This window comes from Rathayibacter sp. AY2B7, assembly GCF_002931635.1.
Lineage (GTDB): Bacteria > Actinomycetota > Actinomycetes > Actinomycetales > Microbacteriaceae > Rathayibacter.
The window spans coordinates 1-54,649 of sequence record NZ_PSUC01000005.1 but is presented as its reverse complement, the minus strand read 5'-3'; the positions used below and the strand labels follow the sequence as shown (position 1 = coordinate 54,649).

Genomic DNA, 54,649 nt, shown 5'->3' with positions numbered 1-54,649 from the left:
GCGAGCCGGACGAGCCCGCCGAGTAGGGCCGTGAACGACGAAGGGCGGGACCGCGAGGTCCCGCCCTTCGTCGTTCCGCCGATCAGATCAGCGGGCCGTCGCTCTCGCTCGAGCGGCGGGTGACCTGCTCGCCGCTGGCCGGGTCGACGGCCGAGCGCGTGGTCGAGACGGCCTGGCGGCGGCGCGTCAGCAGGACCAGCCCGAGGATCAGGCCGACCGCTCCGGCCGCCATGAGGATGTAGCCGACCAGCTTCAGGTCGATCCCGGACACCTGCACGTCCACCGCGAAGGCGAGGACCGCGCCGACGACGAGGAGGAAGATCCCTGCTCCGATGCTCATTGCGTGCTCCTTCTGACTGCCGCCGGAGCGCACGCGGGAAGCGCGCAGGGGCACCGGCGATCGCCCCACGGTAGACCTCGGGTCCGGCGGCCCCCAGGCCTTCCGGCGGGAGCCTCCGGGGGTGTAGGGCGGTGCCGGGTCAGCGGTCGGAGACGCGGAGCATCACGCGGGTGCGGTCGGCGCGGGTGACCAGGCCCTCGATCAGGAGGAACACGCGGTACTCGAGCCGGTACTTCGCCAGGAACACGCGGCCCAGGCGCTCCACCTCGCCGGGGTCGGCGTCGATCTCCGCGGCGGCCTCGACCGGCACCGCGTAGTCGGAGACGCGGCCGCGGCGGTCGCAGGGGACGAGGGTCACCCGCGCGTCGTTGCGGAGGCGCTTCACCTTGCCGCTGCGGCGGGGAGTGGTGACGATCAGCTCGTCGCCGTCGCGGGCGATCCAGACCGGGGTCGAGACGGCGTCCCCGGATCTGCGGAACGTGGTGAGCGAGACGAAGCGCTCGTCGGCGAGAGCGGTGAGGTCCGGGGAGAGGGGCATGTCCGAAGTAGAGCGGCCGGGAGCGGTCACCGCAAGCCTCCGTGGCACCTCGATCCGCCCCCGTAGGGTGGAGTGATGACCGACGCGACGCCTCTGATCGGCCCGAGCGAGGCGCCCGATCTGCACGTGATGACCTACAACATCCGCCGCCGGATGCCGCGCCTCACCTCCCGCGCCGTCGACCAGTGGGACCGGCGCCGCCCGCTCGTCCAGCGGGTGCTGGAGCAGGAGCACCCCTCGATCCTCGCCGTGCAGGAGGCGCTGCCGGACCAGTCGGCCGCCGTGCACGAGGCGCTGGGCTCCTCCTTCGAGGCGATGGGCTTCGGCCGGGACGCGGACCGCGGCGGCGAGCGCGTGATGCTCTTCGTCGACCGCAGCCGCTACGCCGTCCGGCACTGGACCCAGATCGCCCTCTCGGACACCCCGGACGTCGCCGGCTCGCGCAGCTGGGGCAACCGCATCCCGCGCACCGCCGTGATCGCGGAGCTGACCGATCACGCGACCAGCCGCGAGCTCACCGTGATCTCGACCCACTTCGACCACATCTCGCGGAGGTCGCGCCAGCGCTCCGCCGAGCTGATCGCCCGCCGCGTCCTCGAGCTCGGACGCCCCGCGATCGTGATGGGCGACACCAACACCGACGTCGACACCGTCCCCTACCGGACGATCCTCGACGAGGGCCGCCTCGCGGACGCGTGGGAGACGGCGGAGAAGCACCTCACCCACTCGTGGAGCACCTTCTCGAACTACCGCGCGCCGGCGCCGGGCAAGCGGATCGACTGGCTGCTCGTCAGCGAGGGCGCGTTCGAGGTGGTCTCCGCCGGGATCAACGCCGTCCGCTACGGGGGAGCGGCGCCCTCCGACCACGAGCCGGTCCAGGCCGTGCTGCGCTTCACGAACCCGTGAGCGGCTCCGCCCTCGTCGAGACCTTCCTCGACCCCCCGCGCACCCGCGGGGAGTGGACGGCCGACGGCATCCGCGCGATCGGGGCGGCGAGCATCGTGGCGGCCGCGATCGGCTGGGACCTGGTGGACGTGGCGGTGCTCGCGCTCGCGGCGATCGGGCTGGTGCTGCCGCGCTTCCTCGGCATCCGTCCGGCGCTCGACGCCCTCTTCGGGCTCGCGCTGCTCGTGGCGTCCTGGAGCAGCGTCCTCGGCCTCTACGAGGCCTGGCCGCAGTGGGACCTGGTCGTGCACTGCGTGCTCAACGGGCTGATCGCCGCGGTGGCCTACATCGTCGCCGCGCGGGCCGGAGTCGTGCCGGCGGTCGCGGGCGATCGCGGGCCGCTGCTCCCGGCGGTCGTGCTCTGCGCCTGCTTCGGGACGACGGCGGGCGTCCTGTGGGAGTGGGGCGAGTGGGCGGGGCACCGCTTCATCGACTCCTCGATCTTCGTCGGCTACGAGGACACGCTCGGCGATCTCGCCGCCGGCGCGCTGGGCTCGATCCTCGCCGGCGCGCTGATGCGCTTCTGGTCCGCGAAGTCCCGGGTGGTCGGACCGGGCGCCTCGCGCGGCGTCGGAGGTGCGGCGTAGCCTGTCCCGCATGTGCGGCCGCTTCGCGATGGACTCCGAGACCGATGAGCTGATCCGCGAGTTCGTCGCCGCGGGCGGGCGCGCCGAGGACTGGGCGCCCGACTACAGCGTCGCTCCCACCGACATCGCGCCGATCGTCCGCGAGCGGCTCCACGACGGCGAGCGGGAGCGCGAGCTCGAGCTCGCGTCCTGGGGCTTCACCCCGTCCTGGTCGAAGGGCGGGGGGCCCTCGCCGATCAACGCGCGCCTCGAGTCGGTCGCGACGAACGGCCTGTTCCGCGGGGCGTTCGCCAAGCAGCGCGCGATCGTGCCGATGCGCGGGTACTACGAGTGGGAGACCCGCGCCGACGGCAAGCAGCCCTGGTTCCTGCAGGGCGAGGAGCCGATCCTCGCCGCGGCCGGCCTCTACACGGCCCGCAAGGAGGGCGACGACTGGCGCGTCTCCTTCACGATCATCACCCGCGAGGCGCGCGACGCCTCCGGCGAGGTGCACGACCGGATGCCGGTGTTCCTCACGCCCGACGTGCGCGACGCCTGGCTCGACCCGGCTCCGCTCGCCTCCGCCGAGGAGATGCTCGCCACCCTCGACCGGGCGTCCGTCGCGATGGCCTCGAGCGTCACGGCCCACCCGGTCGACCGTCGCGTGAACAACTCCCGCACCGTCGACCGCCGCGACCCGGACCTGCTGACGCCGCTCGCCTGACGCCGTTCGCCTGACACGCGCGGGACGATCCGCGCGGTCTGCGGAACCTCCGGGCGAGGGCGGACGACGGGTGGTGGGTGGACGGGAGAGCACGGGAGGGGCGGAGCCGCGGCCCCGCCCCTCCCGGGCGTCCTACTTCGTGCCGGCGTGACCCGGGAACGGCTTGCCGTTCAGCGAGACCTCGTCGGGGTCGACCTCGACGTCACCCACGTCGTCCGGGCCGCCCGTGCCGGGCACGGCCTTCACCTCGGCCGAGCCGGAGACCTCGGTGCGGCTCTCCGCCGGGTCCGAATCCTGCTTGGCCTCGGTCTCGCGCTCGCTGCCGGGCGACTCCGAGATGTCCTTCTCGATGGTCTCGCTCTCGGAGGAGGTGGCGGGCGCCGCCCCGTCCGGCTTGCCGATGGTCGAGCCCGGGTCGTCCTGCTCCATGCGGTCCTGGTCCATGTCGTCGCCTTTCGTCGGGACCTCCGACGCTACGTCGGGGCACGCGCGGGGGCACCCGCTTGACAGCCCGGCCGGGGGAGGGCGGCGTGCAGGGTCGACGTACTACCCTGGGTCGACGGTCGCACCGGGGGGCGCGGCACACCCGCCGCCGACCGCGAGGAGGACCCGTGGCATCCCACCGGACAGGCGACACCCGCATCGTCGGGACGACGGTCGACGGCCGGTACACGATCGAGGAGCTCATCGGCCGCGGCGGCATGGCCACGGTCTACCGGGCGCGAGACGGCGTCCTCGGCCGCTCCGTCGCGCTGAAGATGTTCGCCCCCGGCATCGACGACGCGCAGGACCTGCAGCGCAAGGCGTCCGAGATCCGGCTGCTCGCGGCCCTCAACCACCCCGCCCTCGTCACCCTCTACGACGCGCACGACGGCGGCGACGACACCAACGGCCAGGCCTACATGGTGATGGAGCTCGCCGAGGGCCCGAGCCTGTCCGAGCGGCTCGCCGAGGGCCCGGTCGCGCCGAACGACGTCGCCTCGATGGCGGGCGACCTCGGCGAGGCCCTGCACACGGTCCACGCGGCCGGAGTCGTGCACCGCGATGTGAAGCCGTCGAACGTGCTGCTCGTCCCGAGCCCGCTGACCAGCCGCGAGTTCCGCCCGAAGCTGGCCGACTTCGGCATCGCCTCCCTCATCGACGCGACGCGGATCACCGCGCCCGGCACCCTCATCGGCACCGCCGCCTACCTCAGCCCCGAGCAGGCGCACGGCGACCCGGTCACCTCGGCGAGCGACATCTACTCCCTCGGCCTGGTGCTCCTGGAGTCGCTGACCGGCCGCCGCCCGTTCACGGGCTCGGCGATCGAGGTCACGCTCGCCCGCCTGCTCCGCGACCCCGAGGTCTCGGAGTCGCTCGGCAGCGGCTGGACCTCGCTCCTGACCGCGATGACGCGGCGCGAGCCCGGCGAGCGTCCCGCCGCGCTGCAAGTGGCGGAGTCGGCGCGCCGCCTGATCGATCCGCGGCGCGACTCCCCGCCGGCGGCCATCGTCGTGCCCGACGTCCCCGCCACCCGGGTGATGTCGACGGAGCCGCTCGCCGAGACCGAGCCGATCACGCGGGCGGAGGCGCTCGATCCGACCCGCCGGCTCGCGGCCGACGCGTACCCGGCCACGGAGGCGATCGCTCCGACGCAGCGCTTCACCGCGACCGAGCGGATCGCGCCGGCACCGCGGACCGCTCCGGCGCCGCAGACCGCTCCGGCGCCGCTCCGCCCCGCGGCCGCTCCTCCGCAGCGCCGCGGCCCGAGCCCGTGGCTGATCGTGCTGGTGCTCGCGCTGGTCGCGGTCGCCGTCGGGCTCGCGATCATCCTGATCGACGGTCCCCAGTCGCCACTGCCGCAGGTGGACGGCGAGCTGGGCGACCACCTCCGTCAGCTGCGCGAGAGCATCCGCTCGTGAGGGGCCTCCGACTGCGCGCCGCCGGCGCCGTGCTCGCCTCGGTCCTGCTGCTGAGCGGATGCTCCTCCGCGCCGCAGGGCATCGACGAGGGCACCGCCCAGACCCTCGACGACGCGGTGGTGGCCGTCGCCGAGAAGGCGTCGGCCGACGACTACCAGGGCGCTCTCACCGAGCTCGCCTCGCTGCAGTCGGCGCTCGACGCCGCGCTCGCCGAGGGCTCCGTCAGCTCCGACCGCGCAGCGACGGTGCAGGCGCAGGTCGACGTCGTCCGCGGCGACCTCGAGGCCCTGATCGCGGGAGCCCCGGAGCCGGCGCCGGCCGAGACGACCGCCCCGGCTCCCGAGGTGACGACCCCGGTCGAGGAGGAGCCGGAGGACACGCCGGCCCCCGTCGAGACCGAGGACGACCCCGCCCCCTCGCCCGAGGAGTCGGAGCCGGAGGAGACGCCGACCGAGCCGGAGGAGCCCGCGGAGGAGATCCCGGCCGCTCCCGGCGACGACGCTCCGGGGAACAGCGGCGACGCTCCGGGGAACAGCGGCGACGCACCCGGGAACAGCGGGAACGCTCCCGGCAACGGCAACGGCAACGGCAACGGCAACGCGGGCGGCAACGGCCCGGGCGCTCGCGGTGCGGCGACCGGAGTCGGCGCCCCCGCGGGCAGCGGTGCCGCACCCGGGGCCGCGAAGGGCCCCGGCGGCCGCTAGAGCGCTACTCCTGCGTCGAGAGCACGGCGAACGCGGCGTCGAGCTCGACGTCCACGTCCGTGCCGTCCTCGCGGGTGACCTCCACCTCGAAGGCGTGGTCGGCGTCGTCGCTGCGCTCGGCCTCGGTGACGGTCCCGGAGCCGACGGCGCCCAGCGCCGCCTCGCTCGCGCGGGCCAGGTCGTCGCCGGTGAGGTCGTCCGGGTCCACGGCGGCCGCGGTCAGGTCGCCGGCAGGCACGCCGTCGTCGCCCGAGCCGGCCTGGAGGGCGCGGTCGTCGGGGTCCACGGACACGACGGCGAAGGAGTCGTCGAGGCGCACCTCGTACTCGAGGCCGTCGCGGTCGGTCAGGTCCAGCTCGTAGCCGGTGGCGCCGTCGTCGTCGCGCTCGGCCGAGGTGACGGTCCCGCCGCCGATCTCGGCGAGCGCGGCCTCGCTCGCGCGTTCCAGGTCGCTGCCGGTGAGGGAGTCGGACCCCTCGAAGCCGTCGGTCGCGGCGTAGGCGATGCCCGTCCCGGCTCCGATCAGCACGACCGCTCCGGCGATCCCGGCGATGATCTTCGTCTTCTTCTGCACGATGGCTCCGTCCCGGCGCCGCTCGTCGACGCCTCCAGCACTCTCGCGGTCGGGCGCTGAAGCAGGCCTGAAGCGCCCGCTCAGCGGACGAGCGGCACCCGCACCTCGACCCGGGCGCCGCCCAGCGCCGAGTCGCCGACGACGACCCGTCCGCCGTGCGCCCGGGCGATCCCGGCGACGATCGCCAGGCCGAGGCCCGACCCTCCGGCGTCGCGCGCCCGGCCCTCGTCGAGGCGGACGAAGCGCTCGAGCACCCGCTCGCGCTCCGCCGCCGGGATCCCCGGCCCGTCGTCGTCCACCGCGAGCACCGCTTCCGCTCCGTCGATCCGGGTCGAGAGCGCCAGCTGCGAGGAGCGGTGCCGCACCGCATTGTCGACCAGGTTCCGCAGCGCCCGCGAGAGCAGGGCCTCGTCGGCCACCGCCTGCACGGGCGAGATCCCGCTCGCGTCGACCCGGGCTCCGGAGTCGCGCAGGCGCCGCACCTCGCCGAGGGCGAGATCGTCGAGGTCCACGGGAGCCGCCGCCACGGCCAGGCGCGCCTCGTCCGCCCGGGCGAGCAGCAGCAGGCCCTCGATCAGCCCGCCGAGCCGCACCGACTCCTCCGCGACCGTCCTCGCCAGCCGGGCGGAGTCGAGCCGGTCCGGGTGCGCGAGCGCCACCTCCGCGGTCTGACGCAGCGCCGCGACGGGGGAGCGCAGCTCGTGCGAGGCGTCCGAGACGAAGCGCCGCTGCCGCTCCTGCCCGCTCTGCAGCCGATCGAGCATCCGGTTGAGGGTGTGCGCCAGCCGGTCGACCTCGTCGCCGGAGCCGGGAGCGGCGATCCGGCGGTCCAGGGCGGAGGAGGTGACCGCCTCGGCCTCCTCGCGCATCCGCTCCACGGGGCGCAGCGCCCGGCCGACGACGACGGCGCACACCACCGCCACCAGCGCGATCAGCAGCGGGACGGCGACCGCGAGCAGCCCGATCGTCGTGGACACCGCCTCCTCGCGGCCCTCGTCGGGCACGCCGACCACCACGAGGGAGTCGTCGTCGAGCTCGCGGGCGGCGACCACCACCGGCCCCTCGTCGTCCACGTCGACCGTGACCGGGTCGTCGCTCTCGGCCAGCGCGAGCGGAGGGAGGTCCTCCGCGTCCTCGCCCGCGGCGGCGACCCGCCCGTCGACCACGAGCTGGACCAGTCCCTCCGAGCCGCGGACGGCCTCCGGGCCGCCCTGCTCGACCAGCGCCGCGACGCGCTCCGCCTCGGCGTCGGCGGCGGAGGCGGTGCTCGAGGCGAGCACGGAGGAGAGGACCAGGACGAAGAGCACGCTCCCGAGGAGCGCGGCGGCGGCCACCACGGCGGTCGCGGCCGCGGTGATGCGGGTCCGCAGGCTCCGGCGGCTCACCCGGCCACCAGCGTGTAGCCCGCCCCGCGCCGGGTGCGGAGGGTGTCGCGGCCGAAGGGCCGGTCGATCTTGTTGCGCAGGGTGCGGACGTAGACCTCGACGATGTTCGGGTCGCCGTCGTAGTCGAAGTCCCAGACGGCTCCGAGGACGTCGCGCTTGGAGACGACCTCGCCCGCCCGTGAGACGAAGTACTCGAGGACGCTGAACTCGCGCGCGGTCAGCGGCACGGCGACTCCGCCCCGCTCGACGCTCCGGGACGCCGGATCCAGCACGAGATCGCCGACGACGCGCACCGTGGGCCGCTCGGCGGCTCCGCGGCGGATGAGGGCGCGCAGCCGCGCGACGAGCACCGGGAACGAGAACGGCTTGGTGAGGTAGTCGTCGGCGCCGGTGTCGAGGGCCTCGACCTGGTCGAGGTCGCCGTCCTTCGCGGTGAGCATCAGGATCGGAGTCCAGTCCTCGGCGGCGCGCAGCCGCTCGCAGACGCGGAAGCCGCTGACGTCCGGGAGCATCAGGTCGAGGACGATGGCGGCGTAGTCGGCCTCCTGCGCGTACCAGAGGGCGTCGGTGCCGGTGGTCGCGGTGTCCACGGCGAAGCCCTCGGCCTCCAGGCCCGTCTCGAGGGCGCGGAGCAGGTTGATCTCGTCGTCGACGACCAGGATGCGGATGGCGGCCTCCCCGGGCTCGGCGCGCGGGGCCCCGCGCGAGCCCAGGCTAGCCGCGGCCCCGCTGAAGCCCGCCTGAAGGGCCGGCGGACCACCGCGTCCCGCCGAGGCGCCGGCTCCCCGCCGGGACACCGGCCGGAGCGCGGTGTCCCGGCGGGACGCGCGGCGCCCGGGCGCGGGTCACTCGTCGCGGTCGGTGTACTCGCCCTCGCCCTCGGCGGAGGTGCCCGCGGCGCTGGTGTCGACGTAGCTGCCCTTGTCGGCGGTGGCCTGCTCGTTCACCGAGGTGTCGACGTAGCTGCCCTCGGCCTCGCCGGCGGTGTGCGAGACGCCCTCGGTCGAGGTGTACTCGCCGCCCTCGGTGTCCTCGGTGCTCGTGCCCTCGGCGACGTGACGGCCGTGGCCGGCGGTGTGCTCGTCGTGACCCTCGTGGTGGTCGTGGTGCTCGTGACCCTCGTGGTGCTCGTTGTCGTGGTCGTGGTGGGCCATGGCGGCCTCCTCGCTTCGTCGCGTCGGTGCGCGGTCGGATCCGCCGCGCTCGTTCCGAGACTTCTGCATCGGGGGCGGGGGTGCAAGACGTGGCGGCTGCACATCCGTGCCGCGCAACTCCTACCGGCGCCGGATCCGTCCGCCTAGCCTCCGAGGATGAGCAGACCCCCTCGCACCCGCTGGAGCGTCATCGGCCAGCTCGGCCCTGCCTTCGACGACGGCGGTCCGATGCTGCTGGTCGAGGCCCGATCGGCGTTCGGGCGCCGCCCGATGCACCGCGCCAAGGCGCAGCTGCTGCTGTCGGCGCTCCGCCACCGCGCCCGCGAGCTCGGGGACCGCGCCGAGTACGTCCGCTCCGAGACCTTCAGCGAGGCCCTCGCCGGGCGCGACGACCTCGAGGTGATCGACCCGCCGACCCGCGGCGGCCGCCGCCTCGCCCGCAGGCTCGGCATGAGCGTCCTGCCCAGCCGCGGCTTCATCACGGCCGAGGAGGACTTCCGCGAGTGGGCGCTCTCCCGCTCGGGCAAGCGCCTGCTGCTGGAGGACTTCTACCGGTGGAGCCGCGAGCGCACCGGCGTGCTGATGCGCGGCGACCAGCCCGAGGGCGGCCGCTGGAACTACGACCACGACAACCGCCAGCCTCCGCCCAAGGGCGCCTCCCGGCTCGGCCTGCCGGACCCGTGGTGGCCGGAGGAGGACGACATCGACGAGGAGGTGCGCGCCGACCTCGCGCGCTGGGAGGCCGAGGGGGCGGTCCGCCTGGTCGGCGCCGACGGTCCGCGCCGCTTCGCCGCGACGCCCGCCGAGGCCGAGGCGGCGCTCGCCGACTTCGTGTCGTCGCGCCTGGGCGACTTCGGGACCTACGAGGACGCGATGCTCTCGGGCGACTGGACGATGGCGCACTCGCTGCTCAGCGCCCCGATGAACCTCGGCGTGCTCGATCCGCGGACGGTCGTCGAGGCGGCCGAGGCGGAGTACGCCGCCGGGAGCGCGCCGATCGCGGCGACGGAGGGGTTCATCCGCCAGATCCTCGGCTGGCGCGACTACGTCTGGAACCTGTTCTGGCACCTCGGGCCGGAGTACCGGAACCGCAGCCGTGCGCTCGGCGCCTCCACACCGCTGCCCGCGGAGCTGCTCGCTCTCGACCCGAGCGGCATCGAGGCGAACTGCCTGCACGAGACGCTCGACGACGTGCACCGGCACGGCTGGGCGCACCACATCCAGCGCCTGATGGTGCTCGGCAACTGGGGACTGCAGCGGGGGTGGGATCCGGCGGAGCTCAACGACTGGTTCGTGGACGTCTTCGTGGACGGCACGGAGTGGGTGATGCCGGCGAACGTGATCGGAATGTCCCAGCACGCCGACGGCGGCGTCGTCGCGACGAAGCCGTACGCCTCGGGCGGCGCCTACATCAACCGGATGTCCGACTACTGCGGCGGCTGCCGCTTCGACCCGAAGGTGCGCCTGGGCGAGAACGCCTGCCCGGTGACCGCCGGGTACTGGGCCTTCCTCGACCGGGCCGAGCCGGTCCTCCGCGGCAACCACCGGATGGCACAGCCCCTCGCGGGCCTGCGCCGCCTCGCGGACCGCGAAGCGGTGGTCGACCAGGAGCGCCTGCGCGAGACGTACTGACGTGGGGCCGGCGGCGCGCCCGCCGCTACTCCGCGCGCACGAAGCGCGACACGGTGACCGCGACCGTCACCGCGGTCGTCCCGTCCACCGCCGCGAGCCGCGCGTCCAGCGCCTCGGGATCCACGTGGTGGGCACTCGGCCCCATCAGCACCTCGGCGCGCAGCTCGTCGACGCTCATGAGCACCGTCGTGTCCAGCTCGATGCGCTCCCCGAGCGCGAACCCCGCCAGCTGCTCGTCGAGCCGCTCCGCCTTGCCGGCGTCGATGCCCAGCATCCCGAACCGCTCGCGGATCTCGTGCAGGTGCCTCTCGCGCGGAGTGACGACGACGGCGACGCCGCCCGGACGGAGCACCCGCCGCATCTCCGGGGCGTTCCGCGGCGCGAAGACGGTGAGCAGCGCGTCGGCGGAGGCGTCGGCCAGCGGGAGGGGCTGCCAGAGGTCCGCGGTCGCGATCGCCGCCCGGGGGTGCGCGCGGGCGGCGCGGCGGGCGGCCGGGGCCGAGAGGTCCAGGCCCAGCCCGTCCGCCGCCGGACGCGCCTCGAGCACGGCCGCGAGGTACGCCCCGGTGCCGCAGCCCAGGTCGACCACGAGCCGCGCGCCGGCGGGGACGGCCGCGGCGACCGCGTCCTGGATCACCCGGTAGTGGCCGGAGCCGAGCAGGTCGGCGCGGGCCTGCACCATCGCCGCGGTGTCGCCCGAGGTCGCGTGCCTCCCGCGCAGCAGAGAGGCGTAGCCCTGGCGCGCGAGGTCGGCGCTGTGCCCGAGGGGGCAGCGGAGCGAGGAGGGGCGGGGGAGCGCGTCGGGGGCGAGCGCGCCGCCGCAGACCGGGCAGGCGAGGGCGGGCAGCACCGTCGATCCGGGTCGGGCGGCCGGATCGAACGCGCTCACTCCGCGCCGGGCGCGCGCGCCCGCATGGCGGTGACCGCCGCGTTCAGCGTCGCGATGGTCGGCACCGCGAACAGCGCCCCGGCGAGCCCGGCCACCTCGAGCCCGGTCGCGACTCCGAGCACCACGGCGAGCGGATGCACCTTCACAGCGGTCCCGAGGATGAGCGGCTGCAGCACGTGCCCCTCGAGCAGGTGCACCAGGATCACGACGCCGACCATCACCAGCGCGGCGACGGGCCCGCTGAACAGCAGCGCGACCAGCGCGGCGAGCGCACCGGTCACGATCGCGCCGAGGATCGGGACGAACGAGCCGAGGAACACCACGATCGCGATCGGCACGACGAGCGGCAGCTGCAGAGCGAGCGCGCCGATGCCGATGCCGACGGCATTGATCCCGGCGACGCCGAGCTGCGCGATCACGAACTGGCTGAGGGTCCGCCAGCCGGCGGCGCCGCCGCGCTCCATCGCCGGGCGGGCGCGACGGGGGAGGAGGCGGAGGAACCAGTGCCAGATCCGGCGGCCGTCGAGGAGCAGGAAGATCAGCGAGAACAGGGTGAGGAGGGTTCCGGCGAAGACCTCGGCCAGCTGGGAGCCGACGGCGAGGGCGCCGGACGCGATCGTCGACGCCTGCGCGTCGGCCCAGTCGACCGCGCGCTGCGCCCAGTCCGAGAGCTGCACGTCCGAGAACGACAGCGGCGGGCTCCGCAGCCACGCCTCGACGCTGTCGACCGCGTCGAGAGCGCGCTGCCCCACTCCGCTGAAGCCGGAGCGGGACTGCACGACCACCAGCCCGACGAGGCCGGTCAGCAGGAGGAGCATCAGGACGATCGAGACCAGGACCGCGAGCGGGCGGGGGAGCCGCAGGCGCTCGAGCCGGTTCCGCAGCGGGGTGAGGAGCGCGGTGAGCAGCAGCGCGATCAGCACCGGCACGACGATCACGGGCAGCAGCGAGACGAGGCGGACGAGGAGGTAGAGGAGCCCGGCGACGGCGAGGAAGCGCCACGACCAGGCGGCGGCGATCCGCATCCCGGTCGAGACGTCGCCCGAGGCGTCGTCCGGCGAGTCCGAGGGGGCCGGAGCCGTGACCGCAGCCGGGGGAGCGGCGGCCGCAGGCGGACTCGCCGCCGTGCCGTGCCGCTCGTCGCGCGCTCGCCGTCCCCGCATGACCCCTCCGATCCTCTCGCAGTGTACGGCGGAGCGGCCGTCCGGGACCGGGAGGGAGCCCGGGGGCGCCCCGCCTGGAGGGATCCGGGCGCCGGATGCGCCGGCAGCGGCTCGTCCGGAGGGCGGAACGCGCCGGATCGCGCCGTCTCCGCTCCGTTCCCCGCCTCGGCCGCGGGAGGCCGGTCCGCGCCGGTAGCGTCGCGCGGGTCGATGCCGAGCGAGGAGGGCGACGGATGCTGGAGGCGGTTCTCGCGATCGCCGCGTGGTGCGCGGGCGCGGTGCTCGTCGTCAGCGGCGCCCTGAAGCTCGGCCGCACGGAGCGGTTCCGGGCGAGCCTCGAGGCGCTCGGGGTCCCCCTCCTCCTCCGGCGCCGCGGCTGGTTCGCGGCCGCCTTCCCCGTCGTCGAGATCGCGCTGGGCGCCGCGGTGGTGCTGGCGCCCGCTCCGGCGCACCGTGCCGCCCTCGTGCCGGTGGCGCTCCTCGACGCCGTGTTCCTCGTCGTCGCCGTCCGCGCGGTCCGCGCGACGGAGGACGTCGACTGCGAGTGCTTCGGCGGGCTGGGCTCGGCGCGGATGACCGGACGCACCGTCGCGAGGAACGCGGTGCTGCTCGCGCTCGCGGTCGCCGGGGCCCTCGGCGGGCTCGCTCCGGCCGCGCTGCTCGGCGGCGGCGGTGCCTCGGCGGCGGCGTCCGGGCTCGCCGCCGCTCTCGCCGCGGTCTCGCTCGTGCTGGTGCGCGACCGCCGTGCGGCGTCGACGGCCGCTCGTGTCCGGGCGGCCGCCCGCCTGTCCGCAGCCGACCGGGGGTCCGCGCCGGGGCCCGAGCCCGAGGGCGACCTCTCGGCCGCCGACCTCGCGTTTTTCACGGTGGCCGGCGAGCTCCTGACGCTCGAGGAGCTGTCCCACCCGGCGACGCACCTCGTCTTCTTCTCGCCCTCGTGCGCCGCCTGCCACGAGCTCGTCGAGCGCTTCCGCTGGTGGCCTCACGGCCTGCGCCCGGGCGAGGAGCTGCTGCCCGTCCTCCTCGGCAGCCGCGAGGACTTCGCGGTGCACGCCGTCTACGGGCCGCTCGTCGACCACGCCCTCTACGATCCGGAGGGCCGCGTCGCCGCCGTCCTCGGCCGAGCGGGGACGCCGGGCCACGTGCTGCTCACGCCCGAGCATCCGCTCGGCGACGGCTGGACCTCGGGAGCCGCGTCGATCGAGGCGCGCGTGCTCCGGCCCGGATTCCTCGCCGAGCTGCAGGCGGGCGGCCCGGACCCGGCGCCGGCGGCGGGCGGCGCGGTACCGGCGGGGTGACGACGGCCGGAGGGCGGAGCAGTGCCGCCGGGTCGACGACGACCGGCCGACGGCGGCCGGGCTCAGCGGCGCTCGAACTCGCCGGACATCGAGCCGTGCACGGGGTGGGCGGGATCGTCACCGACGGCGCGGGCGGGATCGTCGATCTCGACGGCGCGGGACGGGGCCTCCTCGTCGCTTGCGTCGAGGCCGAAGCCGTCCTCGAGCAGCTCCTGGGCGATGCGGCTCGACAGGCCGCTCCTCTCGCCCGGTCCGGGGTCGCTCTCCGGGTCGACGGGGGCGGCGAACGCCTGCTCGAGTCCGGACGACGGCATCCCGGCGTCGTCGATCGAGTCGGCTCGCCCGTCGGAGGGTCCTCGTGCAGGTCTCGGCATGCGCCCGAGCGTAGAGGACGGGCCCCCGGAGGTCGACGCTCCGTCGCGCACTGCCGGGCCGCCTGCGCGCCGGGTCAGTCGTGCAGCGACCAGGAGTGGGGAGCGACCTGGACGCCGCCGACGGTCGCCGTCTCGTCGCCGATGTTCAGCGCGAGCCGCGCGGTGCGTCCCTCCGGGCCCTCCGCCACGAGCATCACGGCGGTGTTGGAGAGGTCGACCGTGCGGGTGCTCGCGCCGACCAGCCACGGGTTCCGTCGGCGGAACGCGACGACCTCCTGGTGGGCCCGGTAGGCCTCCCCGCCCGGCCACTCGGCGGGATCGGCCGGGAACTCCGGGCGGATCGCGTCGTCGCCGCCGATCCGCTCCTCCTTGACGCCGCGCAGGCCCCGCTCGTCGCCGGAGTAGATGCTCGGCACGCCGGCGACGAAGCCGAGGATCGCCGTGGCGTGGCCGTGGTGGCGCTCGTCACTGACGGCGCTGGCGATCCGGGTCACGTCGTGGTTGCCGACGAAGGTCAGGGGCAGGAACTCGCGGACGAAGTCGTCGTGGCGCTTCAGGGACCAGGCCAGCTCGAAGAGGTTCGCCTCCTCGAGGGAGTTGCGGACGGCCTTCCAGAGCTCGTACTGCGTGACCGAGTCGAGCCCCGACTCCCGCACGTAGCCGGTGTAGTCGCCGTGGATGACCTCGCCGACGAACCACGCGTCGGGGAAGCGCTGCCGCACCGGGTCGATCGCCGCGTGCCAGGCCGCCGGCGCGACCGCGTACGCCGCGTCGAGCCGCCAGCCGTCGATGCCCCGCTCGAGCCAGTGCGCGAGCACGGAGGACACGTGCTCCGCGACCTCGGGGTTCCCGTTGTCGAGCTCGACCAGGGCGTCGTGCCCCTCGAACACGTCGACGCGGAGGCCGTCGACCTCCTGCGACCGCTCGCTGCGGGAGAAGCGCGCCGCCTCGGGGGAGCCCTCGCCGGCCGCGACCGCGGCACGCCACCAGGGGTGCTCCCGTCCCACGTGGTTGAAGACCCCGTCGAGCAGCACCCGGATCCCGCGCTCGCGGCACGCGGCGATCAGCGCGTCGAGGTCGGCCTCGTCGCCGAGGCGGGGATCGATCCGGAAGTGGTCGACCGTGTCGTAGCCGTGGGTGGAGGAGGCGAAGACCGGCCCGAGCAGCAGCCCGTTGCAGCCCAGCGCCAGCAGGTCGTCGAGCCAGGGGAGCAGGGCGCGGAGGCGGTGCTGCGGCTCGTCGTCCGGACCCGGACCCTCCGAGGCGCTCGCCTCGGCGCCCGTGAAGCCGAGCGGGTAGACGTGCCACCAGATCGCCGTCGAGATCCAACCGTCCGTCTGAGCCATCGTGGCCGTCCTCCCGGCCCGCTCGGGCGCGGGCCGCCGTCACTGTAGCGAGGCGGGCTGGACCGGAGCCGCGCCCGCTCACGGACCGGGCCGCAGGGCGGTGATCCAGGCCAGCACGGCGAGGCCCGCCCGCACGGAGGCGGGAGCCGTGACGGAGCAGACGAGCAGCGCGAGAGCCGCGCAGGCGAGCCCGGCCACCGCGCTCCTCCGCTCGCCCGCCCACCGCAGCGCCCGCACGGACGCGATCACCGCGGCGACCGCCACGGCGACGGCGGGGAGGGCCCAGAGCGGATGCACGGAGGACGCGAGCGCGAGCAGGCCCAGCGCGAGCGCCGCGAGCCCGGGCTCGTACGGTCTGCGGGCGGGAGGGTGCCGCCGGGGAGGGCGGAGGAGGGCCGCGTCGGCCGGAGCGGGTGGAGGGAGGAGTGCCGTCGTCGTCATGAGCCGATCCTCGTCAGGCCGCGGGCCGCGCGGAGAGGCGATCGGCGGATCGGTGGACGAGGGGCGCCGAGCGCCTCCTGTGGAGGGACCGACCGGCGCGATCGGCGTCGTTCCGGGCGTCTCGAGGCCGGAATCGCCGGAGATCCGGGGCGGGGCTGGTAGGTTACCGACGGTCCGACCGGTTGAGGACGTCCGTCCCCGGCCGAGGACGATCCATCGAAACCAGCTGTTCCGACAGCGAGAACGTCCTGGGAGGACACTCCATGGCTGACAAGTCGCTCAACCGCACCGAGCTCGTCGCGAAGATCGCCGCCGACTCCGGCCAGAGCCAGGCCGCCGTCAACGGCGTCCTCGACTCGCTCTTCACCACCCTCGCCGACTCCGTGTCGAACGACGTGAAGGTCACCATCCCCGGCTGGATCGCCGTCGAGCGCACCTCCCGCGCCGCGCGCACCGGCCGCAACCCGCAGACCGGCGAGACCATCCAGATCGCCGCCGGCCACTCGGTCAAGGTCTCCGCGGGCACCAAGCTCAAGGCCGCCGCGAAGTAGTCGCGCCCTCCGACACGGCCCCGGCACTGCGCCGGGGCCGTCGTCGTCCGCGGACGCGGCTGCCGATCGTCCGCGGACGCGGCTGCAGATCGTCCGCGGACGCGGCTGCCGATCAGCCGCGGAACGTAGGCTGGACCGGTGAATCGAACCGTCCGGATCGTCGGCCCTGCGCTCGTGCTCGTCGCCGCAGCGCTCGTCGCCCTTCTCGCGGCCCTGGCCTTCGGCGGGGGAGCCGCGGCTCCGCTGCTGAACGATCCCGGCCCCGTGGTCCGCTACGGCCTCCCGATCGCCAAGCTGGCCGTCAATCTCGGCGCCGCGGGCATGATCGGCTCGCTCGTGCTGACGCTGTTCGCGCTGAGCCCTCGCGCCGCCGCCGCCCGTGACGCCCGATCCTCGGCCCGCGCCGCGACCGCGCACGCCTCCTCGCGCGCCGGCCAGTCCTCCCGCAGCGGCCAGTCCTCCTCCCGCGCCGGATCGACGCGCACCGCGGTCGCGCCCGCGCGCCCCGCGCCCGCCGAGGCCGCGCCCGAGCCGCGCACCGAGTTCTCGATCGCCCTCGACGTCGCCGCCGCCAGCGCCGCCTTCTTCGCGGCGGCCAGCGCGGTGACCGGGTTCCTCACCTTCCTCAACGTCACGCAGACGCCCCTGAGCCTCGACCGCGACTTCGGCACCAAGCTCAGCTACTTCATCGGCAGCATCGAGGTCGGCCAGGCCTGGCTGATCACGACCCTGCTCGCGGCGGTCGTCACCGTCCTCTGCTTCGCTGTCCGCAACCAGACCGCGCTCGTCTTCGTCACGGGCCTGGCCCTGCTCACGCTGCTGCCGATGGCGCAGCAGGGGCACGCGGCGGGAGCGAGCGGGCACGACGCCGCCGTCACGGCGCTGGGCCTGCACCTCGTCTTCGCGGCGATCTGGCTGGGCGGCCTCATCACCGTCATCGCCCTGCGGCCTCTTCTCGGCGGCTCCCGCCTGCTGCCCGTGATCGAGCGCTACTCCAGCCTCGCGCTCGTGAGCTTCGTCGTGGTCGCGGCGTCCGGCTACGTCAGTGCCGAGCTCCGGCTCGCCACCCTCGACAACCTGCTCACCGGCTACGGGATCCTCGTGCTGGTCAAGGTCGCGGCGCTGATCGCGCTGGGCCTGTTCGGCGTGCTCCAGCGCCGGTACCTCATCGAGCGGATGCGGAAGGCCGGCGGTGTCGGCGGCCGCAGCTTCTGGTGGCTCGTCGGCGCCGAGATCGCCTTCATGGGGATCGCGTCCGGAGTCGCCGCGGCGCTCGCGCGGACCGCGACCCCGGTCGACCAGATCGCCGCGAGCCAGCTCACGGATCCGACCCCGGCCCAGCTGCTGACGGGCGAGCCACTGCCCCCGCCCGCGAGCGCGATGAACTTCCTCACGCTCTGGAACATCGACCTGGTCTGGCTCCTGGTCTGCTCCTTCGCCATCGCGTTCTACGTCGCCGGAGTGGTGCGCCTGCACCGCCGTGGCGACCGCTGGCCCCTGCACCGCACGATCCTCTGGATCGCGGGCATGCTCCTCCTGGTCTACATCACGAACGGCGGGGTGAACGCGTACGAGAAGTACCTGTTCAGCGCCCACATGCTCTCGCACATGGTCCTCACCATGGCGGTGCCGCTGCTGCTCGTCCCGGCGGCACCGGTCACGCTCATCGCCCGCGCCGCCGCCCGCCGCACCGACGGCTCCCGCGGCGCCCGCGAGTGGGTGCTGCTCGCCGTGCACTCGCGTTTCGCCACCGCGATCTCGCACCCGATCGTCGCCGCCCTGCTGTTCGTCGGGTCGCTCTGGGGCTTCTACTACTCCCCGCTGTTCCGCTGGGCCACCACGGACCACATCGGCCACGAGTGGATGATCGTCCACTTCCTGATCACCGGCTACCTCTTCGTCAGCGTCCTGATCGGAGTGGACCCGAGCGTGCACCGCGTGCCCTACGCGATGCGCCTGCTGCTGCTGCTGGGCACCATGGCGTTCCACGCCTTCTTCGGCCTCGCACTGATGACGGGGGAGGGGCTGCTCCTCGCCGACTGGTACGGAGCGATGGGCTGGGGCACCTCCGCGCTCGCCGATCAGCAGGCGGCCGGCGGCATCGCGTGGAGCATCGGCGAGATCCCCACCCTCGCGCTCGCGATCGTCGTCGCGATGATGTGGAGCCGCTCCGACGCCCGCGAGACCAAGCGCCGCGACCGCCAGGCCGACCGCACCGGAGAGGCCGAGCTCACGGCCTACAACGACCGCCTGGCCGCCCTCCAGAAGCGCGGCTGATCCGCGCCCGGGCCCCGGGGTCCCGGCGGGCCGCGGGTACAGTGGAGCGGTGACTCAGCCGACCCTCTCCGACGAGCAGCAGCGGGTCTTCGACCTCATCGAGAACACGCGCGAGCACCTGTTCGTCACGGGTCGCGCGGGCACGGGCAAGTCCACCCTGCTCAACCACCTGAGCTGGAACACCGACAAGCAGATCGTCATCTGCGCCCCCACCGGCGTCGCGGCGCTGAACGTCGGCGGCCAGACCATCCACTCGCTCTTCCGACTGCCGATCGGCGTCATCGCCGACTCCGACCTCGACCAGCCGCCCGAGCTGCGCAAGCTCCTCAACACCATCGACACGCTCGTCATCGACGAGATCTCCATGGTCAACGCCGACCTGCTCGACGGGATCGACCGCAGCCTCCGGCAGGCGCGGCAGCGGCGCTCCGAGCCGTTCGGGGGCGTGCAGGTCGTCCTCTTCGGCGACCCGTTCCAGCTCGCACCCGTTCCCGGCGATCCGGAGGAGCGCGCCTACTTCGCCGACCGCTACCGCTCGCTGTGGTTCTTCGACGCCCTCGTCTGGCAGGAGGCGCCGCTGCGGATCGTCGAGCTCGGCCGGATCCACCGGCAGAGCGACGAGCGCTTCAAGTGGATGCTCAACGCGGTCCGCTTCGGCATGGTGACGAAGGAGATCGCCGACGTGCTGAACGCGGCGGGCGCGCGGACGCCTCCGGCCGACGACGCGATCACGCTCGCGACCCGCAACGACACGGTCAACCGCATCAACCAGGCGGCGCTCGCGCGGCTGAAGGGCCCGCTGAAGACCGCGTCGGCCGAGATCAGCGGCGACTTCGGCGGGCGCGCCTATCCGGCGGACCAGAACCTCGAGCTCAAGATCGGCGCGCACGTGATGTTCCTGCGCAACGACTCCGAGCAGCGCTGGGTGAACGGCACGATCGGTCGGGTGACGAAGGTCGCGGGGACGGTGTGGGTCGAGGTGGACGGCGAGGTCCACGAGGTCGAGCCCGCGACCTGGGAGCGCTACCGCTACTCCTACTCCGCCGCGACGAAGAAGCTCACCCGCGAGATCGTCGCCGAGTTCGCGCAGTTCCCGCTCCGCCTGGCGTGGGCGGTCACGATCCACAAGTCGCAGGGCAAGACCTACGACTCCGCCGTGGTCGACCTCGGGCAGCGCGCCTTCGCCCCCGGGCAGACCTACGTGGCGCTCAGCCGCATCACGAGCCTCGAGGGGCTCTACCTGACGCGGCCGCTCCGGCCGAGCGACATCATCGTCGACAAGGACGTGCTGCGCTTCATGTCCGAACGGCGAGCCGAGCCGGCCGCCGTCGCGGAGGCGTCCGCGGACTGACGCCCCGCGGAGGACGTGGGAGCGGGGGCCTCAGGCCGCCGCGCAGGTCCGGGCGAGATCGCGGAACAGCTCCGTCGTCAGCCGGTACGCCTCCGCGACCTCCGCGATGACCCGCTCGCGCTCCTCCTCGTCCCAACCCGCGGCGTCGAGCTGCTCGCGGTAGGTGGCGCGGAAGGCCGACGGTGCGGCGATCTCGCCGAAGAGGAAGAAGCCGACGCCGTTGGTCTCGAAGCCGAACCGCCGCTGCAGCAGCCCGCGGACGATCGCGCAGCCGGAGAGGTCGCCGAGGTAGCGCGTGTAGTGGTGGGCGACGAAGCCGCCGCTCCAACCCGAGGCCACGGTGCGGATCCGGTCGACGTAGGCGCTGGTCGAGGGCAGCGGGCGGATGCGCTCGCGCCAGTCCTCGCCGACGAGGAAGCGCAGGTCCTCCGCGATCGCGGGGAGCCGGGTGAGCTTGGCCGAGAGGAAGGGCTCCGCGACGGGATCGCCGGCCATGTCCTCCGCCACGGCCTCGAGGGCCTCGTAGACGAAGTAGTGCTGCGAGATGAGCGCGATGTAGTCGTCGCGGCTGCCGGAGCCGGTCATCAGCGAGGTCATGAAGGCGGCGCCCTCGTCGTCCGCGCCGGACTGCCCGATGCGCAGGCGCAGGGCCTCGGAGAACGGGATGACGTTCGACACGGTGGCCTCCCTCGGCGACTGAGGTCTGCCTTACCTTAGCCGAGCGGAGCCGCTGGGACCAGAGGCGTCAGTGCCCGTGTCCGCCGTCGACGACGGAGTGCATCATCCCGCCCATGTCGCCCGACCCGCCCGAGGAGGCGGCCATGGCGGGGGTGGCGAGCGCGGAGACGGTGAGCGCGCCGGCCAGGAGTCCGACGAGAGCTCGCGACGGCGAGACGGCCTTCTCCTCGACGCGCGGAGAGCGGAGCGAGACGGCCACCACGGCGACCGCGACCAGCTGGAGGACCGCGGCCGCCAGCGCGGGGAGGGGCTCGGCGAGTGCGCCGAGGGCCAGAGCGAGGGCGAACGCCGCCAGGGAGGCGACCGCGACGACCAGCGCGGAGCGCGGCACGACGATCCGGCCGCGCGCCAGGACGAGGACCGCCCAGAGGATCTCGACGGCACCGAGCACCCCGATCACCGGGGCCTGCACGCCCTCGCCGCCGGCGGCGAGCGAGAGGTGGACGAGCCCGGCGCCGAGTCCGGCGAAAGCGGCGTTGCAGCGGGCCACGGTGGTCATGGCGGCTCCTTCGCTGGATCGGGGAAGAAGAGGAGGCCCCGGATCGACACACCGCATCGTGTCGTCCGGGGCCGTTCAGTCCGTCCGCCGCGGAAAACGGCGGGCCCACGGCGGACGGAGTAGAGGGGGCGGCGGGTGCCGCCCGGGTCAGGCGGTCGCGGCGGTGCGCGTCCTCGCCGTCTTCTCGGTGCCGAGTCCGACTCCCAGGAGCACCAGCGCGCTGGCCAGGTGCAGGAAGTGGTCGGCGGTGTTCAGCGCCAGCACGTTCAGGGCGGTGTCGACCAGGAAGAAGCCGACGATGCCGAGCAGCAGGTACACCGCTCCGACGGTCACGTTGACGGTCTTCGCCGCGGCGACGGTCGACAGGCCCGCGATCAGCAGCGCGCCTCCGATGAGCAGGTGGGCGATGTTGTGCAGCGGGTTCACCTCGAAGACGCCGAGCAGGAGCCCGCCTTCGGTCGAGAGGAACTGCACGCCTCCGGTCACGACGAAGCCGAGGAGCCCGACGACGACGTAGACGGCTCCGAAGAGAGTCGCCAGCAGTCGATTGGGGGATCTGCGCATGGTCTCTTACCTCCTTCGAGCAGCGCCTCTGCGCTGTACTCCCTCTCTTCGTAACCCGGCGCCTGCCGGTTTGGGAACGGGGTGGACTCCGCCGGTCACGGTCAGGACACGAATCGCGATCGCGCGCTCAGCGGCCCTCTCCGGCCCGACGGAGCCCCCGTACAGTGGTGCCGTTCGCAGACGACGGGGGAGTCGCACGGCATGGGATCTCGCAGACGGACGCGGACGGGACTGCTCGTCGTCCCGGTCCTCGTGCTCGCACTGGCCGGCTGCACGCCCGCCGCCGCCTCGCGCGTGGCGGAGGCGCCCGCGCAGGCGGCGTCGGAGGAGCTCGCCTCCGCCCTGTCGGGGTTCCTCGACGAGACGGTCGGCGTCGCCGGCGCGACCGGAGCAGTCGCCGGGGTCTGGTCGCCGTGGGGCGGCAGCTGGGAGGGCGCGGTCGGCTGGGAGTCGGACGAGCGCACCACCGCCCTCACCACCGACGCGCACCTGCGGCTCGGCACCGGCGGCACCGAGGCGATGACCTGCGACGTGGTCCTCGCCCTCGCCGACTCCGGCCGGGTCGACCTCGACGCCGACGTCGGCGAGACGCTGCGCTCCCTGCCCGGCATCGACGGCCTCACGCTGCGCGAGCTCTGCGCGCACACCTCCGGCCTGGCCGACTTCCGCTCGGCGCTCTGGCCGACCGTGCTCCAGAACCCCCCGCGGCAGTGGCCGACGCTCGAGCTGCTCGCCGCGGCCCAGGTGCGCGGCGCCTCGGCCGAGCCCGGAGCGGCGTGGTCCGACTCCGCCACCGGTCCGCTGCTCGCCGGCATCGTCGCCGCGCAGGTGACCGGCCGGAGCATCGGGGAGCTCTACGACCAGTACGTGGTGCCGCGGTACGGCCTGCGCAGCACGGAGCTGCCCGGCTCCTCCGAGGTCGATCTGCCCGCTCCGTCCCCCCGCGGCTACGCGGTCGCGCTGGACCCGGCGACCGGGGAGAAGCGCTGCGACGTGCGCCTCGACGTCACCGCCGCGTCCCCGTCCGCGCTCGGCGCCGCGGGCGGAGCGCTGACCGATCTGGAGGACCTCCGGCGGCTGGCGACGGGTCTCGCGGCCGATCCCGCGAACGACGCCATGTGGCAGGACCCGGTCGTCCAGGGCCAGGGCCGCGCCGACTACCTCCGTGCCGGGCTCGGCGGGCACGAGGCGGGACCCCTCCGCGGCTTCTCGGGTCTCGCGCCCGGCTTCGTCACCGCGGCCTACTCCGACCCGGTCTCGGGCCTGACCGTGGCCGTCTCGATCAACAGCTCGACGCCCGGCGGCGACTTCGCCGCGACGGTCGCCCGCACCCTGGCCGCCATCGCGGTCGAGCAGGGAGCCGCGGCGGGAGCCGAGGGCCTGCCCCGGCTCCCGTGGACGGCCGACGGCGAGCGCGGCGCCGTGCAGGGGACCCCGACGCGCTGCTGATCCGGCGGCGCCCTACTCTGGTTCCATGCCGATCACTCCCGACACCAAGGACTGGACCTGGGTCCTCGAGCGCCCCTGCCTCGAGTGCGGCTTCGACGCCTCGCTCGTCGACGCCGATGAGGTCGCCGAGCTCATCCGCGAGAACGCCGCCGCCTGGCCCTACGTGCTCGACCGCGACGACGCGGCGGGCCGGCCCGACGACGAGACCTGGTCGCCGCTCGAGTACGCCGCGCACGTGCGCGACGTGCACCGCATCTACCGCACCCGCGTGCAGCTGATGCTCGCCGGCGACGACCCGCTCTACCCCAACTGGGACCAGGACGTCACCGCCGTGGAGGAGCGCTACGACCAGCAGGACCCCGCGACGGTCGGCCGCGAGCTGGTCGAGGCGGCCGAGCGCATCGCCGAGGTGTTCGACTCCGTCGCCGGTGCCCAGTGGCAGCGGCGAGGCCGCCGCAGCGACGGCGCGGCCTTCACGGTCGACACGATCGCCCGCTACTACCTGCACGACGTCCAGCACCACCTGCACGACGTGCAGGGCTGAGCTCAGGTGTCGATGAGCTGCGGATTGAGGAACGAGAGCGTCCGCGCGTAGGCGAGCGCCGCGGAGGCGGGGCTGACCGCGTCGCGCAGGTTGCCGTTCGCGAAGTGCCGCTGCGTGTCCGGGTAGGTGTGCGCCGTGACCGGCGTCCCCGACTCCTTCAGCCGTCCGACGAACGACTCCGGGTCGTCGCCCGCGGGCCACTCGTCGCTCTGCGCGTAGTGCAGGAGGGTGGGGCACGGGACCAGCACGTGCTCCTCCGCACCGAGGGTGGCGTAGTACGCGACCACCGCGTCCACGAGCCCGGTGCCCGCGGCGAGCAGCCCGAGGCGGCCGCCGAAGCCGAAGCCGATGACGGCGCTGCGCGGCGCCCCGGCCGCGACTCCGGTGCCGACCGCCTCGGCGACGGCGGCGAGGGTGCGGTCCTGCGCGGCCATCGCGGCGAGGTCGCGCGCGTCCTCCGGGGCGAGCGTGGCCCAGCCGTCGTAGAGGTCGGGCACGAGCACGTGGTAGCCGTGCTTCGCCACGGCCTCGGCGAACGGCTCCAGCCACGGCAGGCGCCCGAAGACGTCGTGCAGCACGACCACCACGGGCCGGCCGGGGTGCCCGTACTCGAGGGCGACGCCCGGCGACGGGATCTGGACGAGCTCTGTCACCCCTCCACCCTGCCCTCTGCGTCCCGCGATCCCGCGCGCTGCCGCGGATCTGCCCGGCGTGTCGCGTCGGATCCGCCGGGCGTGCCGGCGGTCCAGCCGATCACGACGTCCGAGAGGTCGTGGAGCACGCCGGGGTTGAGGAACAGGTGGCCCCGCAGCAGCTCGCGATCGCGCTCGGGGACGCGCGCCTCTTCGACCGCGTCATCGAAGCCGTCCACGACCGCCTCGATGGTCCTCTCGACGGCCGCCCGACCCTCCGCGCGGTCGAGTCCGTACACGGGTGCGGACTTCATGAGGGAGGCGAAGTTCGCGCGCTTCTCGCCGTCGCGGCTGTAGGCGAGGGCCTGAGTGGCTGTCTCGCCGGACCGATTGCCGGGGGCGAGGTCGTACGCGGGCGTCAGAGTCAGGTGTCGACCGTCCCAGAACGCCGCGTGATTGCGTGCGTGGTCGTCGGAGTTGCTGATCGCCATGTTGAAGGCGATCCGCGCGAACAGCTCAGGACCGGGATCCACTCCCGCCGGCCCGTGCCGCCGCAGGACGTCCAGCACCTCCGGATAGGACACGTATCGCGCGGTCCACTCGCTCTCGCCGCTCATGGTGAGGGCGGAGACCGCGTGGCGGCGCCGGCGGCCCTCTCGATCGAACCGCTGGACGAGCAGGACGTCCTTTCCGAGCGAGGAGACGACACGGCTCCGTGCGACGTCCAGACCGGCGCGGCGGGCGAGCGCGAGGGCGGCGCCTTCCGCGTTCACCACCTGGAAGGTCCGATCGCTGCTCGCCGAGAACTTGGCGATGTGCTCGACTCCGGCGTCGTCGAGGAGAGTGGCCTTCGGTCGGGCACCGCCGATGCTGGTGCCGCGGAGGAGTGCCGCGTCGAGAGCGGGCGAGAGGGCGAGCCCGGCCTCCAGTCGATCGGCGGCCTCGTGCAGCTCGTCCAGCGATGAACGGTCCTCCCGGGGTGTGTACTCGGTCGGGGACTCCTGGAAGTCGAGCGCCCCGAACCGCGACGAGCCGGAGGCGATCATGTACTCCAGTTCGGTCAGCCCCCGATCGCGAGCTCCCCGACGCTCGTCGATGACGGTCCGTCCCCAGCCGTCGGGGCTGCCGTCGCGCAGCGCTCCGGCCAGGACGAGCCCGTCGCGCGGTTCGATGGTCCCTTCGCGGAGCGGGAGCTCAGGCCCGTAGAGGCTGATCGACCCGGGGAGGGATCGATAGGAGGCGGCGTAGACGAAGGGGAAGCGGTCGCCCCGCTGCTCCACGGCTCCGGCCACGACAGGGGTTTCGGACCCGGGGAGCCAGGTCCAGACGTAGACGCGGTCAGAAGGCATCGTCGAGCTCGTCGGTCGTGCGACGCCGCATGCGCGACGGGAGGAGCGCCAGCTTCTCCTCGCCTGAGCGGCGGCGACGGGCCAGCTCGACCGGGTCGTCGATGCCGAAGATCGGGACGCCGACCAGCTCGGCGACGCTGAAGACGGTGGAGACCGCGGTGCCGGGTGCCCCTGCCTCGATGCCTGCGACGGTGGGGGTCGAGACTCCGGCGCGGACGGCGAGCTCCTCCCGAGTCCACCGGTGCCGGAGCCGGGCTTCGCGCACGAGCTGCCCCAGCAGCAGGAGCGCGTCGGCCACGACCGGGCGGGGCGGTACGGATCGTTTGGCCACGAGCACCTCTTTTCTTTCAGTGGAAGCTCTTCACTGTAACTTTATCTTCATCACCCGTGTCCATGCGCTCGGCCGTGCGGCTCCAGCGGCAGGACGACCTGCTCGCGCAGGTGCTCGTAGACGACCGAGGTGCGCACGTCGGCGACCTCGCGGCGCTGCGTCAGCTCGTCGATGACGAAGGCGTAGAGGTCCTGGTTGTCGCGAACGGCGACGTGGATGATGAAGTCCTCCGAGCCGGAGGTGACGAACACGCCGACCGTCTCGTCGAGGCCGGCGACCCAGTCGCGGAAGGCCTCGATGATCTCGCGCGACGGCGGACGGATGCGGACCGCGATCAGCGCCTGCACGCCGCGCCCGAGGGCCGCGAAGTCGAGAGTGAGCGTCGCGCCGGTGATCACGCCGCGGCGCCGGAGGCTCCTCGTGCGGTCGAGGGCGGTGGTCGGCGAGACGTGCACGGCGGCTGCGAGGTCACGGTTCGTGATCCGTGCATCCGACTGCAGGACCTGCAGGATCCGGACGTCGAGTTCGTCGAGTGCCGCTCCTGGGCCGTTCTGCTGGTCGTTCATACGGAGATCCTGCCGAAGGGGAGCCCTCCTGCCTACTGTTCGTGACGTCACTTCGCACGAACCGAGGAGCACCATGACCATCCCCGCCCCCGACGCCGTCGGCTTCCACCCCGACGAGATCGACACCGCCGCGCCCACCCGCTCGGCCCGCCTCAAGTGGGTGGTCGTCGTCGAGGAGTCCCTCCCCGCCGGCCGCGCCGTGAACGCCGCGATCTGCGTGGGCGCCGCGACGGCCGCACACGTCGCGGGGCTGCTCGGACCGAGCCCCGCCGACGCGTCCGGATCGCTGCATCCCGGTCTGCCGTGGGCCGGCTGCACGGTCCTCGCCGCCGACGCGGCGACCCTGCTCGCGATCCGCGCGAAGGCCGAGGCGCACGACGGGACGTTCGTCGCCGACATGCCCGCGTCCGCGCAGGCCACCCGGGTGTACGACGAGTACCGGGAGGCGGTGGCGGCGAGCGGCTCCGACGAGCTGCAGTACCTCGCGGTCAGCCTGGTGGGGCCGAGGAACCGGATCGACAGGATCGTCGGGCGGCTGCCGCTGCTGGGCTGACGGACACCGCTGGGCTGACGGACGCCGCTGCGCTGACGGACGCCGCTGCGCTGTCGGACGCCGCCGCGCTGACGGACGCCGCTGCAGCGCCGGAGGAGGAGCCGCTCGCATCGGGCCGGAGGACCGGCCGCAGACGAGGGGAGGGAGGAGAGCGAGTGACGGGAATCGAACCCGCGCCATCTGCTTGGGAAGCAGAAGTTCTACCATTGAACTACACTCGCGCGGCGCCGCTCGGGCGCACCAGGACATCGTAGCAAGGCCCGGAGCCGGCCCATGCCCCGGGGTCGCGCCACGCCCTAGGATCGCAGCGTGCTCCTCTCCGATCGCGACATCTCGCTCGAACTCGCCTCCGGCCGCGTGGGGCTCGCCCCGCACGATCCGTCGATGCTGCAGCCGTCGTCCGTCGATGTGCGCCTCGATCGCTTCTTCCGGCTGTTCGACAACCACCGCTACCCGTACATCGATCCGGCCGAGGACCAGCCCGAGCTGACCCGCCTGGTCGAGACGCCCCAGGGCGAGCCGTTCATCCTCCACCCGGGAGAGTTCGTGCTCGGCTCGACCTACGAGGAGGTGTCGCTGCCGGACGACATCGCGGCGCGCCTCGAGGGCAAGAGCTCGCTCGGACGGCTCGGGCTGCTGACCCACTCGACCGCCGGGTTCATCGATCCGGGCTTCACCGGCCACGTCACCCTCGAGCTCAGCAACGTCGCGACGCTCCCCATCACGCTCTGGCCGGGGATGAAGATCGGCCAGATGTGCTTCTTCCGCCTCAGCTCGCCCGCCGAGAAGCCCTACGGCTCGGCGGAGTACAGCTCGCGGTACCAGGGCCAGCGCGGTCCGACCGCGTCGCGCTCGGCGCTCAACTTCCACCGCACGGACGTCTACACCGACTGACGCCGGCGCAGGGATCAGGGCGCGGGGGTCAGCCCAGCAGGCGGGGGAGCTGCAGCACGAGCCAGGGGGAGAACGCCCAGGGGGTCGAGCGGACGGCGGCGAGCGTCGCCTCGGCGTCGACCCACTCGTAGTCCATGACCTCGTCGAGGCGCGGATCGAGGGCGTCGCGGCTCGACAGCGTCGCCGTGTAGACGGGGCAGATCTCGTTCTCGACGACGCCGGACGCGTCGACCGCGCGGTAGCGGAAGTCCGGCAGGGCGACCTCCAGCGTGGCCAGCCGGGCGCCGAGCTCGCGCTCGGCCCGGCGGACGACGGCGTCCTCGATCCGCTCGCCCGGGGCGGGGTGCCCGCAGAAGGAGTTGGTCCAGACGCCCGGCCAGGTGCGCTTCTCCAGCGCGCGGCGGGTCACCAGAAGCGCGCCGTCCGGGGAGAAGACGTGGCAGGAGAACGCGAGGTGCAGGGGAGTGGCCGTGTCGTGCACGGTCGCCTTGTCGGCGACCCCCACGGCGTTCCCGGCCTCGTCGAGGAGGACCACCTGCTCGATCCGGTCCGTCTGAACAGTGGCGGCTGGCGAAGTCATACCCGCAAGTCAAGCACGCCGCAACACATCAGCCGGCTTATCGTCCTGGTTCTCCCCTTTGTTAGCCTTCCCCCGTGGATACGCGCGACCCCGTGGTTCTGTCCCGGTTGAGGCAGGAGCACGTCGATGCCGTCCTGGACAGGTTCTTCTCGTTGGCGAGGTCCCGGGCGGTGCGTCTCGGACCCCGCTACCTGACCCTCTGGCAGACGCTGGAAGCCAACACCCGCGGCGGCAAGCGCTTCCGCCCGCTGATGGTGATCTCGGCGTACGAGGCCCACGGCGGCCAGGATCCGGAGGCCGCCGCCCATCTCGGCGCGGCGTTCGAGCTGCTGCACACCGCGCTGATCGTGCACGACGACGTGATCGACCGCGACTTCGTGCGCCGCGGCGGCCCGAACGTCTCGGGCAGCTACCGCGACGAGGCGACGACCGCGGGCCTCTCCATCCCGATCGCCGAGCACCGGGGCACCTCCGTGGCCGTGATCGCCGGGGACCTCGCCCTCACCGGAGCCCACCGCCTCGTCGAGGGCGTCGGCGCCTCCGACGGCGTGCGGGCCCGCCTGCTCACCCTGCTCGACGAGGCCGTCTTCGCCTCCGCCGCGGGTGAGCTGGCCGATGTGGACTTCTCCCTCATGCCGGGCATGCCCTCGGTCGACGAGGTGCTCGAGATGGAGCGCCTCAAGACGGCCGTCTACTCGTTCGAGGCGCCGCTGCAGGCCGGAGCGATCCTCGCCGGGGCCTCGGACGCCGCGGTGGACGCCCTCGGCGAGTTCGGCCGCTGGATCGGCATCGCCTATCAGATCGTCGACGACCTGCTCGGGGTCTTCGGCTCGGAGGGGCAGACCGGCAAGACCACGCTGGGCGACCTCCGCGAGGGCAAGCGCACCGTCCTCATCGCCCACGCGGCCGGCACGGACTGCTGGCCCGACATCGAGGCGCTGATCGGCGACGAGCACCTCGCGCCCGAGACCGCGGAGAAGGTGCGCGGCATCCTCGAGGAGTGCGGCGCCCGCAGCTACGCCGAGGGGCTCGCGAACCAGTTCGCCGATCGCGCCTGGGCGGCTCTGGAGACGCCCGCGGTGTCGGAGGCGTTCCGCAACGAGGTCCGCCCGCTGGTGGCCAGCGTGGTCGGGCGCACCCGATGAGCGCTGTCCGCCACGCGCGGATGCGCGCGACGATGCGCTCCGCCCGGCCGAGCCCCCGTACGGTGGCACGATGAGCCGCCAGAGCGAACTGTACGACCGCGTCGCGCACGAGTCGTCCGCGCAGGTGATCCGCCGCTACTCCACCTCCTTCGGGCTGGCTACGCGCCTGCTCGCCCCGGGCGTCCGCGAGCGGGTGGAGGACGTCTACGCCCTCGTGCGCGTCGCCGACGAGATCGTCGACGGCGTCGCCGAGGAGGCCCGTCTCGACCGGGCCGCGGTGGAGGAGTCCCTCGACGCCTTCGAGGCCGAGACCGAGCGCGCGCTCGCCTCCGGCTACAGCTCCAACCTCGTGATCCACGCCTTCGCGCGGACCGCGCGGGCGACCGGATTCGGCACCGAGCTCACCCGGCCGTTCTTCGCGTCGATGCGCGCCGACCTCCGCGAGACCGAGCACACCCCCGAGTCCTTCGAGGCCTACGTCTACGGCTCCGCCGAGGTCGTCGGGCTGATGTGCCTGCACGTGTTCCTCGCGGCGCCGGACGCGGGGCTCGTCTCCGAGACCGCCCGCGCGCGGCTCGTGGCCGGAGCGCGCCGCCTGGGCGCCGCGTTCCAGAAGGTCAACTTCCTCCGCGATCTCGCCGCCGACGTCGACGGCCTCGGCCGCAGCTACTTCCCCGGAGTCGACCCGCGGGCGTTCTCCGAGCGCGACAAGGCCTCGCTGCTCGCCGACCTCGACGACGACCTCGCCGAGGCCGCCGCCATCGTGCCCGAGCTCCCGCGCTCGAGCCGGCGCGCGGTCCTGCTCGCCCACTCCCTCTTCGCCGCCCTGGCCGACCGGATCCGCGCGACGCCCGCCGAGGAGCTCCTCCGCGCCCGCGTCAGCGTGCCCACGGCCGCCAAGGCGGCGCTCGCGGCGAAGGCGGCCGTGTCGACGCTCGGCCCGCGCCTGGGCCCCGGCCCCGTCCGCGCGACCCGCTCGAGGACCGGCCCGCACCGCGCCGTCGTCATCGGCGGGGGGATCGGCGGGCTCGCCTCCGCCGCGCTGCTCGCGCGCGACGGCTACGACGTGACCCTCCTGGAGGCGCGCGAGGCCGTCGGCGGCCGCGCCGGCTCGTGGGAGCACGAGGGCTTCCGCTTCGACACCGGTCCCTCCTGGTACCTGATGCCCGAGGTGTTCGACCACTTCTTCCGCCTGATGGGCACCAGCGCCGAGGAGCGCCTCGACCTCGTCACGCTCGACCCCGGCTACCGGGTCTACAGCGAGGGCGTCGACGAGCCGATCGACGTGCTCGCCGACCTCGAGTCGAACCTCGCGCTCTTCGAGAGCATCGAGCCCGGAGCGGGCGAGCGGATGCGCGCGTACCTCGACTCCGCGCGCGACACCTACGAGATGGCCAAGCGCCGCTTCCTCTACACGAGCTTCTCGTCCTTCCTCCCGCTGCTGCGCCGCGACGTGCTCAGCCGGACCGGGAGGCTCGGCCGCCTGCTGCTCACGCCGCTCGACACGTTCGCGGCGACGGCGGTCACCGACAACCGGCTGCGCCAGATCCTCGGCTACCCGGCCGTCTTCCTCGGCTCCTCGCCGTTCGCCGCGCCGAGCATGTACCACCTGATGAGCCATCTCGACCTCGCCGACGGCGTGCTCTACCCGATGGGCGGATTCACGAAGCTGATCGAGGCGGTCGCCGACGTCGCCGAGGAGGCCGGCGTCACCGTCCGCACGTCCTCGCCCGCGACACGGATCCTCACCGCGCGCTCGCCCCGCGGCGGACGCCGCGGCGCCGAGGTCGTCGGAGTCGAGTTCACGGGCCCCGACGGCACGGAGCGGATCCCCGCCGACCTGGTCGTCAACGCCTCCGACCTCTTCACCACCGAGCAGTCGCTCCTCCCCGAGGAGCTGCGGACCTACCCGCCCGCCTACTGGGAGAAGCGCGAGCCCGGCCCGAGCGCCGTCCTCGTCCTCCTGGGCGTGCGCGGGGAGCTGCCCGAGCTCGAGCACCACACCCTGCTCTTCACGAAGGACTGGCGCGACAACTTCGACAAGATCTTCGGCGAGCACCCGACCGTCCCCGATCCCGCGTCGATCTACGTCTGCCGCCCGAGCGCGACCGACGCGAGCACGGCTCCGGAGGGGCACGAGAACCTGTTCGTGCTCGTGCCGATCCCGGCCGACACCTCGATCGGCCACGGCGGAGTCGACGGCGCGGGCGACGCGCGCGTCGAGGCCATCGCCGACCAGGCCATCGCGCAGATCGCGTCCTGGACCGGCGCGACCGACCTGGCCGAGCGGATCGTCGTCCGCCGCACCATCGGCCCGGCCGACTTCGAGAGCGACCTCGGCGCCTGGCGCGGCTCGATGCTCGGACCGGCCCACGTCCTCTCGCAGAGCGCCTTCTTCCGCGCCGGGAACGTCAGCAGGCACGTCGACGGACTGCTCTTCGCCGGCAGCTCCACGATCCCCGGCATCGGCCTGCCGATGTGCATCATCAGCGCCGAGGTCATGCTCAAGCGCGTGCGCGGCGACGTGTCGACCGAGCCGCTGCCCGTGCGGGAGGCGCCGTCCGCTCCGGTCGCGCCCGTCGCCGTGGGGGAGTAGGCGTGGGGATCCTCTACCTGCTCGCGCTCCTCGTCTCGATCACCGGGATGATCGTGCTCGACCGCCGCTTCCGGCTGTTCTTCTGGGCGGACGCGCGACGCGCGGCGATCGTGCTGCCCGTGGGAGTCGCGTTCTTCCTGGTCTGGGACCTCGTCGGGATCGGCCTGGGCGTCTTCTTCCGCGGCGAGACCTCCTACATGACCGGCCTGCAGATCGCGCCGGAGCTCCCGGTCGAGGAGGTCCTCTTCCTCACCCTGCTCTGCTACCTGACGATGGATGTGCACGGCTTCCTCTCGCAGCGGGTCGCCCGGCGGGCGGAGGCGCGCGCGTGACCTACCTCCTCCTCAATGCCGTGTTCCTCGCGGTGGTGCTGGTGCTGCTGCTGCTCGCGCTGCGCCGACGCGTCCTGCGCCTGCCCGTCGTCCTCGGCACCCTCGCCGTGCTGCTGGTGATGACCGCCGTGTTCGACAACATCATGATCGGAGTGGGCCTGCTGGTCGCCTACGACGACGACCTGATCTCGGGCATCCGGATCGGTGTCGCTCCGATCGAGGACTTCGCCTACGCCATCGCCGCGGCCCTCGCCCTCCCGGCGCTCTGGGTGCTCCTGCCCTCGCGTCGTCGGAGCGAGCCGTGAACCGGCTGCGCGCGCTGTTCGTCTCGAGCCGCCCGCTGAGCTGGGTCAACACCGCCTACCCGTTCGCGGCGGCGTACCTGCTGACCACCCGCGAGATCGACCTCGCCTTCGTGCTCGGCACGATCTACTTCCTCATCCCCTACAACCTCGCGATGTACGGGATCAACGACGTCTTCGACTACGAGTCCGACCTGCGGAACCCCCGCAAGGGCGGCGTCGAGGGCGCCGTGCTCGACCGGAGCGAGCACCGAGCGACGCTCATCGCGGCGGTGGCCACGAACGTGCCGTTCCTGGTGGCGCTCGTGCTGCTCGGGTCACCGGTCTCGTGGCTGGTCCTCGCGATCAGCGTCTTCGCCGTGATCGCCTACAGTGCGCCGGGGCTCCGCTTCAAGGAGCGCCCGTTCGTCGACTCGCTGACCTCGGCGACCCACTTCGTCAGCCCGGCCGTCTACGGGATCGCCCTCGCGGGCACCGTGGTCACCGGACCTCTGGTGGCGCTGCTCGTGGCGTTCTTCCTCTGGGGGATCGCGAGCCACGCCTTCGGCGCGGTGCAGGACATCCTGGCCGACCGCGCGGGCGGCATCGGCTCGATCGCGACCGTGATCGGGGCGAAGGCGACCACGCGCTTCGCCATCGGCGCCTACGTCGCGAGCGGACTGCTCCTGCTCCTGCTGCCCTGGCCGGGGACCCTCGCGGCGATCCTCGCGGTGCCGTACGCGGTGAGCATCTGGCCGTACCGGTCCCTCGAGGACGCCGAGGCGGAGCGGGCGAACGCGGGCTGGAAGCGCTTCCTCGCGCTGAACTTCCTGACCGGCTTCCTCGTCACGCTCCTGCTGATCGTGTTCTGGATCGCCACGGTCTGATCCGCGGCCGGCGGCGCGCGGGGAGGGGCCTCGCCCGCGTCTCCGCGGGCCGGGCCTCGTCAGTCCCGGCGGGCGGGCGGAGCGAGCCGCGGCTCCGGCACGACGGGGGCGGTGGCCGGCGGGCGGCGCACCGGCAGGAGCAGCACCAGCCCCACGGCGAGGACGAGGACGAGCCCGAGGATGCCCCAGTACTGCACGTTCGCCTCGCCGCTGCCCGAGACGGCCGCGGCGATCGAGACGGCGGCTGCGAAGGCGGCGGGCGCGAGGAACGAGGCCGCCCGCCCGGTGGTCGCGTAGAGGCCGAAGATCTCGCCCTCGCGTCCCTCCGGGATGAGGCGGGCCAGGTAGCTGCGGCTCGCCGACTGCGCCGGGCCGACGAACAGGCACAGCAGCAGGCCGAAGATCCAGAACACCGTGCTCCCCCCGTCGTGCAGGACGAAGACGGCGGTGCCGCAGACGACCAGGCCGATGAGCGAGGCGACGATCACGGCCTTGGGGCCGATGCGGTCGTCGAGCGCGCCGACCGAGATGGTCGCCACTCCGGCCACGACGTTCGCGGCGATGGCGAACAGGATCACCTCGCCGGCGTCGAAGCCGAAGGTGCCCTGCGCCAGCACGCCGCCGAAGGTGAAGACCCCGGTGAGCCCGTCGCGGAACACAGCGCTGGCGATGAGGAAGGCCACGGTGCTGCGGTTCTCGCGCCAGAGGGCGGCGACCTGCGCGAAGAGCGCGCGGTAGGAGGCGATCACGCCGACGCGCTCCGCCCGGCTCGCCTGTGCCGGCGTCTCCGGCACCGCGACCAGCACCGGGAGGGCGAAGACGGCGAACCACACGCCGGCGACCAGGATCGAGACGCGCACGTCGAGGCCGTCGTCCCCCGTCACTCCGAAGAGCCCGACCTCGGGCGAGATGAAGCCGAAGTACACGATCAGCAGCAGGACGATCCCGCCCACGTAGCCCATGCCCCAGCCGAAGCCGGAGACGCGGCCGATGGTCGCCCGGGTCGAGACCTGGAGGAGCATCGCGTTGTAGTTGACGCTCGCGAACTCGAAGAAGACCGTGCCGACCGCGAGCAGTCCGAGTCCCAGCCAGAGGAGGGCCGGGTCGGGGCGCACGAGGAACATCAGCAGGATGCAGAGGACGACAACGGCGGAGTGGATCCCCAGCCAGAACCGGCGGCGCCCGCCGAGGTCGGCCCGGCGGCCGGTGATCGGCGCGATGACGGCGACGACCACGCCGGCGGCGGCGAGGGACCAGCCGAGCGCGGCCGAGACTCCGCTCGAGGTGCCGAAGAGCCCGTCGGTGGTCAGGTAGACGGTGAAGACGAAGGTGGTCACCACCGCGTTGAAGGCCGATCCGCCCCAGTCCCACAGGCCCCAGGCGAGGACGGGCCAGCGGCCGGTGCGCGTCGTCATGGGCCCACCGTAGGGGGAGGAGGTGAACGGCCGGAAGCGGCGGGACCCGCGAGTCTGAGAGTTGAGCCGATGCGACTCAACTTCTCGCCTCCGGACTTGACGCGAGACGACGGATGCGTAAACTTGAGCGTGCGGGGCTCAACTCCCGCAGAGGATTCCGCACCACCCGTCAACTGACCGGCAGCCGCCCGCGCGACGCCGATCGCGAAGGAGAACAACGCATATGTCCCGTGCCGTAGGCATCGACCTGGGAACCACCAACTCTGTCGTGGCCGTCCTCGAGGGAGGCGAGCCCACCGTCATCGCCAACGCCGAGGGCTTCCGCACCACGCCGTCCGTCGTGGCGTTCACCAAGGACGGGGAGGTGCTCGTCGGCGAGACCGCGAAGCGCCAGGCCGTCACCAACGTCGACCGCACCATCGCGTCGGTCAAGCGCCACATGGGCACCGACTGGACCTTCGGCGTCGAGGACAAGAAGTACACCCCGCAGGAGATCTCGGCCCGCATCCTGGGCAAGCTCAAGCGCGACGCGGAGCAGTACCTGGGCGACAAGGTGACCGACGCTGTCATCACCGTCCCGGCCTACTTCAACGATGCCGAGCGCCAGGCGACCAAGGACGCCGGCGAGATCGCCGGCCTCAACGTCCTGCGCATCATCAACGAGCCCACCGCGGCCGCGCTGGCCTACGGCCTCGACAAGGGCAAGGAGGACGAGCTCATCCTCGTCTTCGACCTCGGCGGCGGAACGTTCGACGTCTCCCTCCTCGAGGTGGGCAAGGACGACGACTTCTCGACCATCCAGGTCCGCGCGACCTCGGGCGACAACCGCCTCGGCGGCGACGACTGGGACCAGCGCGTCGTCGACCACCTGGTCAAGCGCTTCAAGGACTCGACCGGCGTCGACGTCTCGAAGGACAAGATCGCTCGCCAGCGCCTCAAGGAGGCCGCGGAGCAGGCGAAGAAGGAGCTCTCCTCGAGCACCTCGACCAGCATCCAGCTGCCCTACCTCTCGCTCACCGAGAACGGCCCGGCGAACCTCGACGAGACGCTCACCCGCGCCAAGTTCGAGGAGCTCACCAGCGACCTGATCGAGCGCACCCGCAAGCCCTTCACCGACGTCATCGCCGAGGCGGGCGTCAAGGTCGAGGACATCGCTCACGTGGTCCTCGTCGGCGGCTCGACCCGCATGCCGGCCGTGGCCGAGCTCGTCAAGAAGCTCACCGGCGGCAAGGAGCCCAACAAGGGCGTCAACCCGGACGAGGTCGTCGCCGTCGGCGCCGCGCTGCAGGCCGGCGTCCTCAAGGGCGAGCGCAAGGACGTCCTCCTGATCGACGTGACCCCGCTCTCGCTGGGCATCGAGACCAAGGGCGGGATCATGACCAAGCTCATCGAGCGCAACACCGCGATCCCGACCAAGAGGTCCGAGACCTTCACCACGGCCGACGACAACCAGCCGTCCGTCGCTATCCAGGTCTTCCAGGGCGAGCGCGAGTTCACCCGCGACAACAAGAACCTGGGCACGTTCGAGCTGACCGGCATCGCGCCGGCCCCGCGCGGCATCCCGCAGGTCGAGGTCACCTTCGACATCGACGCCAACGGCATCGTCCACGTATCCGCGAAGGACAAGGGCACCGGCAAGGAGCAGTCGATGACGATCACGGGCGGCTCGTCGCTGCCCAAGGACGACATCGACCGCATGGTCCGCGAGGCCGAGGAGCACGCCGCCGAGGACAAGGCCCGCCGCGAGGCCGCCGAGATCCGCAACAACGCCGAGACCCTGGCGTACTCGATCGACAAGCTGATCAAGGACAACGAGGACAAGCTGCCCGAGGACGTCAAGTCCGAGGTGCAGGGAGACGTCGACGCGCTGAAGACCGCGCTCGCCGGCGACGACGACGCGGCCGTCAAGACCGCGTTCGACGCCCTCAACGCCTCGCAGACCAAGATCGGCCAGGCGATCTACTCCCAGGACCAGGCCGCGCAGAGCGCCCCCGCGGACGCTCCGGCCGACGGTGACAAGAAGGACGACGAGGACATCGTCGACGCCGAGGTCATCGACGAGGACGAGCCGAAGGACACGAAGTAGCCATGGCAGCCGAGAACGAGCCCCAGGACCTCCCCGAGGAGCAGCCGGTCACCGGCGGCGAGGCGGGAGCCGAGGCGGCGCAGGACGCCCAGGACCAGGAGGGCCTCATCGAGGCCGAGGGGCCCGACGTCGAGACCAGCCTCTCGGACGCCGACCTCTCGTTCCTCTCGGGACAGTCCAGCGCCGAGACGCTCGCGGCCGAGCACCTCGCCGATCTCCAGCGGGTGACCGCGGAGTACGCGAACTACCGCAAGCGCACCGAGGCCAACCGCCAGGTCGACAAGGAGCGGGCGATCGGCGACGCGGTGAAGGTCATCCTCCCCGTGCTCGACGACCTCGACCGCGCCGAGAAGCACGGCGACCTCGCCGAGGGCGGACCCTTCACGGCCATCGCGCAGAAGCTGCGCGGCGGAGTGGAGAAGCTCGGCCTGGTGAAGACCGGCACCGTGGGCGACCTGTTCGACCCGAACATCCACGAGGCGATCTTCCAGCAGCCCACCCCCGGCGCCGAGACCTCCACGGTCGCGGACGTCGTCGAGGCGGGCTACTACCTCGGAGGCTCGCTGCTGCGGGCCGCCAAGGTGGTCGTGGCAGTCCCCGCCGACTGACACCGCCACCGGCACCACCACCGCGGAGGACCCCGCCCCGCTCGGCAGCACGCTGCCGGACCGGGGCGGGGTCCCTCGCCGCATTCGACACAGGAAGAGGCACATGGCCAGCCAGGATTGGTTCGACAAGGACTTCTACAAGGTCCTCGGCGTGTCCAAGGACGTCTCCGCCGCGGACCTGAAGAAGACCTACCGCAAGCTCGCCCGCCAGTTCCACCCCGACTCCAACCCGGGGGACGCGAAGGCCGAGGCGCGCTTCAAGGAGATCAGCGAGGCGTACACCGTGCTCTCGGACGCCGAGCAGCGCAAGGAGTACGACCAGATCCGCGCCATGGGCGGCGGAGCGCGCTTCACCGCGGGAGGCCAGCCCGGAGGGTTCGACGACGTCTTCGGCGGCATGTTCGGCCAGGGCGGGCGCACCTCCTACAGCACCCAGCAGGGCCCGCCGCCCGGCTTCGAGGACATCCTCGGCGGCATGTTCGGCGGCGGAGGCAGCCGCTTCGGCCAGCCCAGCGGCGGCTACCGCGGCTTCGGCGGCCCGCAGAAGGGCGCCGACGTCACCGCCAGCACCACCATCGACTTCCGCACCGCGACCCGGGGCGACACCGTCCAGCTGCAGACCGGCGACGGGCGCACCCTCTCAGTGCGCATCCCGGCCGGCGTGGCCGACGACCAGAAGATCCGCGTCCGCGGCAAGGGCCGCCCCAGCCCGGACGGCGGTGATCCCGGCGACCTGGTGCTCACCGTCTCGGTCCGCAAGCATCCGGTGTTCGAGCGCGACGGGCTGAACCTGCGCGTGACGGTCCCCGTGACCTTCGTCGAGGCCGTCTTCGGCGCGACGATCGAGGTGCCGACCCTCGGCGGCGAGCCCGTCAAGCTCCGGGTCGCCGCAGGCACCCCGAGCGGCCGCGTCCTGCGCGTCAAGGGCCGCGGCGTCACGACTCCCAAGGGCACGGGCGACCTGCTCGCCGTCCTGCAGGTCGCCGTCCCGAGCCACCTGTCCGCCGCCGCCCGTGAGGCCCTCGAGGCCTACGCCGCCGCCGAGCCGGACGAGGACCCGCGCGAGGACATCCTGGAGAAGGCCCGCTACTAGCACCGGATCGGCGCGACCGGTCGGAGGAGGAGACATGGACGAGAACACGCCCGTCTTCGCGATCGCCGTCGCCGCCGAGCTGGCGGGGATGCACCCGCAGACGCTCCGGCAGTACGACCGGCTCGGGCTCGTGAGCCCGACCCGCACCGCGGGCAAGTCGCGCCGCTACTCGATGCGCGACGTGGTGCAGCTGCGCGAGGTCGCCCGGCTCTCCTCCGAGGGCGTCTCTCTCGAGGGCATCGCGCGCATCCTGCAGCTCGAGAACCAGGTGCAGTCGCTCTCGCAGCGGGTGCGCGAGCTGGAGTCGGCCCTCGCCGACGAGCTCCTGAACCGGCCGGGCCGCCGCGTGTTCGCCGCCGGACTCGAGGGGGACGTGGTCACTCTGCGCCACGGCACGCGCGCGCAGCGCCGGACCGAGCTGGTCGTCTGGCGCCCCGCGCCACGATCAGGGGCCGCCGACGACGCCACACCCTGAACGAGGGGTAGCCTGACCGGGCGCCGCCCCGTCATCGCGGCGCCTGCCCCTCCGCTCGGGGCGGAGAGCAGGAGGACCGCCGTGGACCACGACAGCAGCACCCCGCGCGACGAGCGCGACGAGCGCGACGAGCGCGACGAGCGCGACGCCCGCCGAGAGCAGGCCGCCCAGGAGCAGTCCGCCCAGGAGCAGGCCGCCCAGGAGCAGGCCGCCCAGGAGCAGGCCGCCCAGGAGCAGTCCGCCCAGGAGCAGTCCGCCCAGGAGCAGTCCGCCCAGGAGCAGTCCGCCCAGGAGCAGGTGTCGAACGCTGCACGACAGGAGCAGGCCCCGGACTCCACGCGCGCGTCCCGCCGGACGCCGGTCGTCCCCGACAACGGGTTCTCCCGCGAGTCCTACGCGATCCACGCCACCCGCAGCGACCTCCCCCTCTTCTCGGAGGCGCTGAACGCCGGCCGCGACGACTCCGGCTGGCTGTCGTCGCTCTCGAGCACCCTCGCCGGTCCCACCGGACCGGTCGGCTCCCCGGACTCGGCCGCTGAGACGGCACAGGCCGCACTCGACCGCCGCACCCGCCGTCGGAGCGACGAGTCCGACTCCTGAGCCGCGGCCCCGGCTAGTCGCGCAGGCGCGTGGCGGCCATCCGGGCGTCGACCAGGCGGCCGCCGCTGAGGCGGGCGAGGATCACGGAGCCGAACGGCAGCGCGCGCACGAGGGGCAGACCCTCGACCCGCTCCTCGTCCGTGTAGCCGAGGAGGACGTACATCCCGACCACGGCGATCGCGGCGATCGTCGCGACCCGCGCCGGGATCTGGTCCATCGTGCCGCCTCCGCCGTCGATCGGCTCGGCGAGCGTGACGCACATGAGGAAGATCGACGCGTAGACCGCCAGGTGCACGTGGGAGCGGCTCCACGGGCGCGCGAGCGCGGCGATCGGCAGGATCCAGAGGGCGTACCAGGGGTGGATGGCGGTCGACGCCGTCACGAACGCGAGCAGCGCGCCGGACAGGCGGGCGAGCGGATCGATGGAGCGCCGCGACAGCATGAGGCGCGCAGCGATCAGGCCGGCGAGCCCGAGCGCGAGGATCTTGACCACGGCGATCGCCGCGGCGGGGTCGTGACCGGTGAACTCGACGGCGCGGGAGACCGAGACCGTGACGAACGACATCGGCGCGTACCAGTGCAGGATCGAGCCGGGCACGACCATCGCCGCTACCCAGCCGACCCCGACGCCCGCGAGCAGCCCGACGGCGACCACGAGGCCGAGCGCTCCGGCGCCCGTCCAGAGCCAGCCGCGGGCGCGCTCGCGCCACGTCGCGTCGTGGCGCAGCCACAGCAGCGCGAGCACGGGGAGCGCGATCACGGCGATCGGCTTGATCGCGATCGCTCCGGCCATCAGCACGACGGCGGCGATGCGCCGGTCGGTCTGGGCGTAGTAAAGCGACGCGAGGATGAGCGCCAGCATCACGGAGTCGTTGTGGCCGGCGACGACGAAGAGCACGAGGGTCAGCGGGTTGGCGACGATCGTCCAGGCGGTGAGCGGGACCGAGAGGCCGCGCAGGCGCGCCAGGCGGAGCGCGTAGACGGCCATGACGGCGACGCCGGCGACCGACACGGCGCGGAGCATCGCGATCGAGAGCTCGGGTGCGCCGTAGCCCGCGAACTGCACGGCGGTGCGCTCGATCAGGAGGTAGAGGGGCCCGTAGGGCGTGGGCGTGTCGGCCCAGAGCGGGTCGACGCCGAGGTCGAACCAGCCGGGGAGCGTCGCGACGCCATGGGTGTAGGGGTCGATGCCCTGGGTCATCAAGCGACCCTGCGCCACGTAGGAGAACATGTCGTGGCTGAACAGCGGCACCGTCACGAGGAGCGGAGCGGTCCAGGCGAGGGCCGCCACCACGATGGTGCGGACGGAGCCGGGGCCCGCCGCGAGCGCGACCGTGCGCAGGCGGAGCCACGCGATCAGCAGCAGCATCCCGCCGCCCACGACGAGGGCGCCGCTGGACTCGGTGAGCCAGCCCGTGGCGCGGATGGAGGCGACGAGAGGCCAGTCGCGGATGGGCGAGCCGGCGGGCAGGTAGCCCACGCCGAGCGAGCCGAGGAGGATCGCGATCGAGCCCAGCAGGCCCGTCGCCAGCGGTGCGGCCTCGATGAAGCGGAGCCGCGGTCGGCGCTGCCGTCCCGTTGCCCGGGCCGTGTCCGGCCGCTCGATCGTCCCCCGTGAAGCCATCGGAGCCACGCTAAAGGATGGGACTCCGAAGTGCATGGACGGCCGGTGAACGGTTGATCAGTCGGCGCTCAGGTTGTACAAGCACCCGCCCGCGCACCGATCAGGGAAGGCGCGGCACCGGGGCCGGCTCCGCGAAGCGCAGCTGGTTGCCGAACGGATCGATCACGTCGAGCGCGAAGCCGAACGGCGTGCGGGTGATCCGCGGGTTGAGGTAGGGGTACGCCTTCGCGTCGAGCTCGGCGTGCAGCTCGCGGACACCGCGGAGGGCGACGTGCACCGCGGCGCCGGGACTGCCGTCGCGGTGGTGCTCGCTGAGGTGCAGGCGGAGCCCCGAGCGCGACACCTGCAGGTAGAGGGGGGCGTCGAGCGCGGCGCGGTGCTCCCAGTCCACCTCGAAGCCGAGGTAGTCGACGTAGAACTCGCCCGCCTTGGCGACCGAGAAGATCCGCAGGATCGGCACGGCCGCCTCCAGCCGCACCGGCTCGAGCCGGTCCGGCTCCTCCGCGCTCGACCGGTCCCGTGCACGCCGTCTCGTCTCCACGCCACGAGGCTAGCCGCCCCACGGTCGGCCCGGCGCCGGAGGGTCAGTCGACGAGATCGAGACCGCGCAGCAGCCGGAGGGTCTCGACCCCGGCGGGCGGGCAGCGGCCCGCATCGGAGCCGTCGACCCAGTGCAGAGAGTCGATCTCGCCGCTCGGGCGCGCCTCGCGGTCGAGCTCGGCGGCGAAGACGCTCATGTGGACCTCCCGCCCCTCCGGCTCGCCGTGCGCCTGGGTGCGGACGGTGAACAGGGGCTCGAGGCCGAGCGCGACGGCGCCGAGCTCCTCGCGGGCCTCCCGGGCCGCCGCCTCGATCCCGCTCTCGCCCTCGTCGACCTTGCCGCCGGGGAGGTAGAGGACGTCGCGGCCCCGCGCCGTGACCATCAGGACGTGCCGGTCGCGGAGGACGGCGACGGCGGACACGACGATCGGCGGGAGGGTGCTCATCCGCTCATCATGCCCGCCGCGGGCGGACCGGCTCGGCGCCCCCGCGGCTAGCATGGGGGCACACCAGAAGGACGCGCGCAGCCGGCGCGCGCCGGGGCCCCGTGCGCCCGAACAGCTGAGGAGCAACCCGTGGCAGAACCCACCACCCTCGACAAAGTCATCACCCTCGCGCAGCACAGGGGATTCGTCTTCCCCTCGGGTGAGATCTACGGGGGCACCCGCTCCGCGTGGGACTACGGGCCGCTCGGCGTGGAGTTCAAGGAGAACATCAAGCGCCAGTGGTGGAAGACCTTCGTGCAGGGCCGGGGCGACGTCGTCGGCCTGGACTCCGCGGTCATCCTGCCCACGGCGATCTGGCACGCCTCGGGACACGTCGGCGTCTTCTCGGACCCGCTGACCGAGTCGCTGATCACCCACAAGCGCTACCGCGCCGACCACCTCTTCGAGAAGTACGAGGAGGTCAACGGCCACCCGCCCGTGAACGGCCTCGCCGACATCCCGGACCCGGAGCACCCCGACAAGGTCGGCCAGTGGACCGAGATCAAGCAGTTCTCGGGCCTGATGAAGACCTACCTCGGCGTCGTCGACGACGAGTCGGGGCTGCACTACCTGCGTCCCGAGACCGCCCAGGGCATCTTCACCAACTTCGCGAACGTGCTGCAGAGCGCCCGTCGCAAGCCGCCCTTCGGCATCGGCCAGATCGGCAAGGCGTTCCGCAACGAGATCACCCCCGGCAACTTCATCTTCCGCACCCGCGAGTTCGAGCAGATGGAGCTCGAGTTCTTCGTCGAGCCCGGCACGGACGAGGAGTGGCAGGAGACCTGGATGCAGCTCGCCTGGGACTGGTTCGTCGGGCTCGGGATGAACCCCGAGAACATCCGGCAGTACGAGCACCCGAAGGACAAGCTCTCCCACTACTCGAAGCGCACCGTCGACATCGAGTACCGCTTCAGCTTCACCTCGGGCGAGTGGGGCGAGCTGATGGGAGTCGCGAACCGCACCGACTACGACCTCAAGACGCACATCGAGCACTCGGGCAAGGACCTCTCGTTCTTCGACCAGAACAAGAACGAGCGCTACGTGCCGTTCGTGATCGAGCCGTCGTTCGGTCTCACCCGCGCGCTCATGGCGTTCCTCGTCGACGCCTACGAGGAGCAGGAGCTGCCGCCGAACGCCAAGGGCAAGGTCGAGACGCGGACCGTGCTGCACCTCGACCCGCGCCTCGCGCCGGTGAAGGTGGCCGTGCTGCCGCTCTCGCGCAACGAGGCCCTCTCGCCGCTCGCGCGCCGAGTCGCCGACCAGCTGCGCCAGCTCTGGAACGTCGACTTCGACGACTCCGGAGCGATCGGCCGCCGCTACCGCCGCCAGGACGAGATCGGCACCCCGTACTGCGTGACCGTCGACTTCGACTCGCTCGAGGACGACGCCGTGACCGTCCGCGACCGCGACACGATGAAGCAGGAGCGCATCCCGCTCGAGCAGCTCGAGTCGTACCTCTTCACCGGGCTCCGCGGGGCCTGACGCACCTCGCGGGACGCCGCCGACCGGACGGCCGGCGGCGTCCCGCCGGGCGCGGACCAGCGGGCTCTGCGGTCAGCGCTCGCGGGCGAGCAGGGCGAAGACGAGGGTCGAGGTCCACTCGCCCTTGCAGAACTCGTCCTCCCGGTGGTGCGCCTCGAGGCGCATCCCGAGGCGCTCGCAGAGGCGGGCGGACGCGGTGTTCCGAGCGTCGAGCTGCGCGATCACGCGGTGCGCGCCGAGGGTGTCGAACGCGAGGTCGAGCAGCGCCCGGGCGGCCTCGGTCGCGTAGCCGCGCCCCTGCGCCTCCGGGTGCAGCACCCAGCCGATCTCGACCGCCTCCTGCTCGGCGGACGTAGCGATGAGCGTGAGGTCGCCGATCATCCGCCCGGCGAGGACGCCCTCCCGGGGGACGATCGCCAGCACGGCCACGTCGCCGTCGGCGGCGAGCCGTGTCGAGGGGAGGCGGCGCTGCAGGTGCGCCCGCGACTCCTCGGGGGTGCGCACCGGCCAGCGGAGGAACCGGACGGCATCGGGGTCGCCATGGTAGCGCGCGTGGTCCTCGGCGTCCTCCGGTCCGAGGGGACGCAGGAGCAGGCGCTCGGTGAGCAGCGGCGCGGAGCGCAGCGGCTCCGCATCGAAGGGGAGCCGGAGGCTCACGCGGTGGCGGCGTCAGAGTCGGGGCGCGCGGCGGCGGGCTCGGCCGGGACCTCGATGCCGAAGAGCGCCTCGAGCCCGGTGAGGTACGCCTCCTGCGCTCCGGCGCGCGCGTAGTCGCGGGCGCGGACGCTCGGGGTGTGCAGCAGCACGCCGGCGAGGTGGCGGAGCGCCTGCTCGGTGCGGCCGTCCTCGTCGCCGCGCGAGCGGGCCCGCTCGATCTCGGCGTCGAGCGCGTCGAACACGTGGGCGCGCAGGGCGACGACGGCCGGAGTGAGGCTCTTCTCGTCGGCGACGTCCGAGAACTTCCGGGCCGCCTTGTCGACGAGCGCGCGCGCCTGCTGCGACGCGTCGAGCACATCGAGAGGCGCGTGCAGGCTGATCGTCTCGAGGTCGAGGAGCTCGACGCCGGCGACCGAGGTGACGTCGGAGGCGACGTTGCGCGGCAGGCCCAGGTCGATCACGAGCTGGCGCTCGCGGGAGAAGCCCTGGAGGCGCCCGGCGGCGAGCAGGGCGGCGTCGAGCACCGGCTCCTGGGTCGTGGTGCAGGTGATGACGATGTCGGCCGAGACCGCCTCGAGCGCGAGATCGGAGGCGGCGACGGGCCGGAGCGAGCGGCGGGCGGCGAAGCCCTCGGCGCGGCCGGAGGGGGAGTGCACGGCGATGTCGACCACTCCGCGGTCGCGCAGGGCCGCGACGGTCGCACGCGCGTAGCTGCCGGTGCCGACGAGGAGGACGCGGGCGGCCCGCCAGTCGGTGACGCGGCTCGCGGCGAGGTCGAGCGCGAGGCGCACGATCGAGCGGCCGGCGCTGCCGAGGCCGGTGCGGTTCTTGATGCCGCGCGAGGTCTGCGAGGCGCGCTGGAACAGCCGCTCGAGCTCGGAGGAGGTGGTGCCGAGGCGGCGAGCCTCCTCGAGGGACCGGCGGACCTGGCCCGCGATCTCGCCCTCGCCGACCACGACGGACTCGAGCCCGCTGGAGACGGCGAAGAGGTGCTCGGCCACCCGGTCGCCCGAGACGACGTCGACGCTCCCGCGCAGCTCGTCCTGCTCGACGCCGGTCGCGGCGCTGACGGCGGCGGTGGCGGCCTCGACGGCGACGGCCTGCGCGGCGGTCAGCGGCTCCTCGATGTCGAGGTAGGCCTCGAAGCGGTTGCAGGTCGCGACGACGACGGCTCCGGAGACGAAGTCGATCCCCTCGGAGAGGGCCGCGGTCACGGCGGAGGAGTCGACGGAGAGCTTCTCGAGGAGATCGAAGCTGGCGTTCTTGTGCGACGCCGTCAGACACAGAAGCACCACGTCAGTCTACGCGCGCTCTGCGGGGCGGGGTCCCCGGACTGGGGAGGAATGCACGGATGCGCCTGGAATAATGCCGCGGTGACCTCCCCCACCGACGGCCTGCTCGATCCGCTGCACCCCCTCTCCGCCGGCCGCACGGCCGACTCGCTGCTCCTGCGCGCCTACCGCTCCGAGCGGGGCGAGAGGACGCCCGTCTGGTTCATGCGCCAGGCCGGCCGCAGCCTCCCGGAGTACCGGGCCCTGCGCACCGACACGAAGATGCTCGACGCCTGCCTCGACCCGGCCCTGGCGAGCGAGATCACCCTGCAGCCGGTGCGGCGCCACGGAGTGGACGCGGCCATCTTCTTCAGCGACATCGTGATCCCGCTGCGGCTCGCGGGCGTCGGCGTCGACATCGTCCCCGGGCGCGGTCCGGTGCTCGAGAAGCCGGTGCGCACGGCCGCCGACGTCGCCGAGCTCGCCTCGATCGACCCGTCCGTCCTCGACGAGACGCTCGAGCCCATCCGCGAGGGCGTGCGCCGCACCGTCGCGGGCCTCGGCGACACACCGCTCATCGGCTTCGCCGGCGCTCCCTTCACCCTGGCCGCCTACCTGGTGGAGGGCGGCCCGTCCAAGGACCACCTGCGCGCGCGGACGATGATGCACGCCGACCCCGCCGCCTGGGCTCAGCTGATGGAGTGGACCGCCGAGGTCACCGGCCGCTTCCTCCGCGCGCAGGTGCTCGCCGGGGCCAGCGCCGCGCAGCTCTTCGACTCCTGGGCCGGGGCGCTCTCGCTCTCGGACTACACGACCCACGTCGCTCCCGCCTCCGCGCGCGCCCTCGTCCACGTGCGCGACCTCGCGTTCGACCACGGGGAGACGCGCCGCAACGTCCCGATCGTGCACTTCGGCGTCGGCACCGGCGAGCTGCTCGGAGCGATGCACGGCATCGGCGCCGACGTGGTGGGCGTCGACTACCGGATCCCGCTCGACGAGGCCAACCACCGCCTCGGCGGCTTCGTGCCGGTGCAGGGCAACGTCGACCCGGCCCTGCTGACCGCGCCGTGGGAGGTCCTCGAGGCCCACGTCGACGACGTGCTCCGCCGGGGCCTGAGCGCCCCCGCGCACGTGCTCAACCTCGGCCACGGCGTGCCGCCCGAGACCGACCCCGACGTGCTCACGCGCCTCGTCGCGTTCGTGCACGCCTGGCGGCCGTGAGCGAGGAGCGCCCCCGCGACGCGGCGTCGTACGACGTCGCGGTCGTCGGCGGCGGAGTGGCGGGTCTCGCCGCCGCCGCGGAGTGCCTGCGCATCGGCCTGCGCGTCGTGGTGCTCGAGGCGGGGGAGCGGGTCGGCGGCTCCGTCTCTCCGCTCGCCCTGGCCGGAGCCGCGCTCGACGCGGGCGCCGAGAGCTTCGCCACCCGGGGCGGCCACGTCGAGCGGGCGCTCGCCGCGCTGACCCTCGACGGCGTCCCGCTCGCCGAGTCGATCGTCGAGCCCCGGACGCACGGCTCGTGGCTGCACCTCTCGGGCGGCCGCTCCGTGCCGTCGCCCCGGGCCGGAATCCTCGGCATCCCCGGCACGCCGCTCGCCCCCGACGTCGTGCGGGCGATCGGCCGCCGCGGCGCCTGGCGCGCCTGGCTCGACACCCTGATGCCCGTGCTGCGCATCGGCCGCGCCCACTCCCTCGCCGAGCTGGTGCGCACCCGGATGGGCGAGCGCGTGCTCGAGGACCTGGTCGCGCCGGTCGTCTCCGGCGTCTACTCGAGCCGGCCGGACGACATCGACGTCGACCTGGCCGCACCCGGACTGAACGGCGCGCTCACCCGCGCGGGCTCCCTCGCCCGGGCCGTGGCCGCCCTCCGCTCGAACCTCCCGGCCGGAGTCGCGGTCCGCGGGCTCGAGGGCGGGATGCACCGCCTGGTCGCCGCGCTGGTCCAGCGGATCGACTACCTCTCCGGCGAGGTCCGCACCGGCGCCTCCGTGCAGCGGCTCGAGGGCTCCGACGGGGACTTCGTCCTGACCCTCGCCGACGGCACTCTGAGCGCCCGAGCGGTGATCGTCTCGACGCCGGAGCGCGACGCCCGGGCGCTGCTCGCCGGCCTCGCTCCCGCCGTCGCGGAGCGCGCAGACGAGGCGCCCCACGACTCCGTCGAGCTGGTGACCCTGGTCCTCGACGACGCCCGCCTGGACGCAGCCCCCCGCGGCTCCGGCGTGCTCGTGGCGCCCACCGCCACCGACGTCACGGCCAAGGCGATCACGCACGCGACCGCGAAGTGGGACTGGCTGGCCGCCTCCCTCCCTCCCGGGCGCCACGTGCTGCGCCTCTCCTACGGGCGCCCGGGCGAGCGACCGCCGCTCGAGGGGCGCACCGATGCCGAGGCGGCCGCGATCGCCCTGGTCGACGCCTCGACGCTGCTCGGACTCGCCCTCGATCCGGCGTCGCTCGTCGACTCCGCCCGGGTGCGCTGGGCCAACGTCCGGCCCGCCGCGGCGCTGGGCCGCCGCGCGCACCTGGAGGCGTTCCGCGAGGCGCTCCTCCCGATCGAGGGAGTCGCCGTGACCGGCACCTGGATCGCGGGCACGGGCCTCGCCTCGGTGCTCCCGCACGCCGCCGAGACGGCCGCCCTTATCCGGCGCCGACTGGTGCGTCAAGGAGTCGGGCTGCCGAGCGACGCCCGCGACGCCGACGGCTACTCTTAGGCCCAGGCATCCGCGCGAGCGTGCGGCGTGCCCCGGCACGAGTGGTCACCGACCGCGTGGACGATCGCGAGAGCGACCCAGGACGAGGAGTAGGCGTGAAGGGCAAGATTCTTTTCGTGGCAGGAGCCGCAGCCGGGTACGTGCTGGGAGCACGCGCCGGCCGCAAGCGGTACGAGCAGATCGCCTCGGCGGCAGGCCGCTTCTGGCGGACCCAGCCGGTGCAGGACGTCGCGGGCGCCGTCGGCGGTGCCGCGAAGACCCAGCTGAGCAGCGTCTCGGACAAGGCGTACGAGGTCGTGCGCTCGGTGGTCGTCAAGGCCGTGTCCGGCGGCAGGAAGGCCCAGGGAGCGAGCGACGCGGAGGCGTCGGCCGCCGCCCGCAAGGCGGCCTCGAAGGTCGACGAGGCCGCGGCGTCGGCCGGCTCCGGCGGGTCGACGACGTCCACCTCCACCAGCAGGGCCTAGTGCTCATCCCTCCGGCCGTGCCAGGCGCGCGCCGGCCGGCACGTCCCACCCTCGAGGAGCTCCCGTGGTGAACGAACGCAATCCCAAGAACGCCCGATCACTGGGAGAGCTGGTCAGCGACCTGCCCGGCCTCGTGATCGAGCTCGTCAAGGCCGAGGTCGCCTCGCTGAAGAACGAGCTGGCGGGCAAGGCGAAGAGCGCGGGTCTGGCCGTCGGCCTGTTCGCGGTCGCGGCCTTCCTCCTCCTGACCGCGTGGGCGACGCTGGTCGCCTTCGCGATCATCGGCATCGCCTCCTGGCTTCCGGCCTGGCTGTCGGCGCTGATCGTGACGGTCTTCTTCCTCCTGGTGGCCGTGATCCTCGCCCTCGTCGGCGTGCGCACCATCAAGAAGGCCGTGCCGCCGGTGCCGCAGGACTCGATCGACAGCATCAAGAAGGACGTCCAGGCGTTCAAGGGAGTGGGCAGCTATGACAACTGAGCGATCCGTCAGCAGCACCACGCCCCGCTTCGTCGACCCGGCGGAGCTGAAGCCCGGCCAGCTGAAGGCCGACATCGAGCGCGCTCGCTCCGAGCTCGCCGCGACCCTCGACGCGATCGAGTACAAGGTCAACGTGCCGCGCAAGGTGCGTACCGCCCAGCGGACGATCGAGCGCAAGCTCCAGGTGGTGCGCCGCCAGAACCCCTCCGCGCTGATCGCCGGAGCGGTCGGCGCCGCCGCCGCCGTGGGCCTCGTCGTCTGGGGCGTCGCGAAGCAGATCATCGAGGACTGAGTGCCGGAGGGCCCGGGGCGCTAGCGTCCCGGGCCCTCCGGCGCCAGAGCCCCCGCCGCTTTTGTGCATCGGCACGAGCGGAGGGATGATGGATCAATGACCGATCAGACCGCCGGCACGGCGGGTCCCGTTCAGTCCGCCCCCGACACGAGCGCCGCCGCTCCGGCGCCGCAGCCCCCCGCCGATCAGGATCACTCCGATCAGGCCCTGGGATACACGCTCTGGGCGGTTCTCCGCAGGGATCCCGCACGTCCGTTCACCCTCTCCAGCGACGCCGTGGATCCCGCGGTGAAGCAGTACGAGCACCTCGTCGCCCAGCTCGAGGGCGAGGGCGTGACCGTCCGCGGCACCTACGACGTCTCGGCCCTGCGCGCCGACGCCGACATCATGCTGTGGCTCACGGGCCCGGCGCCCGAGGAGCTGCAGCGCGCCTACCGCGAGCTGCGGCGCACGGAGCTGCTGGTCGGCCTCCTGCCGACGTGGAACGCGATGGGCGTGCACCGCGACGCCGAGTTCAGCTCGAACCACCTCCCCGCCTACATGCGCGGGAAGGCGCCGGCCCGCTGGCTCACGGTCTACCCCTTCGTCCGCTCCTACGAGTGGTACATCCTCCCCGAGGAGGAGCGTCGCGCGATGCTCGCCCAGCACGGGCGCCAGGGCTCGCGGTTCCGCTCCGTCCTGACCAACACGGTCGCCTCGTTCTCGCTCGGCGACTACGAGTGGATCCTCGCCCTCGAGGACGAGGAGCTCGTCAACCTCGTCGACCTCATGCGCGACCTGCGCGCCACCGAGGCCCGCCGCCACGTGCGCGAGGAAGTCCCCTTCTACACAGGACGGCGCATCGACGCCGACCAGATCGCCGAGGTGCTCCGATGAGCGACACGACCAGCGAGCCGATCCTCGTCCGCGGCGCCACCCCTGCGGCGGCGTCCGGCCCCGAGCACGTCGAGGTCCCCGTGGCCTACGACGCGATCCTCCTCGCCGGCTTCGGCGGGCCCGAGGGCCAGGACGACGTCATCCCGTTCCTCCGCAACGTCACCCGCGGCCGCGGCATCCCGGAGGAGCGCCTCGAGGAGGTCGCCCACCACTACCGTCACTTCGGCGGCGTCAGCCCGATCAACGCGCAGAACCGCGCGCTGAAGAAGGCGCTCGAGGCCGAGCTCGCGAACCGCGGCATCGACCTCCCCGTGCTCTGGGGCAACCGCAACTGGGCGCCCTACATGAGCGAGGCCGTCGCCGAGGCGAAGGAGCGCGGGTTCACCAACCTGCTCGCCATCGCCACCAGCGCGTACTCCTCCTTCTCGTCCTGCAGGCAGTACCGCGAGGACTACGCGGCGGCGCTCGACGCGACCGGCCTCGAGGGCGAGCTGCGGATCGACAAGGTGCGCCAGTTCTTCGACCACCCCGGCTTCGTCATGCCGTTCGTCAAGGCCGTCCACGACGGGCTCGACGAGCTGCGCGAGCGGATGCCCGACCTCGATGTCACGTCCGAGGTGGAGGTGCTGTTCTCGACGCACTCGATCCCCATGGCCGACGCCGAGCGCAGCGGACCCCATGAGCGCCACGACGACGGCACCGTCGTCGACGTGCACGAGTTCGGACCGGGCGGCGCCTACGAGGCGCAGCACCTCGCCGTCGCCGAGGTCGTCATGGCCGCCGCCACGGACGAGGACGTGCCCTGGCAGCTGGTCTACCAGTCGCGCTCCGGCCCGCCCACCCAGCCCTGGCTCGAACCGGACATCAACGACGCCATCGCGGAGCTGCCGGCCCGCGGCCGCCGCGCGCTGCTGATCGTCCCGCTCGGCTTCGTGTCCGACCACATGGAGGTCATGTGGGACCTCGACAACGAGGCCCTCGAGACCTCGGAGGAGCACGGACTCGTCGCGCTCCGCGTCGCGACCCCCGGCACGGACCCGGTCTACGTCTCCGGCCTGATCGACCTGGTCCTCGAGCGCGTCAACGGCGTGCCGACCGAGGACCGGCCCTCGATGACGGCGCTCGGCCCCTGGTACGACGTCTGCCGCCCCGGCTGCTGCGAGAACGTGCGAGCGGGGTTCAAGCCCGCCCTGGCGGGAGTCGCACCGTGATGAGGAGTCGTCTGTCGTGAGCATCAGAGTCGGCACCCGCGCGAGCGCGCTCGCGGTGGCGCAGACCCGGATGACGGCCGATCTGATGTCGGCCGCCGCGGGGGTCCCCGTGGAGCTGGTGCGCATCGAGTCGGACGGCGACCGCATGCGCGGCTCGCTCGCCTCCCTCGGGGGCACCGGCGTGTTCGTCAGCGCCCTGCGCGACGCGCTGCTCGCCGGGCGCTGCGATGCGATCGTGCACTCGCTGAAGGACCTGCCCACCGCTCCGGTGGGGGGCCTGCTGCTCGGAGCGGTCCCCGAGCGGGAGGACCCGCGCGACGCGCTCTGCGCCCGCGATGGGCTCACCCTGGCGACCCTGCCGGTCGGAGCCCGCGTGGGCACGGGCTCGCCCCGCCGGCGCGCGGCGCTGCTGGCCGCCCGTCCGGATCTCGAGATCGTGGACATCCGCGGCAACATCGACACCCGGCTCCGGAGGGTGCTGGCCGGCAGCGACTCGCCGCTGGACGCGATCGTGCTCGCCCTGTCCGGTCTGCGCCGCCTCGGCCGGGTCGACGCGATCACCGAGGTGCTCGGCTTCGACGTCTCGCCGCACGCCCCCGGTCAGGGAGCGCTGGCCATCGAGGTGCGCGACGAGGAGCCGTCGGAGGAGCTGCGCGCCGCTCTCGCGGCGGTCGAGCACGTGCCGACCCGCGCGGCGATCACGGCCGAGCGGTCGCTCCTCGCCTCCCTCGAGGCCGGGTGCGCCGCTCCGATCGGAGCATCCGCGGTCGTCGAGGATGACCGCGTGGTCCTGCACGGCGTGGTCTTCGCCGTCGACGGCACGGCGTCCCTCGCACGGGAGGTCGCGGAGCCGGTCGATAACGGTTCGGTCGGCGGTGGTCGACACCGGGCGGATCCGCAGTATGGTGGTCGCGAACTGCCCGTCGTCGAAGCCGCGTTCCGTTGCGGCTCTCTGCTCGCTGACGCGCTTCTCGGTGCGGGTGCCGCCGAACTCGCACCCCTGGGAGCCCCTTCGTGATCGTCCCCGCCGCCTACTCCCAGTGGGAGAAGCCGTTGCAGGGGTGGCGCATCCTCGTCCCCCGCGGAGGCCCGTGGGGGGACGGTGTCGCCGCCGCTCTCCGTGCCAAGGGAGCCTCGCCCGTCGTCGCTCCGATGATCAACTTCGCGCCGACCGACGACTTCCCCGCGCTCGAGCAGGCCCTCGCCGACCTCGAGGCCGGCGCCTTCGACTGGATGACCGTCACGAGCGCCACCACGGTCGACGTCCTCTCCCTCCTGCGCACCACCGTGCCCGCGAGCACCAAGGTGGCGGCGGTCGGCGAGACCACGGCGGCCGCGCTCGTCGCCGCCGGGTACTCCGTCGACCTCGTCCCCTCCGAGGACAACTCCGCCCGCGGCCTCCTGGCCGAGTGGGAGGAGGCCACCGGCGGCCGGCACCCCCTGCGCGTGCTGACGCTGCGGTCCGAGATCGCCAAGCCGCTGCTCACCGAGGGCCTCACCCGCATCGGGCACGACGTGCGCTCCGTGGTCGCCTACCGCACGGTCGGCGTCCCGGTGGAGGAGCGCGTCGTGGCGGATGTCGCCGGCGGAGCCGTGCACGCGATCCTCGTCACCTCGGGCAGCGTCGCGGAGCAGGTCCAGAAGCAGCTCGGCCCGGTGCCCGAGTCGATCCTCGTCGCCGCGATCGGCCCGCAGACCGCGAAGGACGCCCGCGCCTTCGGCCTGCGCGTCGACGTCGTCGCCGACGAGCGCTCGGCCTCCTCCCTCATCGACGCGGTCGCCGCCGTCGCCACGGAGCGCGCTCCCCGCTGAGCCGCCTCCCCGGCACGACGTCGGCCGGGAGGGGCGGGCCGCGCCCCACAGGCCAGGGACCCGCCTCTCGGCTGACATCGTGCGTCAGGAGCACCTCCACCGGGTGGGGCGTCCGCGCTCCCGGGAGGTGCTCGGCGGGGCGGGATTACGCTGGAGGACATGACTGCCATCCGCCCGCGCCGCCTCCGCACGACCCCCGCACTCCGCCGCCTCGTCCAGGAGACGCGCATCCACCCGGCGCAGCTGATCCTGCCCCTCTTCGTGGCCGAGGGGATCACCGAGGCCCGGCCGATCGGGTCGATGCCGGGGGTCATGCACCACTCGCTGGACAGCGTCCGCGGAGCGGTGACGGAGGCGGCCGAGGCGGGGATCGGCGGGGTGA

At 73.4% G+C, this 54,649-nt stretch carries 61 protein-coding genes, 1 tRNA gene and 1 pseudogene (1 of these 63 cut by a window edge); 36 read left to right on the top strand and 27 right to left on the bottom strand.

The window, feature by feature from the left end; translation table 11 throughout:
* Positions 1-26, top strand: the 3' end of a protein-coding gene (locus C5C27_RS17835; RefSeq protein ID WP_159940924.1) for a hypothetical protein. It extends 112 nt beyond the left edge of the window; 26 of the gene's 138 nt are visible here — the last part of the coding sequence; its start codon lies off the left edge, out of view; it ends in the stop codon at positions 24-26.
* A gap of 56 nt (positions 27-82) precedes the next feature.
* Here C5C27_RS17835 and C5C27_RS02015 read toward each other — a convergent pair whose 3' ends face one another.
* Complete coding sequence (locus C5C27_RS02015) at positions 83-340, bottom strand: DUF6458 family protein (RefSeq protein ID WP_104222924.1); 258 nt, start codon at positions 338-340, stop codon at positions 83-85.
* A gap of 139 nt (positions 341-479) precedes the next feature.
* Positions 480-878 carry a PPOX class F420-dependent oxidoreductase gene (locus C5C27_RS02010; RefSeq protein ID WP_104313427.1) on the bottom strand — a complete coding sequence of 133 codons (399 nt, stop codon included), beginning with the start codon at positions 876-878 and terminating at the stop codon, positions 480-482.
* A gap of 75 nt (positions 879-953) precedes the next feature.
* Here C5C27_RS02010 and C5C27_RS02005 point away from each other — a divergent pair, with 75 nt between their 5' ends.
* Genes C5C27_RS02005 through C5C27_RS01995 form a run of 3 tightly spaced genes read left to right on the top strand, consistent with a single transcriptional unit; the run spans position 954 to position 3,113 of the window.
* The gene (locus C5C27_RS02005; RefSeq protein WP_104313425.1) at positions 954-1,784 is read left to right on the top strand and encodes an endonuclease/exonuclease/phosphatase family protein; all 831 of its coding nucleotides are present in this window, start codon (positions 954-956) and stop codon (positions 1,782-1,784) included.
* Positions 1,781-2,410, top strand: coding sequence for a hypothetical protein (locus C5C27_RS02000; RefSeq protein WP_104313423.1), 630 nt, complete (start codon positions 1,781-1,783; stop codon positions 2,408-2,410). The genes C5C27_RS02005 and C5C27_RS02000 overlap by 4 nt, the downstream gene beginning before the upstream one ends.
* Before the next feature lie 10 nt (positions 2,411-2,420).
* Entirely contained in the window at positions 2,421-3,113 is a 693-nt protein-coding gene (locus C5C27_RS01995; protein WP_104313421.1) for an SOS response-associated peptidase, read from the top strand.
* Positions 3,114-3,245: 132 nt separating this feature from the next.
* Here the strand turns inward: C5C27_RS01995 and C5C27_RS01990 are convergent, their stop codons facing one another.
* Entirely contained in the window at positions 3,246-3,557 is a 312-nt protein-coding gene (locus tag C5C27_RS01990; RefSeq protein ID WP_104313420.1) for a hypothetical protein, read from the bottom strand.
* Positions 3,558-3,724: 167 nt separating this feature from the next.
* Here C5C27_RS01990 and C5C27_RS01985 point away from each other — a divergent pair, with 167 nt between their 5' ends.
* Together C5C27_RS01985 and C5C27_RS01980 are read left to right on the top strand one after the other, a co-directional pair.
* Positions 3,725-5,014 carry a serine/threonine-protein kinase gene (locus C5C27_RS01985; RefSeq protein WP_104309349.1) on the top strand — a complete coding sequence of 430 codons (1,290 nt, stop codon included), beginning with the start codon at positions 3,725-3,727 and terminating at the stop codon, positions 5,012-5,014.
* Positions 5,011-5,718 (top strand): hypothetical protein, encoded by a 708-nt coding sequence (locus tag C5C27_RS01980; protein ID WP_104313418.1) that lies wholly within the window; start codon positions 5,011-5,013, stop codon positions 5,716-5,718. The genes C5C27_RS01985 and C5C27_RS01980 overlap by 4 nt, the downstream gene beginning before the upstream one ends.
* Positions 5,719-5,722: 4 nt before the next feature.
* Here the strand turns inward: C5C27_RS01980 and C5C27_RS17830 are convergent, their stop codons facing one another.
* The 4 genes from C5C27_RS17830 to C5C27_RS17825 all read right to left on the bottom strand — a co-directional run bounded on the left by C5C27_RS17830 (position 5,723) and on the right by C5C27_RS17825 (position 8,831).
* Entirely contained in the window at positions 5,723-6,292 is a 570-nt protein-coding gene (locus tag C5C27_RS17830; RefSeq protein WP_104313416.1) for a PepSY domain-containing protein, read from the bottom strand.
* Between the two features lie 80 nt (positions 6,293-6,372).
* The gene (locus tag C5C27_RS01970; RefSeq protein ID WP_258066475.1) at positions 6,373-7,677 is read right to left on the bottom strand and encodes an ATP-binding protein; all 1,305 of its coding nucleotides are present in this window, start codon (positions 7,675-7,677) and stop codon (positions 6,373-6,375) included.
* Entirely contained in the window at positions 7,674-8,345 is a 672-nt protein-coding gene (locus C5C27_RS01965) for a response regulator transcription factor (RefSeq protein ID WP_104222956.1), read from the bottom strand. The genes C5C27_RS01970 and C5C27_RS01965 overlap by 4 nt, the downstream gene beginning before the upstream one ends.
* A 177-nt stretch (positions 8,346-8,522) precedes the next feature.
* Positions 8,523-8,831 (bottom strand): hypothetical protein, encoded by a 309-nt coding sequence (locus C5C27_RS17825; RefSeq protein ID WP_104276262.1) that lies wholly within the window; start codon positions 8,829-8,831, stop codon positions 8,523-8,525.
* A 156-nt stretch (positions 8,832-8,987) separates the two neighbouring features.
* On the opposite strand from C5C27_RS17825, the gene C5C27_RS01955 reads away from it, so the two are divergent.
* On the top strand, positions 8,988-10,463 hold the full coding sequence (locus C5C27_RS01955; protein ID WP_104313413.1) for a cryptochrome/photolyase family protein: 1,476 nt from the start codon (positions 8,988-8,990) through the stop codon (positions 10,461-10,463).
* A 25-nt stretch (positions 10,464-10,488) separates the two neighbouring features.
* On the opposite strand, the gene C5C27_RS01950 is transcribed toward C5C27_RS01955, so the two are convergent.
* Together C5C27_RS01950 and C5C27_RS01945 are read right to left on the bottom strand one after the other, a co-directional pair.
* On the bottom strand, positions 10,489-11,313 hold the full coding sequence (locus C5C27_RS01950; RefSeq protein ID WP_374953898.1) for a methyltransferase domain-containing protein: 825 nt from the start codon (positions 11,311-11,313) through the stop codon (positions 10,489-10,491).
* A gap of 35 nt (positions 11,314-11,348) precedes the next feature.
* Positions 11,349-12,515 (bottom strand): AI-2E family transporter, encoded by a 1,167-nt coding sequence (locus tag C5C27_RS01945; protein ID WP_104313411.1) that lies wholly within the window; start codon positions 12,513-12,515, stop codon positions 11,349-11,351.
* A gap of 233 nt (positions 12,516-12,748) precedes the next feature.
* On the opposite strand from C5C27_RS01945, the gene C5C27_RS01940 reads away from it, so the two are divergent.
* Entirely contained in the window at positions 12,749-13,813 is a 1,065-nt protein-coding gene (locus C5C27_RS01940; protein WP_104313409.1) for a MauE/DoxX family redox-associated membrane protein, read from the top strand.
* A 62-nt stretch (positions 13,814-13,875) separates the two neighbouring features.
* Here the strand turns inward: C5C27_RS01940 and C5C27_RS01935 are convergent, their stop codons facing one another.
* From C5C27_RS01935 to C5C27_RS01925, 3 genes are all read right to left on the bottom strand, one after another.
* Positions 13,876-14,187, bottom strand: a complete 312-nt coding sequence (locus C5C27_RS01935) for a hypothetical protein (RefSeq protein ID WP_146079586.1) — start codon at positions 14,185-14,187, stop codon at positions 13,876-13,878.
* A gap of 74 nt (positions 14,188-14,261) precedes the next feature.
* On the bottom strand, positions 14,262-15,533 hold the full coding sequence (locus tag C5C27_RS01930) for an alpha-amylase family glycosyl hydrolase (protein ID WP_104313405.1): 1,272 nt from the start codon (positions 15,531-15,533) through the stop codon (positions 14,262-14,264).
* 78 nt (positions 15,534-15,611) lie between these two features.
* Entirely contained in the window at positions 15,612-15,974 is a 363-nt protein-coding gene (locus C5C27_RS01925; protein WP_104226124.1) for a hypothetical protein, read from the bottom strand.
* 263 nt (positions 15,975-16,237) lie between these two features.
* On the opposite strand from C5C27_RS01925, the gene C5C27_RS01920 reads away from it, so the two are divergent.
* From C5C27_RS01920 to C5C27_RS01910, 3 genes are all read left to right on the top strand, one after another.
* Positions 16,238-16,525 carry an HU family DNA-binding protein gene (locus tag C5C27_RS01920; protein WP_056037903.1) on the top strand — a complete coding sequence of 96 codons (288 nt, stop codon included), beginning with the start codon at positions 16,238-16,240 and terminating at the stop codon, positions 16,523-16,525.
* Between the two features lie 138 nt (positions 16,526-16,663).
* The gene (locus tag C5C27_RS01915; RefSeq protein ID WP_258066474.1) at positions 16,664-18,802 is read left to right on the top strand and encodes a bifunctional copper resistance protein CopD/cytochrome c oxidase assembly protein; all 2,139 of its coding nucleotides are present in this window, start codon (positions 16,664-16,666) and stop codon (positions 18,800-18,802) included.
* 49 nt (positions 18,803-18,851) lie between these two features.
* Complete coding sequence (locus C5C27_RS01910) at positions 18,852-20,153, top strand: ATP-dependent RecD-like DNA helicase (protein WP_104222908.1); 1,302 nt, start codon at positions 18,852-18,854, stop codon at positions 20,151-20,153.
* Between the two features lie 30 nt (positions 20,154-20,183).
* Here the strand turns inward: C5C27_RS01910 and C5C27_RS01905 are convergent, their stop codons facing one another.
* The 3 genes from C5C27_RS01905 to C5C27_RS01895 form a co-directional block, all read right to left on the bottom strand.
* A complete protein-coding gene (locus tag C5C27_RS01905) occupies positions 20,184-20,831 on the bottom strand; it encodes a heme oxygenase (biliverdin-producing) (RefSeq protein ID WP_104226125.1) in 648 nt (215 codons plus the stop codon).
* 67 nt (positions 20,832-20,898) lie between these two features.
* Complete coding sequence (locus tag C5C27_RS01900; RefSeq protein ID WP_104313403.1) at positions 20,899-21,390, bottom strand: hypothetical protein; 492 nt, start codon at positions 21,388-21,390, stop codon at positions 20,899-20,901.
* A gap of 147 nt (positions 21,391-21,537) precedes the next feature.
* Entirely contained in the window at positions 21,538-21,954 is a 417-nt protein-coding gene (locus C5C27_RS01895; RefSeq protein WP_104222905.1) for a DUF4383 domain-containing protein, read from the bottom strand.
* A gap of 201 nt (positions 21,955-22,155) precedes the next feature.
* Between C5C27_RS01895 and C5C27_RS01890 the strand changes: the two genes are divergently transcribed.
* Both C5C27_RS01890 and C5C27_RS01885 read left to right on the top strand, forming a co-directional pair.
* Entirely contained in the window at positions 22,156-23,403 is a 1,248-nt protein-coding gene (locus C5C27_RS01890) for a serine hydrolase (RefSeq protein WP_104237609.1), read from the top strand.
* Between the two features lie 25 nt (positions 23,404-23,428).
* Positions 23,429-23,947 (top strand): DinB family protein, encoded by a 519-nt coding sequence (locus C5C27_RS01885; RefSeq protein WP_104222903.1) that lies wholly within the window; start codon positions 23,429-23,431, stop codon positions 23,945-23,947.
* Positions 23,948-23,949: 2 nt separating this feature from the next.
* Here C5C27_RS01885 and C5C27_RS01880 read toward each other — a convergent pair whose 3' ends face one another.
* Genes C5C27_RS01880 through C5C27_RS01865 form a run of 4 tightly spaced genes read right to left on the bottom strand, consistent with a single transcriptional unit; the run spans position 23,950 to position 26,825 of the window.
* Complete coding sequence (locus C5C27_RS01880; protein WP_104237610.1) at positions 23,950-24,600, bottom strand: dienelactone hydrolase family protein; 651 nt, start codon at positions 24,598-24,600, stop codon at positions 23,950-23,952.
* Complete coding sequence (locus C5C27_RS01875) at positions 24,597-25,928, bottom strand: type II toxin-antitoxin system HipA family toxin (protein ID WP_104313401.1); 1,332 nt, start codon at positions 25,926-25,928, stop codon at positions 24,597-24,599. The genes C5C27_RS01880 and C5C27_RS01875 overlap by 4 nt, the downstream gene beginning before the upstream one ends.
* A complete protein-coding gene (locus C5C27_RS01870) occupies positions 25,918-26,259 on the bottom strand; it encodes a helix-turn-helix transcriptional regulator (RefSeq protein ID WP_104237671.1) in 342 nt (113 codons plus the stop codon). The genes C5C27_RS01875 and C5C27_RS01870 overlap by 11 nt, the downstream gene beginning before the upstream one ends.
* Positions 26,260-26,309: 50 nt before the next feature.
* Positions 26,310-26,825, bottom strand: a complete 516-nt coding sequence (locus C5C27_RS01865) for an Lrp/AsnC family transcriptional regulator (protein WP_104237612.1) — start codon at positions 26,823-26,825, stop codon at positions 26,310-26,312.
* A gap of 73 nt (positions 26,826-26,898) precedes the next feature.
* Between C5C27_RS01865 and C5C27_RS01860 the strand changes: the two genes are divergently transcribed.
* Positions 26,899-27,378, top strand: a complete 480-nt coding sequence (locus tag C5C27_RS01860; protein ID WP_104313399.1) for a DUF2000 domain-containing protein — start codon at positions 26,899-26,901, stop codon at positions 27,376-27,378.
* 150 nt (positions 27,379-27,528) lie between these two features.
* Here C5C27_RS01860 and C5C27_RS01855 read toward each other — a convergent pair.
* A tRNA-Gly gene (locus C5C27_RS01855) sits at positions 27,529-27,599 on the bottom strand.
* Between the two features lie 88 nt (positions 27,600-27,687).
* Between C5C27_RS01855 and dcd the strand changes: the two genes are divergently transcribed.
* On the top strand, positions 27,688-28,272 hold the full coding sequence (gene dcd, locus C5C27_RS01850) for a dCTP deaminase (protein ID WP_104222898.1): 585 nt from the start codon (positions 27,688-27,690) through the stop codon (positions 28,270-28,272).
* A gap of 28 nt (positions 28,273-28,300) precedes the next feature.
* Here the strand turns inward: dcd and idi are convergent, their stop codons facing one another.
* The gene (gene idi, locus C5C27_RS01845) at positions 28,301-28,852 is read right to left on the bottom strand and encodes an isopentenyl-diphosphate Delta-isomerase (protein WP_104222897.1); all 552 of its coding nucleotides are present in this window, start codon (positions 28,850-28,852) and stop codon (positions 28,301-28,303) included.
* 170 nt (positions 28,853-29,022) lie between these two features.
* Here idi and C5C27_RS01840 point away from each other — a divergent pair, with 170 nt between their 5' ends.
* From C5C27_RS01840 to C5C27_RS01825, 5 genes are all read left to right on the top strand, one after another.
* Positions 29,023-29,997: a polyprenyl synthetase family protein gene (locus C5C27_RS01840; protein ID WP_244229492.1), complete on the top strand. Its 975-nt coding sequence runs from the start codon at positions 29,023-29,025 to the stop codon at positions 29,995-29,997.
* A gap of 70 nt (positions 29,998-30,067) precedes the next feature.
* A complete protein-coding gene (crtI, locus tag C5C27_RS01835) occupies positions 30,068-32,593 on the top strand; it encodes a phytoene desaturase family protein (RefSeq protein ID WP_104255347.1) in 2,526 nt (841 codons plus the stop codon).
* Between the two features lie 2 nt (positions 32,594-32,595).
* The gene (locus tag C5C27_RS01830; RefSeq protein ID WP_104222894.1) at positions 32,596-32,925 is read left to right on the top strand and encodes a lycopene cyclase domain-containing protein; all 330 of its coding nucleotides are present in this window, start codon (positions 32,596-32,598) and stop codon (positions 32,923-32,925) included.
* Positions 32,922-33,230 (top strand): lycopene cyclase domain-containing protein, encoded by a 309-nt coding sequence (locus tag C5C27_RS17820; RefSeq protein ID WP_181133418.1) that lies wholly within the window; start codon positions 32,922-32,924, stop codon positions 33,228-33,230. The genes C5C27_RS01830 and C5C27_RS17820 overlap by 4 nt, the downstream gene beginning before the upstream one ends.
* Positions 33,227-34,093 carry a prenyltransferase gene (locus tag C5C27_RS01825; protein WP_181133417.1) on the top strand — a complete coding sequence of 289 codons (867 nt, stop codon included), beginning with the start codon at positions 33,227-33,229 and terminating at the stop codon, positions 34,091-34,093. Before C5C27_RS17820 ends, C5C27_RS01825 begins: the two co-directional genes overlap by 4 nt.
* Before the next feature lie 59 nt (positions 34,094-34,152).
* On the opposite strand, the gene C5C27_RS01820 is transcribed toward C5C27_RS01825, so the two are convergent.
* Complete coding sequence (locus C5C27_RS01820) at positions 34,153-35,508, bottom strand: MFS transporter (protein ID WP_104313395.1); 1,356 nt, start codon at positions 35,506-35,508, stop codon at positions 34,153-34,155.
* A gap of 223 nt (positions 35,509-35,731) precedes the next feature.
* Between C5C27_RS01820 and dnaK the strand changes: the two genes are divergently transcribed.
* From dnaK to C5C27_RS17815, 5 genes are all read left to right on the top strand, one after another.
* On the top strand, positions 35,732-37,594 hold the full coding sequence (gene dnaK / locus C5C27_RS01815) for a molecular chaperone DnaK (protein ID WP_104222890.1): 1,863 nt from the start codon (positions 35,732-35,734) through the stop codon (positions 37,592-37,594).
* 2 nt (positions 37,595-37,596) lie between these two features.
* On the top strand, positions 37,597-38,202 hold the full coding sequence (locus C5C27_RS01810) for a nucleotide exchange factor GrpE (RefSeq protein ID WP_104313393.1): 606 nt from the start codon (positions 37,597-37,599) through the stop codon (positions 38,200-38,202).
* Between the two features lie 103 nt (positions 38,203-38,305).
* A complete protein-coding gene (locus C5C27_RS01805) occupies positions 38,306-39,295 on the top strand; it encodes a DnaJ C-terminal domain-containing protein (RefSeq protein ID WP_104222888.1) in 990 nt (329 codons plus the stop codon).
* A gap of 34 nt (positions 39,296-39,329) precedes the next feature.
* The gene (locus C5C27_RS01800; protein ID WP_104226135.1) at positions 39,330-39,770 is read left to right on the top strand and encodes a heat shock protein transcriptional repressor HspR; all 441 of its coding nucleotides are present in this window, start codon (positions 39,330-39,332) and stop codon (positions 39,768-39,770) included.
* A gap of 81 nt (positions 39,771-39,851) precedes the next feature.
* Positions 39,852-40,370, top strand: coding sequence for a hypothetical protein (locus tag C5C27_RS17815; RefSeq protein WP_181133416.1), 519 nt, complete (start codon positions 39,852-39,854; stop codon positions 40,368-40,370).
* Positions 40,371-40,383: 13 nt separating this feature from the next.
* On the opposite strand, the gene mptB is transcribed toward C5C27_RS17815, so the two are convergent.
* From mptB to C5C27_RS01780, 3 genes are all read right to left on the bottom strand, one after another.
* The gene (gene mptB / locus C5C27_RS01790; RefSeq protein ID WP_104313389.1) at positions 40,384-41,994 is read right to left on the bottom strand and encodes a polyprenol phosphomannose-dependent alpha 1,6 mannosyltransferase MptB; all 1,611 of its coding nucleotides are present in this window, start codon (positions 41,992-41,994) and stop codon (positions 40,384-40,386) included.
* A 100-nt stretch (positions 41,995-42,094) separates the two neighbouring features.
* Positions 42,095-42,535 carry a glyoxalase superfamily protein gene (locus C5C27_RS01785; RefSeq protein ID WP_208543318.1) on the bottom strand — a complete coding sequence of 147 codons (441 nt, stop codon included), beginning with the start codon at positions 42,533-42,535 and terminating at the stop codon, positions 42,095-42,097.
* A 43-nt stretch (positions 42,536-42,578) separates the two neighbouring features.
* A complete protein-coding gene (locus C5C27_RS01780) occupies positions 42,579-42,980 on the bottom strand; it encodes an NUDIX domain-containing protein (RefSeq protein WP_104237622.1) in 402 nt (133 codons plus the stop codon).
* A gap of 129 nt (positions 42,981-43,109) precedes the next feature.
* On the opposite strand from C5C27_RS01780, the gene C5C27_RS01775 reads away from it, so the two are divergent.
* Positions 43,110-44,501 carry a glycine--tRNA ligase gene (locus C5C27_RS01775; RefSeq protein WP_104313387.1) on the top strand — a complete coding sequence of 464 codons (1,392 nt, stop codon included), beginning with the start codon at positions 43,110-43,112 and terminating at the stop codon, positions 44,499-44,501.
* Positions 44,502-44,573: 72 nt separating this feature from the next.
* On the opposite strand, the gene C5C27_RS01770 is transcribed toward C5C27_RS01775, so the two are convergent.
* The gene (locus C5C27_RS01770; RefSeq protein ID WP_258066473.1) at positions 44,574-45,158 is read right to left on the bottom strand and encodes a GNAT family N-acetyltransferase; all 585 of its coding nucleotides are present in this window, start codon (positions 45,156-45,158) and stop codon (positions 44,574-44,576) included.
* The gene (locus tag C5C27_RS01765) at positions 45,155-46,450 is read right to left on the bottom strand and encodes a glutamyl-tRNA reductase (RefSeq protein WP_104313445.1); all 1,296 of its coding nucleotides are present in this window, start codon (positions 46,448-46,450) and stop codon (positions 45,155-45,157) included. Before C5C27_RS01765 ends, C5C27_RS01770 begins: the two co-directional genes overlap by 4 nt.
* Before the next feature lie 51 nt (positions 46,451-46,501).
* Here C5C27_RS01765 and hemE point away from each other — a divergent pair, with 51 nt between their 5' ends.
* The 10 genes and pseudogenes from hemE to C5C27_RS01715 form a co-directional block, all read left to right on the top strand.
* Positions 46,502-47,650, top strand: a complete 1,149-nt coding sequence (hemE, locus tag C5C27_RS01760; protein WP_104255341.1) for a uroporphyrinogen decarboxylase — start codon at positions 46,502-46,504, stop codon at positions 47,648-47,650.
* On the top strand, positions 47,647-49,134 hold the full coding sequence (locus tag C5C27_RS01755) for an NAD(P)/FAD-dependent oxidoreductase (RefSeq protein WP_258066472.1): 1,488 nt from the start codon (positions 47,647-47,649) through the stop codon (positions 49,132-49,134). Before hemE ends, C5C27_RS01755 begins: the two co-directional genes overlap by 4 nt.
* Positions 49,135-49,250: 116 nt before the next feature.
* Positions 49,251-49,598 (top strand): YtxH domain-containing protein, encoded by a 348-nt coding sequence (locus C5C27_RS01750; RefSeq protein ID WP_146076886.1) that lies wholly within the window; start codon positions 49,251-49,253, stop codon positions 49,596-49,598.
* 64 nt (positions 49,599-49,662) lie between these two features.
* Positions 49,663-50,076 carry a phage holin family protein gene (locus C5C27_RS01745; RefSeq protein WP_104222880.1) on the top strand — a complete coding sequence of 138 codons (414 nt, stop codon included), beginning with the start codon at positions 49,663-49,665 and terminating at the stop codon, positions 50,074-50,076.
* Positions 50,066-50,368 carry a DUF3618 domain-containing protein gene (locus C5C27_RS01740; protein ID WP_104222879.1) on the top strand — a complete coding sequence of 101 codons (303 nt, stop codon included), beginning with the start codon at positions 50,066-50,068 and terminating at the stop codon, positions 50,366-50,368. The genes C5C27_RS01745 and C5C27_RS01740 overlap by 11 nt, the downstream gene beginning before the upstream one ends.
* Before the next feature lie 96 nt (positions 50,369-50,464).
* Complete coding sequence (hemQ, locus tag C5C27_RS01735) at positions 50,465-51,244, top strand: hydrogen peroxide-dependent heme synthase (protein WP_104233087.1); 780 nt, start codon at positions 50,465-50,467, stop codon at positions 51,242-51,244.
* Positions 51,241-52,455 carry a ferrochelatase gene (locus C5C27_RS01730; protein WP_104226143.1) on the top strand — a complete coding sequence of 405 codons (1,215 nt, stop codon included), beginning with the start codon at positions 51,241-51,243 and terminating at the stop codon, positions 52,453-52,455. Before hemQ ends, C5C27_RS01730 begins: the two co-directional genes overlap by 4 nt.
* A 16-nt stretch (positions 52,456-52,471) precedes the next feature.
* Positions 52,472-53,473, top strand: a complete 1,002-nt coding sequence (gene hemC / locus C5C27_RS01725; protein WP_104313385.1) for a hydroxymethylbilane synthase — start codon at positions 52,472-52,474, stop codon at positions 53,471-53,473.
* Positions 53,473-54,267: a uroporphyrinogen-III synthase gene (locus tag C5C27_RS01720; protein WP_104222950.1), complete on the top strand. Its 795-nt coding sequence runs from the start codon at positions 53,473-53,475 to the stop codon at positions 54,265-54,267. Before hemC ends, C5C27_RS01720 begins: the two co-directional genes overlap by 1 nt.
* A gap of 159 nt (positions 54,268-54,426) precedes the next feature.
* Positions 54,427-54,649 (top strand): annotated as a pseudogene (locus C5C27_RS01715) (porphobilinogen synthase); the annotation flags it as partial.

Excerpts from the sequence above, each read along its gene's own strand:
- C5C27_RS02015 (WP_104222924.1), bottom strand. The coding sequence starts at position 340 with ATGAGCATCGGAGCAGGGATCTTCCTCCTCGTCGTCGGCGCGGTCCTC.
- C5C27_RS02010 (WP_104313427.1), bottom strand. The coding sequence starts at position 878 with ATGCCCCTCTCCCCGGACCTCACCGCTCTCGCCGACGAGCGCTTCGTC.
- C5C27_RS02005 (WP_104313425.1), top strand. The coding sequence starts at position 954 with ATGACCGACGCGACGCCTCTGATCGGCCCGAGCGAGGCGCCCGATCTG.
- C5C27_RS01995 (WP_104313421.1), top strand. The coding sequence starts at position 2,421 with ATGTGCGGCCGCTTCGCGATGGACTCCGAGACCGATGAGCTGATCCGC.
- C5C27_RS01990 (WP_104313420.1), bottom strand. The coding sequence starts at position 3,557 with ATGGACCAGGACCGCATGGAGCAGGACGACCCGGGCTCGACCATCGGC.
- C5C27_RS17825 (WP_104276262.1), bottom strand. The coding sequence starts at position 8,831 with ATGGCCCACCACGACCACGACAACGAGCACCACGAGGGTCACGAGCAC.
- C5C27_RS01955 (WP_104313413.1), top strand. The coding sequence starts at position 8,988 with ATGAGCAGACCCCCTCGCACCCGCTGGAGCGTCATCGGCCAGCTCGGC.
- C5C27_RS01945 (WP_104313411.1), bottom strand. The coding sequence starts at position 12,515 with ATGCGGGGACGGCGAGCGCGCGACGAGCGGCACGGCACGGCGGCGAGT.
- C5C27_RS01940 (WP_104313409.1), top strand. The coding sequence starts at position 12,749 with ATGCTGGAGGCGGTTCTCGCGATCGCCGCGTGGTGCGCGGGCGCGGTG.
- C5C27_RS01935 (WP_146079586.1), bottom strand. The coding sequence starts at position 14,187 with ATGCCGAGACCTGCACGAGGACCCTCCGACGGGCGAGCCGACTCGATC.
- C5C27_RS01930 (WP_104313405.1), bottom strand. The coding sequence starts at position 15,533 with ATGGCTCAGACGGACGGTTGGATCTCGACGGCGATCTGGTGGCACGTC.
- C5C27_RS01925 (WP_104226124.1), bottom strand. The coding sequence starts at position 15,974 with ATGACGACGACGGCACTCCTCCCTCCACCCGCTCCGGCCGACGCGGCC.
- C5C27_RS01920 (WP_056037903.1), top strand. The coding sequence starts at position 16,238 with ATGGCTGACAAGTCGCTCAACCGCACCGAGCTCGTCGCGAAGATCGCC.
- C5C27_RS01900 (WP_104313403.1), bottom strand. The coding sequence starts at position 21,390 with ATGACCACCGTGGCCCGCTGCAACGCCGCTTTCGCCGGACTCGGCGCC.
- C5C27_RS01895 (WP_104222905.1), bottom strand. The coding sequence starts at position 21,954 with ATGCGCAGATCCCCCAATCGACTGCTGGCGACTCTCTTCGGAGCCGTC.
- C5C27_RS01890 (WP_104237609.1), top strand. The coding sequence starts at position 22,156 with ATGGGATCTCGCAGACGGACGCGGACGGGACTGCTCGTCGTCCCGGTC.
- C5C27_RS01885 (WP_104222903.1), top strand. The coding sequence starts at position 23,429 with ATGCCGATCACTCCCGACACCAAGGACTGGACCTGGGTCCTCGAGCGC.
- C5C27_RS01875 (WP_104313401.1), bottom strand. The coding sequence starts at position 25,928 with ATGCCTTCTGACCGCGTCTACGTCTGGACCTGGCTCCCCGGGTCCGAA.
- C5C27_RS01865 (WP_104237612.1), bottom strand. The coding sequence starts at position 26,825 with ATGAACGACCAGCAGAACGGCCCAGGAGCGGCACTCGACGAACTCGAC.
- C5C27_RS01860 (WP_104313399.1), top strand. The coding sequence starts at position 26,899 with ATGACCATCCCCGCCCCCGACGCCGTCGGCTTCCACCCCGACGAGATC.
- idi (WP_104222897.1), bottom strand. The coding sequence starts at position 28,852 with ATGACTTCGCCAGCCGCCACTGTTCAGACGGACCGGATCGAGCAGGTG.
- crtI (WP_104255347.1), top strand. The coding sequence starts at position 30,068 with ATGAGCCGCCAGAGCGAACTGTACGACCGCGTCGCGCACGAGTCGTCC.
- C5C27_RS01820 (WP_104313395.1), bottom strand. The coding sequence starts at position 35,508 with ATGACGACGCGCACCGGCCGCTGGCCCGTCCTCGCCTGGGGCCTGTGG.
- dnaK (WP_104222890.1), top strand. The coding sequence starts at position 35,732 with ATGTCCCGTGCCGTAGGCATCGACCTGGGAACCACCAACTCTGTCGTG.
- C5C27_RS01810 (WP_104313393.1), top strand. The coding sequence starts at position 37,597 with ATGGCAGCCGAGAACGAGCCCCAGGACCTCCCCGAGGAGCAGCCGGTC.
- C5C27_RS01805 (WP_104222888.1), top strand. The coding sequence starts at position 38,306 with ATGGCCAGCCAGGATTGGTTCGACAAGGACTTCTACAAGGTCCTCGGC.
- C5C27_RS01800 (WP_104226135.1), top strand. The coding sequence starts at position 39,330 with ATGGACGAGAACACGCCCGTCTTCGCGATCGCCGTCGCCGCCGAGCTG.
- mptB (WP_104313389.1), bottom strand. The coding sequence starts at position 41,994 with ATGGCTTCACGGGGGACGATCGAGCGGCCGGACACGGCCCGGGCAACG.
- C5C27_RS01780 (WP_104237622.1), bottom strand. The coding sequence starts at position 42,980 with ATGAGCACCCTCCCGCCGATCGTCGTGTCCGCCGTCGCCGTCCTCCGC.
- hemE (WP_104255341.1), top strand. The coding sequence starts at position 46,502 with ATGCACGGATGCGCCTGGAATAATGCCGCGGTGACCTCCCCCACCGAC.
- C5C27_RS01740 (WP_104222879.1), top strand. The coding sequence starts at position 50,066 with ATGACAACTGAGCGATCCGTCAGCAGCACCACGCCCCGCTTCGTCGAC.
- hemQ (WP_104233087.1), top strand. The coding sequence starts at position 50,465 with ATGACCGATCAGACCGCCGGCACGGCGGGTCCCGTTCAGTCCGCCCCC.
- C5C27_RS01730 (WP_104226143.1), top strand. The coding sequence starts at position 51,241 with ATGAGCGACACGACCAGCGAGCCGATCCTCGTCCGCGGCGCCACCCCT.